The organism is Micromonospora sp. NPDC047707 (genome assembly GCF_040704235.1).
GTDB lineage: Bacteria > Actinomycetota > Actinomycetes > Mycobacteriales > Micromonosporaceae > Micromonospora.
This window is the reverse complement of sequence record NZ_JBEYSU010000009.1, coordinates 1-57270: the sequence shown is the minus strand read 5'-3', so window position 1 is coordinate 57270 and position 57270 is coordinate 1. Positions and strand designations below refer to the sequence as shown.

Sequence of the window (57270 nt, the reverse complement as noted above, 5' to 3'; positions counted from 1 at the left end):
ACCGGCGAGCCCTTCCGCGCCGACGCGCACCGGGCCGGGCGCCGGGCGCTTGTCGATGCCGCTGCGGCCGCTTGCGTCGCCCGCCCACTGCGCCTCGGTCACGATGCCGAGGTTCACCGCTGCCACCCTGCCCGTCATGGCGCCCAGCCTAATCGTCCGCACCGGCCGGGGCGTCAGCCCTTGACGGCGCCGGCGACCAGGCCGGAGACCATCCGACGCTGCACCAGCAGGAAGAAGACGATCACCGGCAGGGTGAAGATCGTGGAGGCGGCCATCACCGGGCCCCACGCGGTGTCGTCCCGGCCGAAGAAGAACGTCATCGCCACCGGCAGCGTGTAGCGGTCCTGGTCGTTGATGAACGTCAACGCGAAGATCAGCTCGTTCCAGGCGGTGATGAACGAGAAGATGCTGGTGGCCACCAGTCCGGGCGCGACCAACGGAAAGAGGATCCGCCGGAAGGTCTGTGCCCGGCTGGCCCCGTCGATGGCCGCGGCCTCCTCCAGTTCCTTGGGGACCGCGGCGACGAAGCCGCGCAGCATCCACACCGCGAACGGCAGCGAGAAGCCGAGGTACGTGAGGATGAGGCTGGGCAGCGTGTTGTAGAGCCCGAGCCGCTGGACCATCAGGAAGAGCGGGATGACCAGCGCCTCCAGCGGGATCATCTGCACCACGAGCAGCATGATCAGGAAGCTGGTCCGGAGGTTGAACCGGAACCGGGCGACCGCCGTCGCGGCGAGCAAGGCGACCAGGCCGCTGAGCAGCACCGTCGCGCCGGCCACCAGGACGCTGTTGAGGAAGAAGTCGGCGAAGGTCACGCCGGGGATCAGGTTGCCGGTCAGGATCTGCCGGTAGTGCTCCAGCGTGGGCTCGCCGGGGACCGGCCGGGGGGTGCTGGAGAAGATCTCCGAACTCGGCTTCAGGGACGTGACGATCATCCAGTAGACCGGGAACGCCGCGAAGAGCGCCACCAGCAGACCGGCGCCGTTGAGGGCGAGCCGCTTCACGCGTCCTCCTCCTGCTTGAGCACCATGCGGACGTACACGCCGGTCACCACCAGCAGGATCACGGTCAGGATCACCGCGACCGCCGCGCCGAGCCCGTACTTGGGCGGCGGCGAGAAGGCCTCGGCGTACGAGTAGACCGAGAGCATGAAGGTGGAGCGGTCCTGGGTGCCCCCGGCGAGGACGAAGTACTGCGTGAAGACCTTGAAGTCCCAGATCGTGGAGAGCACGACCAGGATCCCGAACACCGGCCGCAGCAGCGGGAAGGTGACCTGCCAGAACACCTTCCACGGGCCGGCCCCGTCGACCCGGGCCGCCTCGTGCAGTTCGCCCGGCACGCTCTTCAGCCCGGCGAGCACGCTGACCGCGATGAACGGGAAGGAGTGCCACACCACCACGAGGGTGAGGATGGCGAAGAAGAGCAGGGGCGAGTTGAACCACCCGTAGCCGGTCCAGTCGCTGTGCCCGAACAGCGCCTGCGACAGGCCGTCGGGCAGCGCGTTGAACAGCCAGGTGACGAGCCCGCTGGTGTCGTCGAAGATCCACTTCCAGACGATCGTGCCGGTCAGCGCCGGAGTGGCCCAGGCCAGCATCACGCAGCTCGCCACGAAGGCGACCATCTGCTTGCCGAGCCGGTTGAGCAGCAGCCCGACCAGGGTGCCGAGGACCATCGTCAGGGCCACGTTCGCGGCGGCGAAGAGCACGGTGTTCCGCAGCACCGTCCAGAAGAACGGGTCACCGAGGATGTCGGTGTAGTTCCCCAGGCCGACCCACGGCCACTCGCGGTCGCCGCGCAGCTGCCGCACGTTGTTCAGACGGAAGAAGGACATCGCCACCACCTGGCCGAGCGGCCAGAGCAGCAGCACCGCGATGATCACCAGGCAGGGCAGGAGCAGCAGGTACGGGAGGCGGTCCACCCGGCGACGCCGCCGCGCGGGGGTCTCCCGCGCGGCGGCCGTCTCCGGCGCCTCGGTCAGCGTGGTCACTTGGCGTTGAGGATGCTTTCCATCTCCGCGGCCGCGTCGGCGGTGGCCTTCTCGACCGTCTTCTGACCCTTCATGACCGAGCTGTTCATCGCCTGGGTCACCGTCTTGGTCCGGCTGACCTCGACCCACTTCGGGGTGAGCGGCGTGAGCTTGGTGTTCTTCATGGCGGTGGCGAACGACGCCATGACCTTGTCGTTCGTGTACTTCTCGCCGCCGACCAGGTCCTGGTAGACGGGGAAGAAGCCCAGGCTCTCGGCGAACGCCTGGTCGTTCTTCTTGCTCAGCAGCACCGTCAGGTAGTCCCAGGCGAGGTCCTGGCGCTCGCTGTCCTTCCAGACGGCGACGTCGGAGCCACCGGCGAAGGCGGGGGCGGGCTGGCCGTCCGGGCCGGGGATCGGGAACGTACCCCAGACCTTCTCGATCTCCGGGTTGTCCTTCTTGATGGCGCCCTGCTGCCAGCTACCGGCGAAGGCCATCGCCGCCTTGCCGGTGGCGAACTGGGTCCGGGCGTCGATCTCGTTCCAGCCGGCGGCGGCCGGCGGGGCCACCTTGTGCACGGTCACCAGGTCGGTCCAGAACTTGACGGCCTTCTGCGCCTCGGGGGTGTTCAGGCCGGACTTCCAGCTGTCGCCCTCCTTGGTGGCGATCTCCGCGCCGGCGCCCCAGAGGAACGAGTAGAAGGGCAGCTCGGAGTTGCCGGGCACGGCGATGCCGTAGGTGCCGGGCTTCTTCGCCTGCACGGCCTTGGCCGCGGCGATCAGGTCGTCCCAGGTCTTCGGCGGCTGCACGCCGGCCTCGGCGAACCAGTCGGTGCGGTAGTAGATGCCGCGCACGCCGGCGTACCACGGCACGCCGTACTGCTTGCCGTCCAGCTGCGCGTTCTTCACCAGGTCGGGGAGGATGTCCTTGCCCTCGGCCCAGCCGCCGAACTTGCCGGTCACGTCGGCGAGCGCCTCCTGGGCGGCCCAGCCCTGGGTCTCGGTGTTGCCCAGCTCGGTGACGTCCGGTCCCTCTCCACCGGCGAGGGCGGCCTGGAACTTCTTCGGCGCCTCCAGCCAGGGAACGTACTGGACCACCACGTCGGTGTTCGGGTGCTTCTGCCGGAACTCGGCCTCGACGCCGTCCAGGAACGTCGTCTGCGCCTCGCTGCCCTCGCCCATCATCCAGACGGTCAGCTTGCTGTTGTCAGCCGCATTGTCGTCGTCGGAGCCACCGCAACCGGTCAGCACCATCGCGGCCGAGGCCACGACGGCGGTGACCGGGGCCAGCCGCTTCCACCTGTTCACGCCACTATCTCCCTCGCGCCGCTTGGCACTAACCTTCTCCGCCGCACCTTAGTACGTAAAAATCCTTTACGACAGTGGCGGCCGGGGCGAAGCGTGGCGACCGTACCGCAGGTGGCCCGCCGGCGGGCGGGACGGGACCGGGTCGAAAGCGGCCGCACCAGGACGAACGGGCGCCCGGCCAGGAGGCCGGGCGCCCGTTGTTCAGGCTGTGCGAGTTTTACCGGTGGGTGATGCCGCGGCGCCGGCCGGCGCCCACGACCAGGGCCACCGCGACGGCGGCCAGCAGGACCTGCAGCAGCAGCTCACGCCAGTCGATGCCGGCGGTGTCGGCGAAGCCGGAGGCCCGGGCGATGATCGTGCCGAGCAGCGCGGCGCCGACACCGATGAGCATGTGCAGCCAGATGGGCATGTTCTGCCGGCCCGGCACGACCAGACGGCCCAGCGCGCCGACGATCAGACCGACGATCAGCGCGGTGATGATGCCCCAGACGGTCAGCTCCACGGTCGTTCTCCTAACGGGAAGTGTGAGTCCGTGTCGGGTGGTGCTTCTGTGGTGACCCCACAGTTCCCGACCCGCCGGAAAACCAAACCGACCTTGCGGGACAGCCTGGGCCGGGAAGTACCAGACCGGGCACCCCGTCGGCCCCGCACACACGACGGGCGCCCGACCTGCCGGTCGGGCGCCCGAGGCGAGATTCAGTTGTCAGTAGCGGCCGACGCTGCGTCGTCGCCCCACCCCGGCCACCAGAGCCACGGCGATGGCGGCCAGCACAACCTGGACCAGCAGCTCGCCCCAGTCGATGCCGGCGGTCTCGGTGGCGATGCCCATGGCCCGCGCCAGCACGGTGCCGAGCAGCGCCGCACCGACACCGATGAGCATGTGCAGCCACATCGGCATGTTCTGCCGGCCCGGCACGACCAGGCGGCCCAGCGCGCCGACGATCAGACCGACGACGAGCGCGGTGATGATGCCCCAAACGGTGAGCTCCACGGTCGCCCTCCTTCACGAATTGTGTCCACCGTGGTGGTGTTCCTGTCGTGCCCCCTCAATGCCCGACCCGTCGGAAGCCCAAACCGACTCACACCACGGCGATCTCCTCGTTCGTCGATGGCCTCCCCTGCGTCGATTCCCGCCTGAACGGCATCGGCGCAGGTGAGGGCGCTGTCGCTCGGGTACGTCGTCGCGCCGGCCGATCGCCGGCGGCGGTCACTTCTTGCCGGGTGCCTTGCCGTCGCCGGAGTCGGAGGAGAGCGCGGCGATGAAGGCCTCCTGGGGGACCTCCACGCGGCCCACCATCTTCATCCGCTTCTTGCCTTCCTTCTGCTTCTCCAGCAGCTTGCGCTTCCGGCTGATGTCACCGCCGTAGCACTTCGCCAGGACGTCCTTGCGGATCGCGCGGATGGTCTCCCGGGCGATCACCCGGCTGCCGATGGCCGCCTGGATCGGCACCTCGAACTGCTGGCGCGGGATGAGGTTCCGCAGCTTCGCCGCGATGCTGGTGCCGTAGTTGTACGCCTTGTCCTTGTGCACGATCGCGCTGAACGCGTCGACCGGCTCACCGTGCAGGAGGATGTCGACCTTCACCAGGTCCGACGACTGCTCGCCGGAGGGCTCGTAGTCCAGCGACGCGTACCCCTTGGTGCGGCTCTTGAGCTGGTCGAAGAAGTCGAAGATGATCTCCGCGAGGGGCAGCGTGTAGCGCAGCTCCACCCGATCGGCGGACAGGTAGTCCATGCCGAGCAGGCTGCCCCGGCGGCCCTGGCACAGCTCCATCACCGCGCCGACGTAGTCGTTCGGAGTCAGCACGGTGGCCCGCACGGTCGGCTCGTACACCTCAGCGATCTTGCCGGTGGGGTACTCGCTGGGGTTGGTCACCACGACCTCCTCCCCGTCCTCCTGGAGGGCCCGGTAGACCACGTTCGGCGCCGTGGAGATCAGGTCGAGGTTGAACTCCCGCTCCAGCCGCTCCCGGATGATCTCCAGGTGCAGCAGGCCGAGGAACCCGCAGCGGAAGCCGAAGCCGAGCGCCCCGGAGGTCTCCGGCTCGTACGTCAACGCGGCGTCGTTGAGCTTCAGCTTGTCCAGCGCGTCACGCAGGTTCGGGTAGTCGGACCCGTCGATCGGGTAGAGGCCGGAGTAGACCATCGGCTTCGGGTCCTTGTAGCCTCCGAGCGGCTCGCTCGCCGGCCGGGAGTTGATGGTGACCGTGTCACCGACCCGGGACTGCCGGACGTCCTTCACACCGGTGATCAGGTAGCCCACCTCACCGACGCCCAGCGCGTCGGCCTTCACCATCTCCGGGGAGATGACACCGATCTCCAGCAGCTCGTGGGTGGCGCCGGTGGACATCATCTTGATCCGGTCCCGGGCGCTGATCCGCCCGTCGATCACCCGGACGTACGTGACCACGCCCCGGTAGACGTCGTACACCGAGTCGAAAATCATCGCCCGCGCGGGCGCCTCGGCGTTCCCGACCGGCGGCTTGAACTGCCGGACGATCTCGTCGAGCAGGTACGGCACGCCCTCGCCGGTCTTGCCGGAGACCTTGATGCAGTCCGCCGGGTCGCCACCGATGAGGTGGGCGAGCTCCTCGGCGTACTTCTCCGGCTGCGCCGCCGGCAGGTCGATCTTGTTGAGGACCGGGATGATGTGCAGGTCGTTCTCGAGCGCCAGGTAGAGGTTCGCGAGGGTCTGCGCCTCGATGCCCTGGGCCGCGTCGACCAGCAGGATCGCGCCCTCACAGGCCGCGAGGGACCGCGACACCTCGTACGTGAAGTCCACGTGCCCCGGCGTGTCGATCATGTTGAGCACGGCGGTCTCGCCGGCCCGGTCGCCCTCGCGGATCGTCCACGGCATCCGGACGGCCTGGCTCTTGATCGTGATGCCGCGCTCGCGCTCGATGTCCATCCGGTCGAGGTACTGCGCACGCATCTGCCGGGGGTCGACCACGCCGGTGAGCTGCAGCATCCGGTCGGCCAGGGTCGACTTCCCGTGGTCGATGTGGGCGATGATGCAGAAGTTCCTGATCCGCCCGGGGTCGGTGGCACCAGGAGCATTCGCGCCGGGATCGAGCGTCGGTGGCACAGCGGTCCGTTCTGGTCGGCTGACGTTGAGCAGGCCGGCGTCGCCGGCCCCCTCTATGCTCCCACGTCGCCCCCGCGTGCCCGCTGCGCGGGCGAACCCCGCTCCGCCAGCGGGGCGCACCGGCCAGCGGCAGCCGGCCGACGGGGTGCGTGCCGGCGGCCGGCGGGCCGCGGTCGGCGCGAAGCGCCGGACGACGGCCGGCCGTCGTCACTCGCCGGGCGGCTCCACGAACAGGGCGGCGAGCTTCGGCAGCCGGCGGCGGGCCTCGTCCTCGTCGTCGAAGTCCCAGAAGTCGTTCAGATCCGGCACCGGGACCGGGTCACGCTCCGCCGGGAGGTCGGTTGCGGTCGCCTTCCGGTACGCCTCCCACGGCACCGTCAGCATCTGCTCGCAGGCGAACTCCTCGCCGGAGAGCGACGCGGCGCGCACCTGGGGCACCTCGGCCAGCGAGTCGGGATCGGCGACCGACCGGGCGAAGACCGCCCGACCCTGGGTCATCAGCCAACCCCGGAAGTGGTGGAAGCCGTCGTCGGAGACGCCGCCGTTGATCAGGTACGCCGCACCCCACAGATCCACCCGGTGCGACGCGGCCAGCACGCGGGCCTGGTGGCGCGCGTACCCGACGATCTCCTCCGGCTCCCGTTGCGCGAGCAGGGCGACCGCCCGGGCGGCGACCGCGTGCGGCTCTCCCCCGCCCCCGGCGCGGGCCTGGTCGATCAGCTGCCAGAAGTCGTCGGTCCTCATGGCCTGGCAGTCTCCCAGACGCCGGTGCCGGCCCCCGCCGGCAGCGGGAACGGCACGGCGAGCCGCGGGTAGCGGCGCCGCAGCTCGGCCGGTTCACCGGCGGCGGTCGCCGACACGCCGAGCAGCGCCCGGAAGTCATCGGACCCAATCACCCGGGCAGTATCCCCGTCGCGTACGACACTGAAGGGGTGACCAGCTCACCGCCGTACCCGATCACCACCCGCCGGCCCGGGTGGTCGGAGCTGCCGGTCGGCCTGCGGGCCGCGCTCGCCGACCGCCTCGGCGCCCCGGTGGTCGCGGCCACCGCCGCCGCCGACGGCTTCACCCGCGGGTACGCCGGGGTGCTCACCGCCGCCGACGGCGGGCGGGTCTTCGTCAAGGCCGCGCCCGGGAATTCGCACCTGGCCGACTGGTACGCGCGGGAGGCCGCGGTCCTCGACCGGCTCCCGCCGGGGATACCGGCGCCCGGCCCGCGCTGGACGCTGCACGAGGCGGGCTGGTTCGCGCTCGGCCTGGGCGTAATCGACGGGCACCCGCCCCGGCAGCCCTGGGAACCGGCGGAGCTGGCGGCGACGCTGGCCACGTACGCCGATGTCGCCGCCCTGCTGGCGGCGCCGCCCGCCGACCTCACGGCGCTCGACCCGCCCCACCTGGCCGACCTGGCCCGCGACGACATCCTCCGCTGGGCTGACGTGGCGGCGGGTCGGGAGCCGCTGCCGGCGCTCCCCGCCCGCCTCCAGCGGCGGCTGCCCGAGCTGGTCGCGCTGGAGTCCCGCCTCCCGGCGTACGCCGCCGAGGCGACCGGGCTGATCCACGGCGACCTGCGCCCCGACAACATCCTGCTCGACGCGGACGGGCGGGCGTGGTTGTGCGACTGGACCTGGCTCTGCCACGGTCCCGCCTGGTTCGACCTGGTGACCCTGCTCCTCGGCGGGTACGCCCCCGGGCCGGAGGCCGGGCCGGCGGCGCTCGCTCCCGCCGGTGCGGCTCCGGTACCCGACGCCGAGGGGCTGGACGCCGCCTTCGCCGAAGGGCTGGACGCCGCCTTCGCCGAAGGGCTGGACGCCGCCTTCGCCGCGCACCCGGCCGCCGCCGGCGCGCCGCTGGACGCGCTGGACGTCACGTTGGCCGCCCTGGCCGGCTACTTCCTCACCACCGCGTCGACGACGCCGCCGACCGCCACCGAGCGGCTGCCGCTCCACCAACGCCGCAGCGGCGACCGGGCGCTCGCCTGGCTCGCCCACCGCCAGGGCTGGACGTGAGCCACCAGAGCCGGGCACCTCGGCGTGACCAGGCCGCCCGGCCAGCGTTGTCGTGGCGCCCGGAGTGCCGACCGGCACGAGTGGCCGGGAGGCGTTTTGGTCCGTCCCCGGGCGACCTGGTAGCCTGGCTCTTCGCGCAGCGATGACGCATGCTCGCGGCGCGTGGAACCAGACCAACCCGAGCTATCAAGACGAGGCTGTCGCGTGGCGAACATCAAGTCCCAGATCAAGCGCAACCGGCAGAACGAGAAGCGCCGGCTGCGTAACAAGTCGGTCAAGTCGTCGCTGAAGACCGCCATTCGCAAGTTCCACGAGGCCGCCGAGGCCGGCGACGTCGACCAGGCCACCGTGCTCATGCAGGAGGCCACCCGCAAGCTGGACAAGGCCGCCAGCAAGGGCGTGATCCACGCCAACCAGGCCGCGAACCGCAAGTCCGCCATCGCCAAGCGCGTGGCGTCCTTCTCCGCCTGACCCGGCGTCTGAAGACCTGACCGGAAGCCCCGGGCGACCTGCCCGGGGCTTCGGCCTGTCCAAGATCTTCGAAGGTCTGCCTCAGGACGGCGTGGTGCGACTGTGTCACGAAGGCCGCGGGTCGAGCCGGTTCCGCTGGGTCAGGGCGCGGTTGGCGGTGTCGGTTCGCGGAGCGAGGGCGGCAGGGGCTTGCCCGGCGTGGACGAGACGACGACGCCGGGCACGCTGTGCCGGATCCAGTCGACGCGGGCGGTGCCGACCGCCGGTTCCATCTGCCGCCGGAAGCGGTCCCGCTCCTGCTCGGGCACGAGCGCCGCGGAGCGGACGACCCGTGCGGCCACCAGGTCGTTGAGCTTCACCATCACCGCGACCGTCGCGGGCAGGACCAGCACGGCCCACCAGGTGACCAGTTCGGCGAGGGCGAGCAGCGCGGCGAGGGCGACGGAGCCCTCGAAGAAGATGAAGCAGAGCACGCCGCCCGGGTTGACGAACCGCAACCCGAGAACGCGGGCGTAGAGCGGCCGGTACCGCTCCTCGTCGGCCGCCACGGTGGCCCACGTCCCGCGCATGGCTCCGGTCACCGGGCGCCGCCCTGCCGTGCGGCCGCGACCGAGAAGACCGCCTTCTCGAGGGCGTACGCCCGGTCGTCGGAGCCGCCCTTCACCGCCGCGTTGCACTCGGCGGCGGCCTGCATGGCGTCGACGAGCCCCTCCGGCGTCCAGCCGCGCGCCTGCCGCTGCGCCCGCTCGATCTTCCACGCCGGCATGCCGAGGGTGCTCGCCAACTGGTACGGGCTGCCCCGCCCGGCGGAGGCGACCCGCGCCACGGTGCGCACGCCGTCGGCGAGGGCGTCCGCGATCGGCACCGGGTCCACGCCGACGTGCAGCGCCCAGCGCAGCGCCTCCAGCGCGGCCGGGACGTCCCCGACCATGGTGGCGTCGGCGACCGTGAAGCCGCTCACCTCGACCCGGCCCCGGTAGTAGCGGGCCACCGTGTCGGAGCTGATCTTCCCGTCGGTGTCGGCCATCAGCTGGGAGCAGGCGGCGGCCAGCTCACGCAGGTCGTTGCCGACGGCGGCGATGAGCGCCTCGGCGGCGTCGTCGGTGCACCGGCCGCCGGCCCGGCGGATCTCGTCCCGCACGAAGGCCACCCGCTCGCGGTGGCCCTTCAGCTTGGTCGCCGGGACGACGGTCGCGCCGGCCGCCTTCAGGCCGTCCGCGAAGGCTTTGCCCTTGGCACCGCCCAGGTGGAGCACGACCAGGTGGACGTCCGGGTCGGGGTTCTTCGCGTACGCGAGCAGCGCGCCCGTCAGGTCCTTGCGCGCGTCCTGGCCGGATCGGAGGACGAGCAGTCGCGGCCCGCCGAAGAGGGACGGGCTGAGCATCTCCGCGATCTCACCGACGGTCAACGTGCCGGCCTGGTACTCGCGGACGTCCACGTCGGGATCCACGCTGCGGGCGCGGGCGATCGTCTCGGTGACCGCGCGCGTGGCGAGCAGCTCCTCGTCGCCGAGGACGAGCACAATGGGAGCGAGGCTGACGGCGGTCACGCCGCCCATATTCGCACGGCCGGCCGCCTGCGCCAGCCTGGTCGTCCGGACTCCGCTCGCGGACCCCGCACTCAGCGCAAATCCAGACATTTATCTCTACTGCCGTCAACTTTGACAATAGGCCTAGGCGGGTCGTTCCTGATCCTGGCCTCGCGTGACCACGGCGAGGCCGGACGGCCGGACCACCACCGCCACGTCACCGTCGACGTCGGTGCGCAGCACCCGGGCGCCGGCCCGCGCGAGGCGGCCCAGCACGGCCGGGTTCGGGTGCCCGTACGTGTTGCCCGCCCCCACCGGTACGAGCGCGACCGCCGGACGGACCGCGTCGAGGAAGGCCGGATCCTGGTACGCCGACCCGTGGTGAGCGACCTTCAACACGTGCGTCCGGAGCCCGCCCGGCGGGGGCCGGTCGAGCAGAGCGCGCTGCTCCTCGGTCTCCGCGTCCCCGGCGAGCAGGATCCGCACCCCGCCGACCGTGGCGAGCAGTACCAGGGAGTTGTTGTTCGGGTCCGAGCGGGTGCCCCGCAGCGGATAGGGCGGTCCCACCACGGTCAGCTCGACACCGCCGGCCCGGTAACGCCAACCGGCCGGGACGGTCACCAGGTCCGCGGGTGCAGCCGCCGCCTCGGCCCGTACCAGGTCCCGCCCGGCAGCCGGTTCGGGCCAGGACGGAATCAGGACCGTGGTGACGCGGCGTCCCCGGAACACGCCCGCGAGGCCGCCGGTGTGGTCGACGTGGAAGTGGCTGACCACCAGCAGCGGCACCTCCCGGACGCCGAGCCCGCGCAGGCACCGGTCTGCTGCGGCGGGATCCGGCCCGGCGTCCACCACGACCGCCCGCCCCGGACCGACCGGCAGCACCACCGTGTCGCCCTGCCCCACCGCGCACGCGGCGACCACCCAACCTGCCGGCGGCCACCCGGACGCCACCAGGCGCACCGGCAGGGCGCCGAGCACGGCGGCGACGGCAACCACGGCCACCAGCCGGCGGGCCACCGGGCGCCGGGCCGCCACCAGCAGCCCCAGGGTCAGCCCGGACAGCAGCAGGGCCCCGGCCGCACCGTCCGGCCACGGCAGCGTTCCCGCCGGCACGCGGGCCCCGTGGTGCGCGACGGTGACCAGCCACCACGCCGGCCAACTCGCCAGCCACGCGAGAAACCCGGCCCCGGCCGGCCAGAGCGGTGAGAGCGCCGCCGCCACCACGCCGAGCACCGTGGCGGGTGCGATGGCGGGCACCGCGAGCAGGTTCGCCGGAACGGCCACCAGGCTGACCGTGCCGGAGATCCCCGCTACGACCGGCGCGCAGGCGAGCTGCGCGGCGGCGGGTACCGCCACCGCCTCGGCGACGCCGGCCGGCACCCGGCGGCGGCGTAGCGCGTCCCGCCATCGCGGGGCGAGCAGCAGCAGCCCGCCGGTGGCCAGCACGGAGAGGGCGAAGCCGGCGTCACCGGCCAGCTCCGGGTCGACGAGCACCAGTACGGTCACCGCCGCGGCCAGCGCGGGCAGCGCCGCCCGCGGCCGGCCGACCGCCAACGCGGCGAGCCCGATCGCGCCCATCGTGGCCGCCCGGACCACGCTCGGCGACGGGCGGACCAGGATCACGAAACCGACCAGCGCGACCGCGCAGAGACCGGCGGCGAGCCAGGGACCCGCCCGCCCCCAACGGGCGAGCAGCAGCACCGCGCCCACGATGATCGCCACGTTGGACCCCGAGACCGCCGTGAGGTGCGTCATCCCGGTGGCGAGGAAGTCCTCCTCCACGGTGGACGGCAACCGGCTGGTGTCACCCACCACCAGCCCGGGCAGCAGGCCGCCCTGCTCGTCCGGCAGCGGGTCGCAGGCGTCCTGGAGTCCGGCGCGAAGCGCACCGGCGGCCCGCTGGGACGTCGGCGGCGCTCCATGCTCGGCCGGAGGTCGCGTGGAGCGCAGTACAGCGGCGGTCAGGTCGCCGCCGCGCGGAGGAGCCAGTCGGCCCTCGGCGGTCAGCCGCTGCCCGGGCAGCAGTCCCCGCCAGGCCGGATCGGTGGCGAGGACGAGAACCCGCACCCGCGCCTCGACGCTACCGCCGTCCGGCCCGACGAAGCGGGTCGACTCCACCGGGACCAGGAACATGGCGGGTCGTCCGGGGACGCCGCGTACCGCGCGGGGATCGTCCCGGACGACCAGGTCGGCGGTGACGGTGGCACCGGACTCCACCAGGGCGCGGACCGGTGCCGCGTCCCGCACGGCAACCCGCGCGGCGGTGGCGCTCGCCCCGCACACCACGCCGAGCAGCACGGCGACGGCGATCCAACCGTGCCGGCGCACGGGCGCGGCCGGCCGGCCAAGGCGGCCGAGCAGGTGCAGCGCGCCGGCACCGGCCGCCACGGCGGCGACCAGCGCGACGAGGACCGCCGTCCGGGCGCCGAGCTGCAACCCGGCCAGCGCCGACAGCCACGCGGTGACCGCCAGACCGGCGAGCCGCAGATCCGGTACGTCCTGGGTGCCCGGCGGTTCACGGTGGCCGGTCACACCGTCACCAGGTCCTTGAGCTGCTCGTACCGTGCGTCGCCGATGCCGTCGACCTGGCGCAGGTCGCTGACCGACCGGAAGCCGCCCTGCTGGTCCCGGTGGCTGAGGATGCGCTGCGCGAGCACCGGCCCGACCCCGGGCAGCGCGTCGAGCTGCGCCAGCGTCGCGGTGTTCAGGTTCACCTTGCCGCCCGCTCCCGGCACGGCGCCCGCGGCCGGCCCGGCCGGAGCCACGCCGGGTGGTGCGGCGACCCCGACGAGGATGAGCTCCCCGTCGGCGACCTTGCGGGCCAGGTTCAGCAGGGCCACGTCCACGCCCGGCAGCGCTCCCCCGGCCGCCTGCACGGCGTCGGCGACCCGGGCACCGGCCGGTACGCGCACCAGCCCCGGCCGGCGAACCTTTCCGGCGACCGCCACCACCAGCTCGCCCCCGGGCGTCGCCGACGGCTCGGACCCGGCGAGGGCGGACGGCCCGACCGAATCCGCCACTGGTGCGACCGGCTCAGCCTGCGGACGCGAGCGCCACGCCCAGAACGCGGCGCCGAGTACCACCAGGACAGCGACGACGGCCAGCACTCGTACGCCGCGCCGCCCCGGATCGAACGCCCCCGGCCCAGGTAACCGCGAAGGGCCGTCACCGTCGTCCTGCCCGGCCGGAATCGCCGCGTTCCGTGGGTGACCCGAATCCATCGGTGTGAGGGGTTCGGCGTCGGACGGCGGGCGCGGGTTGACGGTGATCGACAGGACGTCGTCCACCTGCCCGGGCGATGGTGGGGGCCGGCCGGTACGCACGCCGGCCAGGTCGCCTCCACCGGGCGGCACGCCGGTCGGGAGAGGACGACCCTCGACCGCGCCCCGCCGGGTACCGGCCGAAACCGGCGCCGCCACATCCACCGCCGGCAGCACCCGGTGCAGTCGCTCCCGCACCACCGCCTCCTCGTCGTACGACACGGGGGTGAGGCTAGGCCGCTACCGCGCGGGTCGGCGGTCTCCGACCTCAGGATCTGTGGACGAACGGGCCACTGTGGACGACGCCCCGATCATGCCCCACATCTGGTATGGCGGGCGCTCATCCGATCCGTTGCGCAGCTGATCACGGACGTCGACCGCTGGTGACAGAAGCCACGCCCCCGCCCACCCACAGCCCAGGCAACCATCCATCGTCATATTCGCCCATAAGGTGCTATTTTGGACACCGTGGTGAAGGTGGATGTGGTGGTGACGGGGCGCCGGCGCGTTCGAACGCGGGGCGGCCGATGGCGCGCTCGTCTGCTGCGCACCGCCGGTACAGTAGCCATGGCCGCCGCATGCGTCGTGGCGCCGGCGGGTCCGGCGCAGGCTCAGACCGAGTGCACGGCAACCCTGTGCGTGCTGGAACCGACCGGCCCGGAAGCGCTGCGGGTGGACCCCGGGTCCATTCAGGTCACCGGCTCGATCCTGGTCAACTCCACCAACACGACAGCGGCGCGGGTCTACAGCGGTGGGTCGGTGACCGCTACCGGAACAATCGGCGGCCCCCGCGCCCCTGCCGGGTTCGTCGGCTCCTTCAATCCGACCCCGACAAACCGGCCCGCCGGGACCGACCCGTACTCCGCCCTGATCCTGTGTCCGGCCTCTCCCGCCTGCCCGGCCACTCCGCCGACCCCGTACCCGAGCGTGATCCGCTCCGGCGGCACCGCGACCGCCAACCCCGGCGTCTACCGCTCCATCGAGGTCAGCAGTGGTGGCCGGTTGACCCTCAACCCGGGCACCTACGTGGTGACGGAACGACTCCTCGTCACCGGATCGGGTAGCCGGTTGACCGGCACCGGTGTGACGATCTACCTGGCCTGTTCGACCTACCCGACGCCGTGTTCGGCGAACGCGTCCGGCGCGTTCTACGCCAACGAAGCCGGCGCCACCGTCACCATCAGCGCCCCCACCACCGGCGCATACTCGTGCCTGTCGCTGATCTCCGACCGCAACAACGCCGGTCAGGTCAGAATCACCGGCGCGGGCGCGGCCACCACCGCCGGTGGCGTCTACCTGCGGTCGGCGAAGCTGCTGGTCGACACCGGCTCGGCCAACCTCACCAGGGCCGTGGTCGACACCGTCGAAACCAAGAACAGCGGCGCCCTGCTGAGAATCATTCCGACCGGTTCTCTGTCGGTCACCGTGCCCGGCACCCGGGACTACGGCAGCACGCCACCCGGTCAGACGATCAGCGGCCTGCTCGGGACCGTGACCGTCACCGACCAGCGATGCCAGACTCCGTCCTCCTGGACGGCGACCGTGACAGCGACCAACTTGTCCACCGGCGGCGCCACGGGAACCATCTCCCGGAGCAACGTGGCCTACTGGTCCGGGCAGGCTGTCACGACCACCGGCACCGGCACGTTCACCCCCGGACAACCCACCTCCGCGCAGGCACAGTCACTGGGCAGTCCACGCACGGCGTTCACCGTGACCGGTGGCGACCGCAACACCACCGCGACCTGGAACCCCACGCTGCGAATCACCGTCCCGCCCGGTGCCGTCGCCGGCCGGTACACCGGCACGATCACCCACTCGGTGGCGTGAAGAACCAGGTACCTCGTGGCGCGCCCTGCCCTACCGCCCGCGATGTCGTCGACGACCGCTGACCAGCACCTTCGCCGGCCGGGCCGGGCACACTGACGGGGCATCCCGTCGGCCGGCCCGCGTCGGAACCGCCCAACGGCCCGGCCCGCGTCGGAACCGCCCGACGGCCCGGCCCGCGGCGGTGCGGCCCGACGGGCCGCATCAGCGGAGGGGCCCCGGGCGGCGGTGCACGACGACGCAGGCCAGGCCCGGTCCGGCGTGCGCGGCGACCACCGCGCCGGCCTCGGAGACGTACGTGTCGTGCAGGCGGTCGCCCAGCCGGGCGGCCAGCGCCTCCCGGAGCGCCTCGGCGCGCTGCGGGGCGGCCAGGTGGTGCAGGGCGAGATCCACGTCCGCGTCGCCGGCCGCCTCGACGGCCAGGTCGACCAGGCGCGCGACGCCCCGGCTGGCGGTGCGCACCCTGTCCTTCAGGACGATCGCGCCGTCCGGCATGTGCATGATCGGCTTCACCGAGAGGGCGGTGCCGAGCAGTGCCGAGGCCGCGTTGATCCGGCCGCCCCGGCGCAGGAACTCCAGCGTGTCGACGTAGAAGAAGACCGTGGTCCGGGCGATGGCGTCGTGCGCGGCGTCGCGTACGCCGGACAGGTCGGCACCGCTCGCGGCGGCCGTGGCGGCGGCGACCGCCGGGAAGCCGGTACCCATTCCGCAGGAGCGGCTGTCCACCACGGCCACCCGATCGCCGATGTCGGCGGCGGCCAGCCGGGCGGCCTCGACCGTGCCGGACAGCTCCGCCGACAGGTGGACCGACACGATCCCCTCGGCGCCGTCGTCGAGAAGCCGGCGGTACGTCGCCGCGAACTGCTCCGGAGCCGGCCGGGAGGTGCTGACCGACACCCGCCGGCCGCTGAGCGCGCGGGTGGCGTCGGCCGGGAAGGTCTCGACCCCCTCCAGCCCCTCCACACCGTTCAGCACGACGGTCAGCGGCACCACCGTCGGCCGGTGGGCGGCCAGCAGCTCGGGGGGAAGGTAGGCGGTGGAGTCGGTGACGACCGCGACGGGCATGCCGGAACGCTAGCCGATCTCGGCGGGGATCGCCGAGGCCGTACCATCGCCAGCCCGGACGGCAACGACGACCGCCGGCGCGGCCGGCCGGGGTCAGACCGGGTCGGTGACCGGCGCGGAGATGAACCCGACGTTGTGTGCCCGCAGATGCCAGCCCCGGGCGCCGTCGTGGCGCAGCTCCGTCCAGTGGCAGTTCTGCAGGGAGCCGACCGCTCGCAGGACGTTGTGGTCCCAGCCGAGCAGCTGGCCCACGCCCTGCCGGGCGCCGCCCCCGTGCGTGGTGACCACGACGGTGCCGCCGGGCACCGCGTCGGCGGCGTCCTGGAACGCGGCGCCGAGCCGCTTGCCGAGGTCGTCGAGGGTTTCGATGCCGGCGCCCGGGTCCGGGTCACCGGCCCGCCAGCGGGCGTACTCGTCGGGGTAGCGCTCGGCGGCGTCGGTGAGGGCGAGGCCCTGCCAGAGCCCGAAGTGCCGTTCGCGCAGCCGCGCGTCGGTCCGGACCGGCAGCCCGGTCAGCGCCGCCAGCGCGGCGGCGGTGTCCGCGGCGCGGCTCAGGTCGCTCGCGACGATAACGTCCGGACGCAGCGCGGCGAGCAGCGGCGCGGTGCTGCGGGCCTGTTCCCGCCCGACGTCGTTCAGCGGGACGTCGGTCTGCCCTTGCACGCGGCCGGTGGCGTTCCAGTCGGTGTTGCCGTGCCGCCAGACGATCAGCCGGGTCATTCGGCGGCGGCGCCGGACTCGGCGGCGGCGAGGTCCCGGTCCACGAACGGGATCTGCGGGCAGTCCTTCCAGAGCCGGTCGAGGGCGTAGAACTCGCGCTCCTCGGTGTGCTGGACGTGCACGACGACGTCGACGTAGTCGAGCAGCACCCAGCGGCCGCCGCGCTCCCCCTCGCGCCGGACCGGCTTGGCCTTCTCCGGCAGTTCGAGCAGCCGCTCCTCGATCGCGTCGACGATGGCGAGCACCTGGCGCTCGTTGGGGGCGGCGGCGAGCAGGAACGCGTCGGTGATGGCGAGCTGGTCACCAACATCGATGATGACGATGTCCTGTGCCTTCTTGTCGGCGGCGGCCTGCGCGGCGGCCGTCGCCAGCTCGTGAGCGCGTTCGGAAACTGTCACCGTTCTCCTTCGATCATCCGTGCGACCCCTCCAAGCCTCTCACACACCGGCGCGTTCCGACCGGTCAGTTACCGTGCGTCGAGGGTACGAACAACCGCATAGCGGGACAGATCACGCCCGATAGAGCCGGCGCTTGGCGATGTACTGCACCACACCGTCGGGGACCAGGTACCACACCGGCTCGCCCCGGGCGACGCGCTCGCGGCAGTCGGTCGACGAGATGGCCATCGCCGGCACCTGCACCAGGCTCACCGTGTCGGCGGGCAGGTGGGCGTCGGACAGGACGAAGCCGGGCCGGGTGACACCGACGAAGTGGGCCAGCTCGAAGATCTCGTCCAGGTCCTTCCAGGAGAGGATCTTCGACAGGGCGTCCGCGCCGGTGATGAAGAAGAGCTGGGCCTTCGGGCCGTACTCGGCGTGCAGGTCGCGAAGCGTGTCGACGGTGTAGGTGGGGCCGCCCCGGTCGATGTCGACCCGGCTGACCTGGAAGCGGGGGTTGGAGGCGGTGGCGATCACCGTCATCAGGTACCGGTCCTCGGCGGGGCTGACCGGCTCGTCGGCCTTCTGCCACGGCTGGCCGGTGGGGACGAAGATGACCTCGTCCAGCCCGAAGCGGTCGGCCACCTCGCTGGCCGCGACCAGGTGCCCGTGGTGGATCGGATCGAAGGTGCCGCCCATGATCCCGATCCGCCGGATGTCTTCCTCCACCCCGCGATCCTAGGCCGGGCCCCCGCCCGGCCGTCCCCGGCCCGTCCGGCCGGCACGGGCGGACCCGCGCCGGCCGGAACCGGTCAGGCCGCGGCGGCGGCGACGGCCGTGCGGGCGACCAGGGCGCGTCGCAGGTCGTCGTCCGCGTCGACGACGCGGCGGCGCAGACCGGGCGTGAGGTCGTCGCGGGCGAGCAGCGCCGCGACCGCCTCCCGGGTGGTCTGCGCGACGGCGTAGCGCGGGAACGCCAGGGCCGCGATCCGGTCGGCCACCCAGGGCGTACGGCGCTGCGCGGCGGCCGGCATGTCGGCGAAGTAGCGCGTCACGTACGGGCTGGTCAGCTCGGCCTGCTCCGGCTGCCAGAAGCCCTCGGCCGTGGCCTCGACCAGCCGGTTGGACAGCTCCGTGCCGGCGACGACGATCTCCCAGGCGGCCTGCTTGGCGGCCGGGTCGGGCAGCGCGGCCCGGCAGCGGGCGGCCCGCTCGGCGCCGGCCGCGCTCCGGTCGGCCGCCGCCTCGGCGGTGATCTCCGCCGGGCCCGCCGCCCCGAGCACCACCAGCCGGCCCAGCACCGCCCAGCGCAGCTCGGCGTCGACGGCGAGCCCCGGCGGCACGTCCCGGCCGGCCAGCCAGCCGGTCAGCAGGTCGGCGTCGGTGGTCGCGGCGATCCAGCCCCGGGCCGCCGCGAGCTGCAACGACCCGCCCGCGGGAGCGGTGTCCAACAGGTGGCGGCAGGCCCCGGAGACGCGGACCAGGGCGGCCTCCCGGGCGAGCGGATCGAGATAGCGGTCGACCAGCGAACGGCTCAGCGTGAGCACGTCCTCGGCGATCACCACCTCGGTCTCCGCCGGCAGCGCGGCGGTGATCAGCCCCACCAGGGCGGCGACGGGTCGCTCCCCGTCGGCCGCGGCGTCCAGCGCCTCGCCCCAGAGCAGCGCCCGCGCGAGCGGGTCCGGCAGGCCGGGCAGCACCAGGGGCACGGCGTCCGCCGAGGCCGGGTCGAGGCGGATCTTGGCGAACGTCAGGTCACCGGCGTTGGGCAGCAGCAGCCGGGCGGCCGGGGTTCCGGCCAGGTCGGCGAGCACCGTACGGCCGCCGTCGGCGGCTGGATCCAGGTCGACCTCGGTGTGCGCGACGGAGCCGTCGGCCGCGTACCGGGCGACGCCGATCCGGTGCGGGCGCAGCACGGGGTGGGACTCGGGGGCGGTTTGCACCACCGCCACCTCGGCGTAGCGACCGTCGGCGTCGACGGCGACATCGGCGCGCAGCGTGTTGACCTGCGCCGTGCGCAGCCACCGGTCGGCCCAGCCGGTCAGGTCGCGCCCGCTCGCCGTGGACAGGCTGCCCAGCAGGTCGGCGAGGGTGGCGTTGCCGAACCGGTGCTTCGCGAAGTGGGCGTTGAGGCCGGCCAGGAAGGCGTCGTCGCCGAGCCACGCCACGAGCTGCCGCAGGACGCTGGCGCCCTTCGCGTACGAGATGCCGTCGAAGTTGAGCAGGCCCTCGGCGGCGTCGCGCACCTCCTGCGGCGCGACCGGGTGGGTGGACGGGCGCTGGTCGGCCGCGTACCCCCAGGCCTTGCGCTTCATGGCGAACGTCGTCCACGCGTTGTCGAAGCGGGTCGCCTCGGCGGTCACCCGGGTGCCCAGGTACTCGGCGAACGACTCGTTCAGCCACAGGTCGTCCCACCAGCGCATGGTCACCAGGTCGCCGAACCACATGTGCGCCATCTCGTGCGCGATGGTGGTGGCCCGCAGCTCGCGCTGGCTGTCGGTGACGGCCGATCGGAAGACGTAGTCGTCGCGGATGGTCACCAGGCCCGGGTTCTCCATGGCGCCGGCGTTGAACTCCGGCACGAACGCCTGGTCGTACTTGCCGAACGGGTACCGCTCGGCGAAGAGCTGGTGGAACCGGTCCAGGCACTGCTTGGTGACGGTGAAGATCTCGTCGATGTCGGCGTCCAGGTGGGCGGCGAGCGAGCGACGGCAGAAGACACCGAGCGGGACGCCGTCGTGCTCGTCCCGCCGGACGTGCCAGGGCCCGGCGATCAGCGAGACGAAGTACGTGGCCAGTGGCGCGGTCGGGGCGAACTCCCACCGGCCGGGGCGCGGGGTGGCGGCCGGCTCGCCGTTGGCGGCGACCGTCCAGTGCTCCGGGGCGGTGACCGTGAGGGTGACCGGGGCCTTCAGGTCGGGCTGGTCGAACGCGGCGAAGATGCGCTGCACGTCGTCGAGGAAGGACATCGCGTACAGGTACGTCTCGCCGTCGGCCGGGTCGACGAACCGGTGCATGCCCTCACCGGTGTTCGAGTACGCCATGTCGGCCTCGACCGTGAGCGTGTTGTGCGCGGCGAGACCGGACAGCGGCAGCCGGTTGTCGTCCAGTGCGGCCGGATCGAGGTCGGTGCCGTTGAGGCGGGCCGACCGCAGGGTCGCGGGCTTGCACTCGACGAACGTGCCGGCGCCGGGGGTCGCCCGGAACCGGATGGTGACGTGCGAGCGGAACAGCTCGCCGCCGCCGGTCAGGTCGAGGTCCACCTGGTAGGACTCGACGGTAATCACCGCGGCGCGCGCGGTCGCCTCTACACGGGTCAGGCTCGGCATCCGCTTATCCTGCCCGATGGGGATTCCGACCCGCGCCCCCCGACCTGCGGTACTGGAGGACTGGACCATGACGACGCACCCCAAGGGCGACTTCGACCTCTCCCGGGCGGTCTGGCAGCGGGCCGAGGGTGACACCTCCGACGCCGCCGTCGAGGTCGCGTTCGTCGACGACCTGATCGGCATGCGCAACTCGGCCGACCCGGACGGGCCGGTGCTGGTGTTCACCCAGGCCGAGTGGGACGCCTTCGTCGCCGGCGCCCAGGACGGCGAGTTCGACCTCGACTAGCGCCTGCGCCGGAGCCCTCGGTCGACGGTGTGGGGGTGGATTCAGCGGCGTTGGCCCGGGTAGAAGCGGTCGGCGGACGAGCTGCGTCAGGAGGAGCGATGGCGACGATGCCGGTGGACCGCAGCCCGGACAGCACGTTGTCGTTCCTGCGCTCCGGCTACCGGTTCATCAGCGACCGGTGCGACCGCTACGGCACGGACATCTTCACCACCCGGCTCCTGCTGGTGACCACCACCTGCCTGCGTGGCCGGCCGGCCGCCGAGCTGTTCTACGACACCGAGCGCTTCGTCCGGGCGAAGGCCATGCCGCTGCGGGCCCAGCGCACGCTCACCGGCGTCGGCGGGGTGCAGGGCCTCGACGGCGCGCCGCACGCCGACCGCAAGGCGATGTTCATGTCGATCATGACCCCGAGCGGGATCAGCCGGCTCGGCCAGCTCTTCGACGACGAGTGGCGGGCCCGGATCCCGGTCTGGGAGCGCTCCGGGCCGGTGGTGCTCTACCAGGAGGTGGCCCGGATCCTCACCCGGGCGGTCTGCGCCTGGGCGGGCGTGCCGCTGGCGGAGTCGCAGGTGAACCGGCGTACCGCCGAGCTGCACGCGATGATCGAGAGCCCGGCGGCGATCGGCCCGAACCACTGGCGGGGCCTGCTCGCCCGGGGCCGCGGCGAGCGCTGGGCCGGCGACCTGGTCGAGCGGGTACGCGCCGGCACGCTGCCCGCGCCGGAGGGCAGCGCGCTGCGGGCCGTCGCCGAGCACCGGGATGTGGAGGGCCGTCTCCTCCCCCGCCGGATCGCCGCGGTGGAGCTGCTGAACGTGCTGCGCCCCACCGTCGCGGTGGACCGCTTCGTCGTCTTCGCGGCCCTGGCACTGCACGACCACCCGGCCTGGCGTGAGCAGGTCGGCGAGAGCGACGAGACCACCGAGAGCTTCGTGCAGGAGGTACGGCGGTACTACCCGTTCTTCCCGGTCACCGCCGCCCGGGTACGGCGCTCCTTCGACTGGCAGGGCTACCACTTCCCCGAGGGCCGCCGGGTGCTGCTCGACCTGTACGGCACCAACCACGACCCGGCGCTCTGGCCCTCCCCGGAGGAGTTCCGCGCGGATCGGTTCATCGGTTGGCGCGGCGACCCGTTCAGCTTCATCCCGCAGGGCGGCGGTGAGCACCGCACCGGGCACCGGTGCCCGGGCGAGTGGATCACCATCGAGCTGATGAAGCGCGCGGTGACCAACCTGACCAGCGCCATGGCGTACGACGTACCGCCGCAGGACCTGGCCCTGGACCTCGGCCGGATGCCGACGCTGCCGGCGAGCGGCTTCGTCGTCACCGGCGTCCGCCGCACCGCCTGACCCGCCCCGCGCCCCGGTCGGGGCGCGGGGCGCGGGCCGTCAGGGATGCAGGACGGTACGGAGGCAGCCCTCCTCCTTCTTCTCGAAGATCTCGTAGCCGCGCGCGCCCTCGGTCAGCGGCATCGGGTGGGTGGCCAGGTAGCCGGGGTCGATCTCGCCGGCCGCGACCCGGTCCAGCAGCATGGGGATGTAACGCTGGGCGTGCATCTGGCCCATCCGCAGCACGAGGGCCTTGTTCATGGCCGCGCCCAGCGGGAACTTGTCGATGAACCCGGTGTAGACGCCGACGATGCTGACCGTGCCGCCCTTACGGCACGCCATGATCGCCTGCCGCACGGAGGTGGGCCGGTCGGACTGCATCCGGGCGGTCTGCTTCGCCTTGTCGTACGCGTACGCCGGACCGACGTCGTGCGACTCCATGCCGACGGCCTCGACGCACGCGTCCGGGCCCCGGCCCGCCGTCATCTCCCGAAGCGCCTCCAGGACGTCGGTCTCCGCGTAGTTGACCGTCTCCACTCCGAGCCGGTCGGCGGCGGTGGCCAGCCGTTCCGGCAGCCGGTCGACCATGATCACCCGTTCGGCGCCGAGCAGCTGCGCCGCGCGCGCCGCCATCTGGCCGACCCCGCCGGCACCCCAGACCGCGACCACCTCGCCGCCGGTCAGGCCGCAGAAGTCGGCGGCCATCCAGCCGGTCGGCATCGCGTCGGAGGCGAACACCACCGAGTCGTCGGGCACCCCGTCGGGCACCTTGAACGCCCCGACGTCGCCGAACGGCACCCGCACGTACTCGGCGTGGCTGCCGGAGTAGCCGCCGGCGGCGTGCGAGTAGCCGAGGATGCCGGCGGGCGAGTGCCCCCACATCTTCTCGGCGAAGACCGGCTGCGGGTTGGAGTTGTCGCAGAGCGAGTACTGCTCGGTGCGGCAGTACCAGCAGCCGCCGCACGCCACCACCGAGCCGACGACGACCCGGTCGCCGACGGTCAGCCGGCGCACGCCCGGCCCGGTCTCCACGACCTCGCCCATGAACTCGTGGCCGAGGATGTCGCCCTCCCGCATCGCCGGCACGAACCCGTTGATGAGGTGCAGGTCGGAGCCGCAGACGCTGCTCGCCCGGACCCGCACGATGACGTCGCCCTCCGCGCGGATGTGCGGTTCCGGTACGTCGCGTACGGCGAGCTTGCCGACGCCCTCCCAGCACAGCGCCTTCACGCCCGTCCTCCCGCCGTGAGCTTCTCCCGGACCTTGTCGGTGGCCTTCTCCTGTTCCGGGCTGCGCCCGGACGGGTCGCACCGGGTGTCGATCACCTGGCCGCACTCGACGAGCGACTTGACCCGGCGCAGGGTGTCGCGCAGCGCCAGGTCCGGCTCGTGGCTGGTGGCCAGGCCGATCGCCCGGCGCAGCGGACCGGACCGGTACCGCAGCTCAGCGCGGATCTCGGTGCCCCGCCCCTGCGGTGCGGGCACCAGCTCGACCGTGCCCTCCTGTTCCGGCCCGTCGGTCACCCGCCAGCGCAGCCGGCCCCGCCCCTCGACCGTGATCTCGGCCTGCCACTGCGTGCCCACCCCGCCGGGTTCGGTCGCCACCGCGCGCCACCGGTTGTCGTCGAACTGCTCCAGGGTCGCCCACTCGGCCAGCGCGCGGTCCATCCGCCCCCGGTCGGTCCAGAATCCGATCACCGCCTCCACCGGCCGGTCGACGGTCACCCCGCGCCGCACCACGTACCAGCCGTTCCGCCGCTCGGGCTGGTGCCGGTGCCGCCGCCGGGCGACCGCGCGACCGACGCCGACCGCCGTCACCGTGGTGGCGCCGAGCAGCGCCCACCTCGTTCCGTTGCTGGTCATCACGTCTCCTCCACCCGGGCGGCCCGGGACTGGGCCGCCCGCCTCACGCCAGCGCTACCCGGGAGAAGGCCCCCGAAACGAAGCCGGCCGCCCCCGCTCCACCCCCACGATCGTGCCCTTCCTGCCCGCTCAGGTCGGGGTGATCCGGGCATTCGACGGCCAGAAGTGCACGATCGCGGAGCGGCGCGACGTACGCGACAGCTCGCGGCCACCTCTTCCAGAGACGTGGCCGCGAGCTGCGGCGTACGGCGACACCAGGGTCAGGGGCGCACCTGTTCGCGGGACTGCTGGGCCTGGCCCTGGACGTCCTGGGCCGCGGACCTGCTGTCGTCCCTGACCGTCTGCACGGCGTCCTGGGCGGTGAACTTCACCGACTCGGCGGCCTGCTGCGCCGGCTCGCGCAGTTCCTCCTTGACCTCCTGGGCGACCTCGGTCAGCTTCTCCTTGACCACCCCGGCGTGCTCACCGGCACGCTCCTTGACCTGCGTGGCCACCCGCTGTTCGCGCTGCGTGGCCGGGATCAGCGAGGAGGCGAGCCAACCGACGCCGAACGCGATCAGGCCGGCGGCGAGCGGGTTGCCCTCGGACTTCTGCCGGATCACCTGCGGCGCCCGGTGCGCGGCGTCGCTCACCGTCGAGGCGGCCGAGTGCGCCTTGTCGCCGACGGTGGAGGCCGCCGAGGATGCGCGGTCGCCGACGGCGTGGGCGCCGTGCTTCGTGTTGTGGCCGAGGTCCGACGCGGTTCCCATCACCTTGTCCCTCACATTCTGCAGCGCGCCGCGGACCCGCTGCTTACGGTCGTCGACGATGCGCGACGGGCTGACCTTGTACGCCAGCGCGTCCACATCGGAGCTCAGGTTGCTGCGGGTGGCTTCGATCTCCCGGCGGATCTGCTCCGGGTCCGTGCTCATCGGGTGACCTCCTGCGGGTGGGGCTTGAGCGCGTCGGGGATCCGCTGCACGCTCTCGTTGGTCTGCTTGAGGCCGCGGATACGCTCCGCGTTCTTCTTCGCCATGAAGTAGAGGACGGCGGCGATCGCGCCCCAGAGGACGGCGACGATCAGGGCCGCCCAGCCGGCGTCCATCACGTTGGACAGCCCGGCCCAGAGGGCGATCGACAGGAACAGGGCCACCATGTAGCCACCGAAGCCGGCGCCGCCGAAGAACCCGGCCGCCTTGCCCGCCTTCTTCCCCTCCTCGCGGATCTCGGCCTTGGCCAGTTCCACCTCCTGCCGCATCAGCGTCGACAGGTCGCTGGTGACCTGGCGCATCAGCTCACCGATGGAGCTGTTGCGGACCTCGTCCGCGTCGTGCGGGTGATATCCCGGCGTGGTCATGCCGCCGCCTCCCTTCGGATGACTCGGCCGGTCACGGACGGGTGGTCCCGCTCGTCGGCACACCGGGCAGCGGGTCGGTCGCGGCCGGCGGGGGCAGCGGCTGCCCGGTGCCACCGGCGGGGTCGGCGTAGCTGGTCGTGGTCTGCGGGTCCACGTACGCGCCCGGGGTGGGGTCCAGGTAGCCGCCCGGCGGGATCTGGTCCGGGACCGCCCGCGCGGTCGGGATGACGGCGGTGCGCTCCGGGTCGTGGTCGGGGCCGTGGGCGCCCTGACCGTCGGAGTCGCTCGCGGCCGAGATGTTGCGGGTCAGCCGGCCGGCGAGCACGCCGAGCACGGCGGCGCCGACCAGGAAGGTGCCCGGGTTGCGGCGGGCGTAGTCGCGCACCTCGGCGATGATGTCGCCGGGCTCGCGCTGCTCCAGCCAGCCGGCCACGCCGTGCACGCGGTCGGCGGCTTGGCGGGCGAGTTCGCTCACCGGGCCGGCCTGGCCGCCCTGCTCGGCCATCGTTCGCATCTCGTCGGCCAGCGAGCGGAGCCCGCCGGCGGCGCGGCGCTGCTGCTCACCGGTCTGGCTGGCGAGTTGGCTGCGCGCCTCGCCGTACAGGTTCCGGGCCTGCCGCCGGGCCTCGCCGGCGACCTCCCGGCCCTGCTCCCTGGCGGTCTCGGCGACCGCCGCACCGGCCTGCTTGGCCTCCGAGCCCACCTGGCGGGCCTGCTCGCGCACCCCGCCCCCGTTCGTGGACTCCGACCCGTACGTGGACGACGTAGGTGACAGATCGTAGGTCATGATGTCCCTTCCGCTCGGATGACCGGCGCGGTCGATTCTGGGGGGTACGGCGACGGTCGTACCGCCGCCGACGAATCCCTACCCTGCGTTTCCGCTTCCATGCCTGATCGGCGATTTCTCTGCGGAGCGACCCGGGCGGACTTCAAAATGGAGGATCGTCGGGTCCGGACGTCGCCGTCACGGAGAGTGCGGGCGATCCGCGCCCCCCGGCGCCACGGACAGCGGTCCGTGGATCCACGAAAGGTGCAGCGATGGCGCGGAACGCACGCGGCGGGTCGAGGACCCGGGTCCAGCTCGCGGCCCTCGCTGTGGCCGGGCTCTTCGTCCTGCTCGGGGTGCTCGGGTTCGTTCCCGGGGTCACCACCGACTACGACGGCATGCGGTTCGCCGGGCACCACTCGGAGGCGAAGTTGCTCGGTCTCTTCCAGGTGTCGGTCCTGCACAACATCCTGCACCTGGGGTTCGGCCTGGTCGGTCTGATCCTGGCCCGGCGGATCGCCGGGGCGCGGCTCTTCCTGGCCGGTGGCGGCGCCCTCTACCTCGGCCTCTGGCTCTACGGCCTCGCTGTCAACCAGGAGAGCGCGGCGAACCTCATCCCGGTCAACGACGCCGCCAACTGGCTGCACCTCTTCCTCGGCTTCGGCATGCTCGCCCTCGGGCTCCTGCTCTCCGACCGGGTGGGCACCGGCGGCCGGCTCGACACGCCGTTCGACCGGCCCTGACGTCTGACGGCGGGCGTCCGGCACCGCCGGCATGACGGCCGCCGGTGGCCACGCCCCGGTCCCGACCCGCCCGCCGGTGTCAGGCCGCGACCGGCAGCCGCTTCGCGAAGCAGACGGTGTACGGGTCCGGCTCGCCGTACCCGGGGATGCGCCGGTAACCGCACGTCGCGTAGAAGCCGGCCAGGTGCCCGGCGGTCCGCAGCCGGACCAGCGCGTGACCGGACCGGAAGGCCATCTCCTCCAGCGCCGCCAGCAGTTGCCGGGCGATGCCCCTTCCCCGGTACGCCGGCCGGACGTACAGCCGGTGCAGCTCGCCGCTCCCGTCGTCGAGGGCCCGCAGCCCGCCGCACGCCACCGCCCGGCCACCGAGGACCGCCACCAGGAAACGGAGTTCCTCCGGCGGAGCGCCGGACGTACCGGCGAAGCCGCTGTCGCGCAGCTCACGGTGCTGGGCCGCCACCAGGGCGGCGAGTTCCGGATCGCTGGCGGTACGTGCCGTGATCAGCATCACCCGACGTTAAGCCGGGCGTCTGTCGCGCAGGTTGCGGGCAGTCGACCCGGTCACGGAGCGCACCGAGCTATTCGGCGTCCTGCTCCGGCTCGCCCGCCTCGACCTCGTCGGCCGGCCGCTGCCGCCGGGCCTTGCGGGCGGCCAGCCGCTCGGCGGCGCTGGGCCGGTGCGCCTTGTCCTCCAGCCGGATGTCGGCACCGCGGACGCCGGGGACGAAGTCGGCGCCGGCGTACAGGGTGGGCTGCCAGTCGAACTCGCGTTCCCCGATGCGCACCAGGTCGCCGGCCTGCGCCCCGGCCTTGCCGAGCTTCTCCTCGACGCCCAGGCGGGCCAGCCGGTCGGCCAGGTAGCCGATCGCCTCGTCGTTGTCGAAGTTCGTCTGCCGGACCCACCGCTCGGGTCGGACGCCCCGCACGACCCAGGCGCCGTCCGGGGCGGCCTCGATCGTGAAGCCCGCGTCGTCGACCGCCGTCGGCCGGATGACGATCCGGGTGGGCTCGGCCGGCGGCGCGGCGGCCCGCGCGACCTCGACCAGCTCCGCCATCGCGTACATGAGCTCCTTGAGCCCCTCGCGGGTCGCGGCGGAGACCTCGAACACCCGGAAGCCGCGTGCCTCCAGGTCGGGCCGGACGATCTCGGCCAGGTCCCGCCCGTCCGGCACGTCGACCTTGTTGAGCGCGACCAGGCGGGGCCGGTCGGCGAGTCCTCCGTACGCGGTCAGCTCCGCCTCGATCGTCTCGATGTCGGCGACCGGGTCGCGGTCCGTCTCCAGCGTCGCGGTGTCGACCACGTGAACCAGCACCGAGCAGCGCTCGATGTGCCGGAGGAACTCCAGGCCGAGCCCCTTGCCGGTGGCCGCGCCGGGAATCAGGCCGGGCACGTCCGCGACGGTGAAGGTGTGGTTGTCCACCCGGACCACGCCGAGGTTCGGCACGAGGGTGGTGAACGGGTAGTCGGCGATCTTCGGCTTGGCGGCCGAGATCACCGAGATCAGCGACGACTTGCCGGCGGACGGGTAGCCGACCAGGCCGACGTCGGCGACGCTCTTCAGCTCCAGCACCACCTCGATCACGTCGCCGGGCTCGCCCAGTTCGGCGAAGCCGGGCGCCTTGCGGCGGGCGTTGGCCAGCGCCGCGTTGCCCCGGCCGCCACGGCCGCCCCGGGCCACCTCGAAGGTGGTGCCGGCGCCGACCATGTCGGCCAGCACCGTGCCGTCGAGGGCCTGCACGACCGTGCCGTTCGGCACCTTCAGCACCAGGTCGGCGCCGTTCGCGCCGTCCCGGTTCGAGCCGGCGCCGCCCTTGCCGTTGGCTGCCTTGACGTGCGGGCGGAAATGGAAGTCGAGCAGCGTGTGGACCTGCGGGTCGACCACCAGGGAGACGCTGCCGCCGTGCCCGCCGTTGCCGCCGTCGGGCCCGCCGAAGGGCTTGAACTTCTCCCGGTGGATCGAGGTGCAGCCGTGCCCGCCGTCGCCGGCCTGCAAATGCAGGACGACCCGGTCAACGAACGTCGTCACGCCACCAATCCTTCCAGCGAGGTACGCCCCCGCACGAGAAAAAGCGAAGCGGGCCGGGACCCGAGGTCCGCGGCCCGCAACGCCTTCGAACTACTGCTGCGGCACGATGCTGACGGTCTTGCGGCCGCGCTTGGTGCCGAACTGGACCGCGCCGGCGGCCAGCGCGAAGAGCGTGTCGTCTCCGCCGCGGCCGACCAGGTCACCCGGGTGGAACTTGGTGCCGCGCTGGCGGATGAGGATCTCACCCGCGCTCACGACCTGACCACCGAAGCGCTTCACGCCGAGCCGCTGGGCCGCGGAGTCACGGCCGTTACGCGAGCTGGACGCACCCTTTTTGTGAGCCATTGGAGGACGACCTACTTCCCGCTGGAGATGCCGGTCACCTTGACCTGGGTCAGCGGCTGGCGGTGACCCTGGCGCTTGTGGTAGCCGGTCTTGTTCTTGAACTTGTGGATCCGGATCTTCGGGCCCTTGGTGTGCGCGGCGATCTCGCCGGACACCTCGACCTTGGCAAGCTTCGCCGCGTCGGTCACCAGGTCGTCACCGTCGACGAGGAGCACCGCGGCGAGCTTCACCGCGTCGCCGGGGGCACCGACGAGCTTCTCGACCTCGATCACGTCGCCTTCGGCGACCTTGTACTGCTTGCCGCCGGTCTTGACGATCGCGTACATCGGAGGCGGACTCCCTGTCGTTGAGGCTGCTGGCGGTCGTTCCCACGGCGGCTCGCCGGGTAGCAGAGGCACGGCGGCGTGGGCACGCGGGAACTCGGCACACCAAAGTGCGCCGCAGGCAAGCGTACGCCATGGTCGGGCCGACTCCCAAACCGGGCCCGCCCGAAGAGCCCACCCTACCCGGCCGCACACGACGACAGGGCCCCCGCCGGAGCGGGAGCCCTGTCGTGAGCCGATCGGTCAGGGGCGGGTACGCCGGCGGGTGCCACCGCGCCGGGACCGTCGCCGGCCGGAGCCGCCCTCGGACTCCTCGTCGTCGCCCAGCGCGTCCGGGTCGTCGGGCGCCGCCAGCCGGGCCGAGTCGCCGGTCTGGCTGTCGGCGATGTCCGGCGCGGCCGGCGTCTCCGTCTCGTACCGGGACAGGTCGTAGCCCATCGTGTCGTAGTAGTCGGCGTCCGACGCGGTCGTCGTGGCGCCGGTGGCGTCGGTGCTGCCGATGATGTCGGCCGGGCTCTCGTCCTCGGTGACCTCGACCACCGTCCGCTCCGCCGGGACGCTCTTACGGCCGCGGCGGCGGGACGGGGCGCCCGCCTCGGCGACGGGCGCGGCCGAGGCGACGGCCTTGACCTTCTCCCCCGCGCCGCCCGGGCGGGCCTTCTCCGGCACCGGCTCGGTGTGGATGATCAGGCCCCGGCCCTTGCAGCACTCGCAGGTCTCGCTGAACGCCTCCAGCAGGCCCGCGCCGATCCGCTTGCGGGTCATCTGCACCAGGCCGAGCGAGGTGATCTCGGTGACCTGGTGCTTGGTGCGGTCCCGCCCGAGGCACTCGGTCAGCCGGCGCAGCACCAGCTCCCGGTTCGACTCCAGCACCATGTCGATGAAGTCGATCACCACGATGCCGCCGATGTCACGCAGCCGCAGCTGGCGGACGATCTCCTCGGCGGCCTCCAGGTTGTTCCGGGTGACCGTCTCCTCCAGGTTGCCGCCGGCACCGGTGTACTTGCCGGTGTTGACGTCCACCACGGTCATCGCCTCGGTCCGGTCGATGACCAGGTGGCCGCCGGAGGGGAGGAAGACCTTCCGGTCCAGGCCCTTGAGGATCTGCTCGTCGATCCGGTACTCGGCGAACACGTCGCTCGCGCCCAGGTGGCGGCGCAGGCGGGCGACCAGGTCCGGCGAGACGTGCGACAGGTACGACTCGACCATGCCGTACGCGCCTTCGCCCTCGATCACCAGCTCCCGGAAGTCCTCGTTGAAGAGGTCCCGGACGACGCGGATGACCAGGTCGGGCTCCTCGTAGAGCAGCACCGGGGCGCCGCCCTCGGCGGCCTTGGCCTGGATGTCCTCCCACTGCGCCTGGAGCCGCTTGACGTCGCGGGCCAGCTCGTCCTCGCTGGCGCCCTCGGCCGCGGTGCGGACGATCACGCCGGCACCGTCCGGGACCAGCTTCTTCAGCACGTCCCGCAGGCGCTTGCGCTCGTTGTCCGGCAGCTTGCGGCTGATCCCGGACGCGTTGCCACCCGGGACGTAGACGAGGTGCCGGCCGGAGAGCGCCACGTGGCTGGTCAACCGGGCGCCCTTGTGCCCGATCGGGTCCTTGGTGACCTGCACCAGCACCGAGTCACCGGACCTGAGGGCCTGCTCGATCGACCGGGCCCGGCCCTCCAGGCCGGTGGTGTCCCAGTTGACCTCGCCCGCGTACAGCACGGCGTTGCGGCCCCGGCCGATGTCGACGAACGCCGCCTCCATGCTGGGCAGCACGTTCTGCACCTTGCCCAGGTACACGTTGCCGGCCATCGTGGCGGCCGAGTTGCGGGTCACGTAGTGCTCGACCAGCACGCCGTCCTCCAGGACGGCGATCTGCGTACGGTCGCCGCGCTGGCGGACGGCCATCACCCGGTCGACCGCCTCCCGCCGGGCCAGGAACTCGGCCTCGCTGAGGATCGGCGGGCGGGTACGCCGCTGCTCACGGCCGTCCCGGCGCCGCTGGCGCTTGGCCTCCAGGCGGGTGGAGCCGGAGACGCCCTGCACCTCGTCGACCGTACGGCGCGGCTCCCGGATCTTCACGACCGTCGGCACGCCGTCGTCCGTGGCCGCCTCGACGTCGCCCGTTCCCCGCCGGCGCCGGCGCCGGCGGCGGCGGGTCAGCCCGTCGCCGTCCTCGGCCTCGGGCTCCTCGTCCTCCTCGGCCTCGGGCTCCTCCGCCTCGGCCTGAGCGGCCTCCTCGGCCTCCTCGTCCTCGGCCTCGTCGGCACCGCCCTTGCCCCGGCCGCGGCCACGCCGGCCGCGCCGGCGCCGCCGACGGCCGGCGGCCGTCTCGTCCTCGTCCTCGTCCTCGGCGACCTCGACGGCCTCCTCGGTCGGCTCCTCCTCGACCTCGACGACCTCGACGGCCTCGACCGGCTCGACCGGCTCGACCGGTTCGACGTCGCGGCGACCGCGCCGGCGGCGGCGCGGCGGCTCGGCCGCCTCCTCGGCGGCGGGCTCCTCGACGGTCCGCGCGGCGGGGATCTCCTCCGGCTGCGGGGCCATGAACAGCACCGTCGGCGCGGAGAGGGCCGCCCGCCGGCGCCGCGTCGGGCGCTCCGGCTCGGCCTCCTCGGCGGGGGCGGACACCCCGGAGGGCGCCTCTGCGGCGCCGCCGGCAGCGGGCTGCGCCGCGCCGAACTCGGTGCCGGCCTCCGGCTCGACCTCGGTACCGGTCGCGCCGGCCTCGGCCGCCACCGGCTCCGCCGGCGCGGCCTCGATGCCGATCCCGGCGGCGTCGGCCGGGGTCTCCGCGGCCGGCTCGGCGGCCGCGGGGGCCGCCTTCTTGCGTCGGGTACGGGTCACCTTCACCGGCGGTACGACGTCCGCCCCGGCCTCCTCCGCCGCGGCCACGGTGAGGGGCTCCTCGGCGGCCCTGGTCGTGGTGGCCTTGCGGCGGCGGCGCGTCGCCTTCGCGGGCGGCTCCCCGTCACCGGACACGGGGGCGAGCACCTCCGCCTGGGGGGCCTCGCCGCTGCCCGGCACGGCGTCGCTGCTGGCCTCGACCGGGGCCTCGGTCTGCTCGGGCTGGGTCACCGGGGCGACCCGCCGCCGGCTGGCGCGCTTGCGGGGGGTCGACGGCGGGCCCAGTTCGGCGACGCCGCTGTCGGCGAGCTCGCCCGGGGCGGGGCCGGTCGACGCACCGGGGGCGTCGCCCGCCGGCTCGTCCGGGCTGGCCGCGGCGGGCTCGCCGGCGGCCGGGTTCCCGCTCCCCGCCGACGGGTCGGCGGGGTTCGTGGGGGCACCGCCCTGGGCGGTGTGGTGTGCGGCGGTCTCGCCAACCGGCTGGGAGCCGGTGCGTTCGCCGCCCTCGGGCTCGTTCTCGAGCATGGGCGTTCTCCAGTTCTGGCTGCCCCGGGCGCGGGTGAGCGCTGCCACGCAGGGTCGCCGCAAAAGGTGTTTCCGCCGTTCGCGCGAGCCGCGCGACCGCCGAAGTCTGCCTAGCCGGGCACCGACCGTCGGTCAGTGCCCGTCGATGGTTGCCCCGTCGCGGTCCGCTTCCAACGGATCCGCGATCGCACCCTGCGCGGTCAGCGTGCCCTGTGCCAGCCGGGTCACCCTCGGTGAGACCGGCGGCTCCAGGTCGGCCACCACGCGGAGGCCGGAAAGGACGTCATCGGGCCGTACGGAGGGGGTGACCTGCCGCACGACCAGTTCGAGTATCGCACACGGTACCGCCGGGACCCCGGAAGGCGTCTCGACCGGCGTGATCACATCGATGGAGTTGACCGCCGCCCGGGCGTCGAAGGTGCGCCGGCCCTGCTTGGTCATCCGCTCGACCAGCACCTCGTCGGCGGCGCTGAAGGCGGCCACCGCCTTCTGCAGCACGGCGGCGTCGACCTCGGGCAGCTCGATCCGCCAGTGCGACGCCTGGATCCGGTCGGCGAGGCTCCCGCCCGTCGCGACCACGGCGTCGAGCACGTCCAGCCCGGGCGAGAGAGCGGCGTCGAGCGCGCCGCGCAGCGCGGCCGGGTCGACCGCGTCGCGCAGCCCGATCTCCAGGTACTCCGCCTCGCTCGCCACGCCGGTGGGCGCCGCGCTGGCGTACGAGATCTTGGGGTGGGGTGTGAAGCCCTGGGAGTACGCCATCGGCACACCCGCCCGGCGCAGCGCCCGCTCGAACGCGCGCGCGAAGTCCCGGTGCGAGGTGAACCGCAGCGGCCCCCGCTTGGCGTACCGGATGCGGATGCGCTGGACGACCGGCGCCTGCCCGCCCTCCGGCTGTGGTTTCCTACTGATCGTCGTGCTCCTCGGATGTCCGGGCCGGCGGCGGTCGCCGGCCCCGGGGCTACTGCGGGGTGCCGCTGGGGACCCGCAGGCCGTTGATCGGGGTCAGCGGGAGCAGCTTCTTCCCGGTGGGACCGATCTGGATCTCCGTGTCCATCGACGGGCAGACGCCGCAGTCGAAGCACGGGGTCCACCGGCAGTCGTCCTGCTCGTACTCGCTGAGCGAGTCCTGCCAGTCCTGCCAGAGCCAGTCCTTGTCGAGGCCGGAGTCCAGGTGGTCCCAGGGCAGGACCTCCAGCTCCTCGCGCTCCCGGGTGGTGTACCAGTCGAGGTCGACGCCGAAGGCCGGCAGGGCCTCGGCGGCGGCGTCCACCCACCGCTGGTACGAGAAGTGCTCGCTCCAGCCGTCGAAGCGGCCGCCGTTCTCCCAGACCTTCCGGATCACCGCGCCGACCCGGCGGTCACCGCGGGACAGCAGGCCCTCGATCAGCGACGGCTCACCGTCGTGGTAGCGGAAGCCGATCGCCCGGCCCAGCGACCGGTCGGCGTTGATGGCCTGCTTGAGCAGCTTGAGCCGGCCGTCGATGACCTCCGGCCGCTCCATCGCCGCCCACTGGAACGGGGTGTGCGGCTTCGGCACGAACCCGCCGATCGACACCGTGCAGCGGATGTCCTTCGAGCCGGTCGCCGCCCGGCCGGCCCGGATGACCTCGTGCGCCATGTCGGCGATCTCGAGGACGTCCTCGTCGGTCTCGGTGGGCAGGCCGCACATGAAGTAGAGCTTCACCTGCCGCCAGCCGTTGGTGTAGGCGGTGACCACGGTGCGGATGAGGTCTTCCTTCGACACCATCTTGTTGATCACCTTGCGGATCCGCTCCGACCCGCCCTCGGGGGCGAAGGTCAGACCGGTCCGCCGGCCGTTGCGGGACAGTTCCTGCGCCAGCTCGATGTTGAACGCGTCCACCCGCGTCGACGGCAGGGAGAGGGACACGTTGGTGCCCTCGTACTGCTGGGCGAGGCCGGAGCACATGTCGCCGATCTCCGAGTGGTCGGCCGACGACAGTGACAGCAGGCCCACCTCGTGGAAGCCGGAGAACTCCAGCCCCTGCTGCACCATCTGCCCCACCGTGGTGATCGACCGCTCGCGCACCGGGCGGGTGATCATGCCCGCCTGGCAGAACCGGCACCCGCGGGTGCAGCCTCGGAAGATCTCCACCGCGTACCGCTCGTGGACCGTCTCGGCCAGCGGGACGAGGGGCTTCTTCGGGTACGGCCAGGCGTCCAGGTCCATCGTCGTGCGCTTGTGCACCCGGAACGGCACGTCCGGGCGGTTGGGCACGACCCGCTGGATCCGGCCGTCGGGCAGGTAGTCCACGTCGTAGAAGCGCGGGACGTAGACGCTCTCGGTGCGGGCCAGCCGCAGCAGCAGCTCGTCGCGTCCGCCCGGGGAACCCTCGGCCTTCCACTCCCGGACGATCGTGGTGATCTCCAGGACCGCCTCCTCGCCGTCGCCGAGCACGGCGGCGTCGACGAAGTCGGCGATCGGTTCCGGGTTGAACGCGGCGTGCCCGCCGGCCACGATCACCGGGTCGGCGTCGGTGCGGTCGGCGGCGAGCAGCGGGATGCCGGCGAGGTCGATCGCGGTGAGCAGGTTGGTGTAGCCCAGCTCGGTGGAGAAGGAGACGCCGAACACGTCGAAGTCGCGGACCGGGCGGTGCGCGTCGACCGTGAACTGCGGCACGCCGTGGGCGCGCATCAGCTTCTCCAGGTCCGGCCAGACCGCGTACGTCCGCTCGGCCAGCACGTCGGGCAGCTCGTTGAGCACCTCGTAGAGGATCTGCACACCCTGGTTGGGCAGGCCGACCTCGTACGCGTCCGGGTACATCAACGCCCAGCGCACCGCCGCCGCGTCCCAGTCCTTGACCACCGCCCCCAGCTCGCCACCGACGTACTGGATGGGCTTGGTCACCTGGGGCAGCAGCGGCTCCAGGCGGGACCAGACCGACGGGTTGGCCGCGGCGGGGCGCGGCGTGGTGGACGGAACGCTCATGATGCCCAAGGGTAGCCGCCCACCGGCCGGCCGACCGCGCCGCACCGCGGGCGCCGCCGGCCGGGTCACCCCCGGGACGCGGTGAGGTCGGGCAGGCGGCCGGGGGCCCGGAAGAGGCCGTCCGGGTCGTACCGCCGCCACGCCGCCGCCACCCGCTCCCCGGTCGGGCCGGGGTAGGCGCGCCCGAAGGTGCGGGCGTCGGCCCGGCTCTCGAAGTTGACGTACGCCCCGTCCACCCGGTCGGCGAGCCCCCGCCATGCCGCGTCGAGCGCCCCCGGACCGTGCGGCGGGAACACCGAGGCGACGACCAGGGTCTCCTGGTGCCGGTGCGGGTACGCGGTCTCCTCCGGCGGCACGTCGTTGACCGCGCCGCCCACCGACCGCAGCTGCACCAGCGCCCGGTGCCGGCCGCGCGCGGCCCGCATGATCGCCGCGGCGTCGCCGCCGTCCATCCCGGCGAGCAGGCCGTTGGTGGTGAGGTTCGGCTGCTGCCCGACGTTGGGGTGCAGGTGCGCCGTCGGCACCAGGGCCGGGTACGGCACCAGGTCGACCCGGTCGTCCAGGAGGTCGCCGATCTCGCGCAACGGCGCGACCAGAGGTCGGACCCGGCGGAGGCTCTCCGCGGCGACCACCGCCGTGATCGACAGGACGGTCGACGACCCGTACGGCAGCAGCATCGCCGCCGTGGACAGCTCACGCGGTGACTCCCGCAGGACCTCGGCCCACCGGCGCAGGGTGCTGCCGTCCGGCCGGGCCGCCACGGCGATCTGCGCGACGCCGACGTTGCGCACCTCCGTCGCCTCGATCTCGAAGGCGACCACGATGCCGACGCCCGCGCCGGCGCCCCGGACGGCCCAGAACAGCTCCGGTTCCCGGTCCGCGTCCGCGCGGACGACCGTCCCGTCGGCCAGCACCACCTTCACCGCGCGGACGTGGTCGACGGTGAGCCCGTACGACCGGACCAGCCAGCCCACGCCACCGCCGGTGGCGAGACCGCCGACGCCGACGTTGCCGTGGTCGCCCGAGCTGATGGCCAGGCCGTACGGTGCCAGTGCCGCCGCGACCTGCGCCCACCGGGCGCCGGCCTCCACCCGGACCAGGCGGGTGGCCCGGTCGAGCACCTCGACCCGGTTCAGCGCGGACAGGTCGATCACCAGCCCGCCGTCGTTCGTGGAGGAGCCGGAGAGGCCGTGTCCGCCGCTGCGGACGGCGACCGGCCGGCCCTGCTCCCGGGCGTAGCCCAGCGCGGCGGCCACCTCGGCGGTGGTCCGCGGCAGCAGCACGGCCTCCGGCGTGCCCCGGGTGGTGTAGGTCGACCGGAGTCCGGCGTACCGCCGGTCGCCGGGTGTGACGACCGTGCCGGTCAGATCCGCCGGGACCGGCGTCAGACGCTGTCGCATCACTGCCCCCTCAGCTGTCGCACCCGGTCCCGGACGGCCGGGGCGACCTCGTTCGCGAAGAGCTCGGCCTGCGCCGGCGCGGAGGCCAGCGGCCAGAAGACGAAGGTGTCGAAGCCGAGGTCGTGCGCCCATCCGGTGAGCGTGTCGACCCAGAGCGCCACGTCGCCGACCAGTCCGGTGCCGCCGCGGTGGGGCCCGATCGCGCCGATGACGTTGTAGATCCGCCGCACCTGCGCCGGCTCCCGGCCGGCGTCCCTCGCCGCCTCGTCGATGATCTTCTGCCGGGACGGCACCTCGGCCGGCGGCACGTAGATGTTCAGCGGGGAGATCCAGCCGTCGGCCCGCCGGCCGGCGACGGCCAGCATGCGGGGCCGCTGGCCGCCCAGCCAGAGCGGGACCGGCGCCACCGGGCCGGCCGCGTACCCCTCGATCGCGTGCTGGTCGCTGAGGTGGCGGACCGGCTCGCCGGCCAGCGCCCGGCGCATGACGGTCAGCGCCTCCTCGGTGTACGCGATGGTCTGCCCCCCGGTACGCCGCAAGCCGCCCATGGCGGCGATGGCGTCGGCGCTCGCCCCGCCACCGACGCCGAGCACGATCCGGCCGCCGGTGAGCACGCTCAGCGAGGCGGCGGACTTGGCGAGCATGGTCGGCGGGCGCAGTTGCAGGTCGGCGACGTCGGTGAGGAAGGAGATCCGGTCCGTCCGGGCGGCCAGATGAGTGATCATGGTCCAGGTGTCGAGGTGTCCGGGCTGGTAGGGGTGGTCCTGGACGGCGAGCAGGTCGAATCCGCCCTCGGTCGCCGTCCGGGCGAGTTGTCGGGTCTCGCCCAGGCGGTCGACGGACGGGTCGAGGCTGACGCCGAAGGTCAGCGGGTGTCCGTAATCGGTCATGGCTCAACGGTGGATCGGCCCGGGCCGGTCGCCAAACCCGAGGTTAGCGACTAATCTTTGGTAAGTGATGATGCAGTCGTTCGAGAACATTCCCGAGACCGCCTGCCGCAGCTTCCAGGACGCGCTGGAGCTGGTCGGCCGGCGGTGGACCGGCGCGATCCTGCTCGCCGCCGTCCGCGGTGCCCGCCGCTTCGGCGAGTACCGGGCGGCGGTGGGCGGGATCTCCGACCGCCTGCTCGCCCAACGCCTCAAGGAGTTGGAGGCCGACGGGCTGATCGCGCGGTCGGTCATCCCCAGCACGCCGGTCCAGATCCGCTACGAGCCCACCCCTGAGGGTCACGAGCTGATGACCCTCCTCCAGCCCCTGGTCAACTGGAGCCACCGCCGCCTGGAAGGAAGGGCCCCTTCCTAACGCCTGCGGTAGTAGCAGGGCCCCTTCTTAACACCCTGCTCAGCCCGGCTGCGCAACTCGACGCGCCCGCGCCGGCGCCCGGGTGACCGGTGGACCGGGTTCCCGGGCGGTGGCGGCCCGGGGCTAACCTCGGATCGGCGAGAGGAGATTTCCGCGATGCCGGAGCCGCAGCCGGGAACAGACCGGCCGGTCGACGGGACGACCCCGCACCGGGACCGGGAACCGGCGGTCACCGACGAGCCGACCCCCGTCACGCCGTCCGCGCCGCCCGAGGCGACCGGATCCCGGGCGGAGCCGTCCGGCCCGGCCAGCCCGCCCGCGCCGGCCCAGGGCACGCCCCCGACGGCCGACGCACCGGCCGCGGACGACCAGCCCACCACGCCCGCGCCGGCCTCCGTCGGGGGCGTCCCGCCCGCCACCGCTGCGGCGGGCGGCGGTCAGCCCTCCGGGCCGCGGGGCACCCGCCAGTTCCCGGCCGGTGAGCCGCCGCCCGATGCCGCGTCCGCCGGCCCGGCCGGCACCCGCAAGCTGCCGGCCGAGGAGGCCCACGGCCCGGCCGGCACCCGCAAGCTGCCGGCCGAGGAGGCCCACGGCCCGTCGGGCACCCGCAAGCTGCCGGCGGAGGAGGCTCCCGAGCCGCCCGCGCCCCGGTGGAGCGGGTCGGCGGCGGTGCCACCCCCGCCGCCGCGCAAGCGTGCCTGGGGCGAGTCGGCCGAGCCGACCCCGGTGCCGCCGCGCCCGGTCGAGGCCCCCGAGGACCGGGCCCCGGTCGACCCCTGGGCGGGCGCGGACACCGGCGGCTGGGACCTGCCGTCGGGCGAGATGCCGGAGCTTCCGCCGCTGCCGCCCACAACCCCCTACCCCTCCCCGGCGCCGACGCGCCCGTACTCCGGGCCACCGGCCCCCGCGTCACCGGCGCCCGGCCACCCCCTGTCGCCGCCGGCCGCCTACCCGGCGTCGCCGGCCCCGGCCGCGTACCCCGCGTCGCCGGCCCCGGTCGCCTACCCCGCGTCGCCGGCCCCGGTCGCCTACCCCGCGTCGCCGGCCCCGGCCGCGTACCCGCCGGCCGCGTACCCGGTCCCGGTCCCGCCGCCGCCCGCACCGCCGCTGCCGGCGCCGTCGAAGCGCCGGCGGCGGAACGCTCCCCCGCCGGTCCCGCCGCCGCCCGGCTGGCAGGCCCCCAAGGGGTACGTCCCGGTGCCGGTCCGCAAGCGCCGGAAGTGGCCCTGGGTGCTGCTGTTCACCCTCGCCTGCTGCTGCGGCTGCCCGGCCTACTGGGCGATGCCGATGATGAACCAGGTCCCGGCCAGCGCCGCGTTGCCGGCCGAGGTCGCGGACCTGCGGCTGCGGCAGGACGACCGCAGCACGGCGGCCGCGAAGAAACTGGAGGCGGAGGTCCGCAGCGCGCACTGGCTGGCCAGCGACACGTTCGCCGGCGTCTACGCCACCGGGAGCGGCAAACGGGTGACCGTCTTCGGCGGCACCGGCTTCTGGTTCAGTCCGGAGTCGGAGGCGGACGCCGAGATCGCCCGCCTCACCGAGCAGTACTCGCTCGGCGAGCCGCGGGTGATCGACACCGGCATCCGGGGTCGGCACGAACGCTGCGCGGTCGGCCGCGCCGACGGCACGGACGTGGTGGTGTGCACCTCGGTCGACCACGGCAGCATCGCGACCGCCGTGTTCACCCGCCTCTCGGTCGACGACAGCGCCGCCCTCCTCGCCACCCTGCGGGAGCAGATCGTCACCCAGCAACAGAGCTGAGCGCTTCTTCCGTACGCGTTGTCGCCGGGGTGACCGGGCACGTGACGGGGGCGGCCCCGGTCAGACCGCGCCGGGCTCGCCGGCGATGGGCGGGTGCGCGCGCGGCGGGGCGTAGCGGGGGACGTACTCCTGGCCGGTCAGCTTCTGGATCTCGCTCATCACCTCGTCGGTCATCGCCCGCAGCGAGGTTCGGTCGTCCGAGCGACCGGTGAAGTCCAGCGGCTTGCCGAACTTGACGGTGATCCTGCCGGTGAACGGCCGCGGCACCCGGGCGCCGATCGGCTGGACCTTCTCGGTGCCGATCATGCCGACCGGGATGATCGGCACCCCGGCGGACACCGCCAGCCGGACCGCGCCGGTGCGCCCCCGGTAGAGCCGCCCGTCCGGTGACCGGGTGCCCTCCGGGTAGACGACGACCAGCTCACCGGCTCTGAGCGCGGGGATGGCCGCGTCGAACGCGGACAGGGCCGCCCGCCCGCCGGCCCGCTCGACCGGGATCGCACCCAGGCCGGTGAGCACGAACTTCGAGAACCGGCCCTTCACACCCGTGCCCTTGAAATACTCCGACTTCGCCCAGAACGCGAGGTGCCGGGGGACGACGGCGCCGAGGAACAGCTCGTCGGCGACCGAGAGATGGTTGCCGGCGAAGATCGCGCCACTGGTCTCCGGGACGTGCTCCAACCCCTCCACGGTCGGCCGGAAGGCCAGCCGCAGCGCGGGCGCCACGGTGAGCTTGCCGATGGTGTAGAGCAGCGGCACTGGTCCTCCGGCAGGTCGGGGGGTGCGGTAGGGGCGCTGTCACGGTAGCGGACGCGCCCCCACCGCGACGACACAGGTGGCGGGGCCTCTCATACCCGGCGGACGGTCACCGTCACCTGCTCGCCGTCGCCGACCTCGCCGGTGAAGCCGTCGATGCCCTCGGCGAAGTCGACCGACTCGGCCAGCACCTCCCGCCGCACGAAGTCGAGGTACGCGGACACCGCCGTCCGCACCTCCTCGGAGGCGGCGAGCGCGACCACGATGCGGTCCGACACGTCGAGGTCGGCGTCGCGGCGGGCCTGCTGCACCACCCGGACCACGTCCCGGGCCAGGCCCTCGGCGGCGAGCTCGGGCGTGACCTCCGTGTCCAGCACGACCACCCCCTCGCCGCCGGGCAGCGGGGCGGAGTGCTCGGCGTCGGCGGCGACGAGGCGCAGCTCGTACTCGCCCTCGGCGAGGGTCACCCCGGCGGCGACCGGAGCGCCGTCGACCAGGTCCCACTCCCCGGCCTTGACCGCCTTGATCACCTGCTGGACCGCCTTGCCGACCCGCGGGCCCAGCGCCCGGGGCACCACGGTCAGCACCTGCTGGCAGTAGGCCTGCACCTCGCCGGTGAACACGACCTCCTTGACGTTGACCTCGTCGGCCACCAGGTCCGCGAAGGGGCGCAGCTGGTCGGCGGCCGGCGAGGCCACGGTCAGCGTCGACAGCGGCAGCCGCACCCGCAGGCCCTTGGCCTTGCGTAGCGACAGCGCCGCCGAGGCGACCGCCCGCACGTTGTCCATCGCGGACACCAGCTCGTGGTCGGCGGGGAACCCGTCCGCCGACGGCCAGTCGGTCAGGTGCACCGAGCGCTCGCCGGTCAGGCCACGCCAGATCTCCTCGGCGGTCAGCGGCGCCAGCGGAGCGACCACCCGGCAGAGCGTCTCCAGGACCGTCCACAGGGTGTCGAACGCGTCGGCGTCGCCGGACCAGAACCGGTCCCGGGAGCGGCGCACGTACCAGTTGGTCAGCGCGTCCAGGTAGGACCGGACGGTGGCGCAGGCGCCGGAGATGTCGTACGCCTCCATCTGCGCCTGCACCGTCGACACCAGCTCGTTGGTCTTCGCCAGCACGTACCGGTCGAGCAAATGCGTCGAGTCCGTCCGGCGGCGAGCGGTGTGGCCGTCCGCGTTGGCGTAGAGCGAGAAGAAGTACCAGACGTTCCAGAGCGGCAGCAGCACCTGCCGCACGGCGTCCCGGATGAGCGTCTCGGTCACCGCCATGTCGCCGCCGCGCAGCACCGGCGAGGACATCAGCATCCAGCGCATCGCGTCCGACCCGTACGAGTCGAACACGTGGTAGACGTCCGGGTAGTTGCGCAGGCTCTTGGACATCTTGCGCCCGTCCGAGCCGAGCAGGATGCCGTGGCTCAGGCAGTTGCGGAACGCCGGCCGGTCGAACAGGGCGGTGGCCAGCACGTGCATGGTGTAGAACCAGCCGCGGGTCTGCCCGATGTACTCGACGATGAAGTCGCCCGGGTAGTGGTGTTCGAACCACTCGGCGTTCTCGAACGGGTAGTGCACCTGGGCGAACGGCATCGAGCCGGACTCGAACCAGCAGTCCAGCACCTCCGGCACCCGGCGCATCGTCGACCTGCCCGTCGGGTCGTCCGGGTTGGGGCGGACCAGCTCGTCCACCGCCGGCCGGTGCAGGTCGGTCAGGCGTACGCCGAAGTCCCGCTCGATCTCGGCGAGCGAGCCGTACACGTCGACCCGGGGGTAGGTCGGGTCGTCGGACTTCCACACCGGGATCGGCGAACCCCAGAACCGGTTCCGGCTGATCGACCAGTCGCGGGCGTTGGCCAGCCACTTGCCGAACGAGCCGTCCTTGATGTGGCCGGGCGTCCAGTTGATCTGCTGGTTCAGCTCGACCATCCGGTCCTTGAACGTGGTCACCGCCACGAACCAGGACGACACCGCCTTGTAGACCAGCGGGGTGTCGCAGCGCCAGCAGTGCGGGTACGCGTGGGTGTAGGTGTCCTGCTTGAGCACCACCCCCCGCTCCTTCAGCTCCCGGATCACCGGCTTGTTGACGTCGAAGACCTGCTCGCCCTGGTACGGCGGGACCAGCGCGGTGAACCGTGTGTGGTCGTCCACGGTGACGATGGTGGGGATGCCGGCGGCGTTGCAGACGTTCTGGTCGTCCTCGCCGAACGCCGGGGCCAGGTGCACGATCCCGGTGCCGTCCTCGGTGGTGACGAACTCCGCGCCGAGCACCTGGTAGGCGTTCTCCCCCGCCTGCTCGACGAGGAAGTCGAACAGCGGCGTGTACCGGCGGCCGACCAGGTCCCGGCCGTACACCGTGCCGACCTGCTCATACCCCTCCAGCTCCTTCGCGTACGCACCGAGCCGGGCCGCGCCGACGACGTACCGCTCGCCGTCCCGCTGCAGCACCGCGTACTCGATGTCCGGGCCGACGGCGAGCGCCAGGTTGGACGGCAGGGTCCACGGCGTGGTGGTCCAGACGCCGAGCTTCACCGGCCCGCGCACCGGCTCCGGCGCGCTCTCGTCCGGGGTCAGCGCGAACCACACCGACAGCGTCGGGTCGTGCCGGTCCCGGTAGACGTCGTCCATCCGGGTCTCGGTGTTCGACAGCGGCGTCTCGCAGCGCCAGCAGTACGCGAGCACCCGGAAGCCCTCGTACACCAGACCCTTGTCGTGCAGGGTCTTGAAGGCCCACATGACGCTCTCCATGTAGTCCAGGTCGAGCGTCTTGTAGTCGTTGGCGAAGTCGACCCAGCGGGCCTGGCGCGTGACGTACCGCTCCCAGTCCTGGGTGAACTCGAGCACCGACGTGCGGCAGGCCTCGTTGAACCGGGCCACGCCCAGGTCGAGGATCTCCGCCTTGGAGGTGATGCCGAGCTGCTTCTCGGCGACCACCTCGGCCGGCAGGCCGTGGCAGTCCCAGCCGAAGCGCCGCTCCACCCGCCGGCCGCGCATCGTCTGGTAGCGCGGGACCACGTCCTTGACGTAGCCGGTGAAGAGGTGGCCGTAGTGCGGCAGGCCGTTCGCGAACGGCGGGCCGTCGTAGAAGACGTACTCGTTCTCGCCGTTCCGGCCGGCCTCGCGCGCCTCGACGGAGGCCTCGAAGGTCTTGTCGGCCGTCCAGTGCTCCAGGACCCGGCTCTCGACGGCGGGCAGGTCCGGGCTCGCGGGGACGCCGGCCGCGGTCGGGTCGTGCAACGGATAGGCCATCGGGGGTCGCTCTCCTCAGCAGCTCACTCGACGTGTGGTCTGCGAGGACGAGCCTGTTTCCGGTACGCCGTCCGGCGTGTCCGGGCATGACCCGCGGTACCACCCCGCTTGGCGGCCAGGATCGACCGCCCGCTCGTTGGCCGGCTGTGACGGGCCGGACCCGTCCGGTTCTACTCGGGCGCGGACGCCCTTTCTTCCGGAGGCTCACCGGTGATGGCCGGGTCATCGCCTTTCGGCCGTCAAGACTACCCGACCTCCTCGCGAGATCGCCCGCGAGTAAGGGCCCGCCAGGGCAGGTGCCGACGTCCCCGGTCGACACAGGCCCTACGCTCGACGCGTGATCCGGATCGAGCTCGACGAGCCCACCCTCGCCCGCACCCGGATCGCCACCAGTCCGCTCTGGGAGGTGCTGACGAGCCTCTACCTGCTGCACCGGAATCCGGGCGAACCGCCGTGGCCGTACACGAGCTGGGCCCGGCACGCCCGGCGGGTGCTCGCCGAGGTCCCGGCCGCAGCGCCGGCCCGGCTGCTGGTCACCCCGGGCGGCATGGCACCGGACTTTCTGACCCCGATCCCGCCGTCGCCGGCGCCGACCCTGGCCGAGAACTGGCTGTCCTCCGCGCCACGCCGCCCGAGCTGATCGCCGAGCAGATCCGCCTGCACCACGGCGACGACGAGACGCCGGGTTGGCTCCGCCCGTTCGTTACCGACCGACAGGCCGCCCTGGACCGGCTGGCCGACGGCATCCAGGCGTACTGGGACGCGGCGATCGCGCCGTGGTGGCCGGCGATGCGGGCGGCCCTGGACGAGGAGGTGCTGAACCGGGCGCGGGCCCTCGCCGCGGACGGCCCGGACGCACTCCTGGCCGACCTGCACGAGCGGGTGCGCTGGGAACGGCCGGTGCTCACCCTGGTCAAGCCCCTCGAGCACAGCTTCCGGGCGACGAACCAGCGGCTGCTGCTGATCCCGCTCGTCTTCTCCCGGGGCGCGCTGTCCTGCTCCACCGACCACCCGCAGATCGTCGCCGTCTCCTACCAGGCGCGCGGGGCGGCCCTGCTCGCCGAGGGCGGTCCCGCCCCGGCGGTGGCCGGCGTCGCCGACACCGACCGGCTGGCCGTGCTGGTCGGCCGGGGCCGGGCCGCCGTGCTGCGGGCGCTGACCCGGCCGGCCACCACCGCCGGGCTCGCCGCCACCCTCGGGCTCGCCCCGAGCACCGTCTCCGAGCACCTCGCCGCGCTGCTCGCCGCCGGCGTGGTGCACCGCCGCCGGGTGGGCCGGCGCGTCCTGTACGGCCTGGAACCGGCCGGGCGGGCGCTCGTCACGCTGATCGGCGCCGACCCGGCGACCGCCTCCGCGTGACGATTCGGCGAACGCCGAATTCGTTTCCCCGCCACGCCCGCCGTCCCTAGATTCACCGCCATGAGCGAGCGGAGCGAGGTGCCGGCGTGAGCGGGCGGAACGGGGGGCCGGGGTGAGCGGGTACGCGATCGAGGCGGCCGGGCTGCGGCGCACCTACCGCAGCCGTACCGGATGGCTACGACCCCAGCGCCGGGAGGTGGAGGCGGTCCGCGGCGTCGACCTGACGGTCGGCAACGGGGAGCTGTTCGGCCTGCTCGGCCCGAACGGCGCCGGGAAGACGACGACCATCAAGCTGCTGAACACGCTGCTCATCCCGACCGCCGGCACCGCCCGGATCTGCGGCTACGACGTGGTCCGGCAGACCCGGGAGGTACGCCGGCGGATCGGGTACGTCTTCGGTGGCGACCGCGGCCTGTACGACCGGCTCTCCGCGCGGGACAACCTGCGCTACTTCGCGGAGCTGTACGGCGTGCCGGGCCGGGAGCAGAAGCGGCGCATCGCCGAGCTGCTGGACCTGGTCCGGCTGACCGGCCGGGAGAACGAGCGGGTCGAGGGCTACTCCCGGGGCATGCGGCAGCGGCTGCACATCGCCCGGGGGTTGCTGCACCGCCCGCGGGTGCTCTTCCTCGACGAGCCCTCGGTCGGCGTGGACCCGGTGGCCGCCCGGGAGCTGCGGCAGACCGTCGCCGACCTGGCCGCCACCGGCACCACGGTCCTGCTGACCACGCACTACATGGCCGAGGCGGACGAGCTGTGCGGTCGGATCGCGGTGATCGCCGGCGGCCGTATCCAGGCGCTCGGCACCCCGGCGGAGCTGCGGCACCACGCCGACGGCCGGCAGGTGCTGGAGGTCGAGGCGTACGGGGTGACCGACGACCGGCTGGCCACGATCCACGCGCTGCCCGGGGTACGGGAGGCGAGCCTGGAGGTGGTCGGGGCCGCCCAGGTGCTCGCCGTGCAGTCCGACGCGGGGGTGGACGTGCAGGCCGACGTGCTACGGGCGCTGTCCGGCGTCCGGCTGGGCCGGGTCACCGCGCGGCAGCCGACGCTGGAGGACGCGTACGTCTCGATCGTCAACCGGGCGGACGGGCACCGCGCGGCCGAGGCGGTGCCGGCGTGAGGACCCTGCGGATGATCGCGGTCGGCGCGCTGCTGCACGCCAAGCAGCTCAGCCGGTCGCCGTTCGAGGTCGCCACCGCGCTGATAATCCCGGTCGTCCAGGCGACCCTGGCGGTCTACCTGTTCCGGGCCGGCGGCGAGCCGGGCCGGCTGCTGGAGGCGGCCGTCGGCGCGGGTCTGATGGGCGTCTGGTCGTCGGTGCTGTTCGGCTCCGGCGGCGCGATCCAGAACCAGCGCTGGCAGGGCACCCTGGAAATGATCATGTTGGCGCCGCGGCCGCCCGCGCTGGTGATCCTGCCGATCACCCTGGCCACGGCGCTCACCGGCACGTACGCGATGGTCGCCACCCTGCTGTGGGGGCGGCTGCTCTACGGCATCCCGCTGGATTTCGCCGACCCGGTCGCGTTCGCCGTCGCGGTGCCCGGCTGCATCGTCGGGCTGGGCATGTTCGGCCTGCTGCTCGCGTCGACGTTCGTGCTGCTGCGCAACGCCAACGCGCTGACCAACACGCTGGAGTACCCGATCTGGCTGGTCTCCGGGATGCTCGTGCCGATCACGGTGCTGCCCGGGTGGACCGGCCCGGTCGCCGCGGTGCTGCCCACCACGTGGGGCGCCCGGGCGGTCCGCGAGGCCGCCACCGGCAGCGGTCCGGTCTGGCCGTCGCTCGGCGTCTGCCTGGCGATCAGCCTCGGTTGCCTGGCGGTCGGCGCGCTGATGATGACGTACGTCGAGCGGCGGGCACGGGCCGCCGCCACGCTGGCGCTCGCCTGAGGAGGGGACGATGAGCGACCTGTTCCGCCTGGTGGGCACCGGTGGCGTGATCGCCTACCGGGCGCTGTTCAACTGGACCACCCCGTCGATGTTCGTCGGCACCCTACTCGTCGGGCCGCTGTTCCAGCTGCTCTTCTTCGCGTACCTGGGCCGGCAGCTCGGGGTCGCCGACGACCGCTTCTACATCGTCGGGAACGCGGTGCTCGCCGCCTCGCTGGCGGGTGTGTTCGGCGGCACGATGGCGGTGTCGAACGAGCGGCGCTTCGGCACCCTGGGGCACGTGCTGCTGTCGCCGCGCAGCCGCACCGCGGTCTTCCTCGGCCGGGTCCTGCCGTACGCCGGAAACGGCCTGCTCATCGCGGTGACCACGCTGACCGCGGCGGCGCTCCTGCTCGGCCTTCGGATACCCGCGTCGGCGCTGCCGGCCCTGCTGCTCACCCTCGCCGTGGCGGCCCTGTCCTGCGGCTTCTTCGGGCTGACCCTGGGCGCGGTGGGCCTGCGGTTCCGTGACGTGTGGCTGGTCTCCAACGTGTCGGTGGCCCTGCTGCTCCTGCTCACCGGCGTGAACGTGCCGGCCGCCGACCTGCCGGTCGGCATGCGGGTGGCGGGCCAGCTCCTCCCGATCACCCACGCGGCCGAGGCGGCCCGCCGCCTGTCCGCCGGCGACGGCCTGTCCGCCGCGGCGGGCCCGCTCGCGGCCGAGGCAGCGGTGGGCCTCGGGTACGCGCTCCTGGCCGCCGCCCTCCTCAAACTCTTCGAAGCCGAATCCCGCCGCCACGCCTCCCTGGACACCCTGTAACCCCCACCCCCGGTCGGCGTGATCATGGAGTTGGCGGGTGATTCGATCTCCATTCCACCCGTCAACCTCATGATCGTCGGCGGTGGGTGGGTGGGTGGGTGGGTGGGTGGGTGGGTGGGTGGGCGGTGGGCCCGGGTGGGGGTGGGCGGGGTCACAGGGCCGAGCCGTCACGCCGGCGACCGCCGTCCCGTCGAGCGGGTGAAACGCACCGAGCAGGGAGGTTGTCATGCAGCGGATGAACACGGCCGAGGTGGCGCCGGAGGCGTACCAGGCGGTGCTGGGGCTGGAGAAGTACGTCCGGGCGAACGTCGAGCACACCGTGCTGGAGCTGGTGAAGCTGCGGGCGTCGATGCTGAACGGCTGCGCGTTCTGCGTCGACATGCACAGCCGGGACGCCCTCTCGTCGGGCGAGTCGAGCCGGCGGCTGTTCGCCGTCGCCGCCTGGCGCGAGGCGCCGTTCTTCGACGAGCGGGAGCGCACCGCGCTGGCGCTCACCGACGCCGTCACCAAGCTCGGCGAGCACGGGGTCACCGACGACGTGTGGGACGCGGCGGCCAAGGTGTGGTCCGAGAAGGAACTCGCGGACCTGGTGATGGCGATCGCGACGATCAACGTGTGGAACCGGATCGCGGTCACCACCCGGGCGCAGCCGCCCGCGGAGGTCTGAGCGGCGGACCCGACGGCGGCCGGTGCGGGATGCGCACCGGCCGCCGTCGTCGGTGCGGTCAGGGAGCCGGCGGGTACGCCGTCCGCCAGCTCGGGACGGAGCGATCAGGCCGGCTCGGAAAAGCCGACCAGGCCGGCCCGGGACGGGCGATCAGCCCAGCTCGGGGAACCAGAGCGCGATCTCGCGCTTCGCGCTGTCCACGGAGTCGGACGCGTGCACCAGGTTCTCCCGGTTGGACAGCGACAGGTCACCCCGGATGGTGCCGGCGGCGGCCTTGCGGCCGTCGGTGCTGCCGAGCATCCCGCGGACGACCTCGATGACCTGGTCGCCGGAGAGCACCAGCGCGACCAGCGGACCGCCGGTCATGAACGCCTTCAGCGGCGGGTAGAACGGCTTGTCGACGTGCTCGGCGTAGTGCTGGTCGGCGAAGTCGCCGTCCATCGTCCGGGTCTCCATCGCGTCGATCCGCAGCCCCTTGCGCTCGAACCGGGAGATGATCTCGCCGACCAGCCCGCGGCTGACCGCGTCGGGCTTGATCAGTACGAGCGTGCGTTCGTCCGGGCTGCTGCTGGACACGCTGGGTTCCTCCTGTGCGCGGAAGACGGTCGGGCTGGGTACGGTCAGCGTAGCGACCCGGTCCCGGCGCCGGGACGGCGGCCGGTCTTTCCCCGGTGGCCGGTCCGGCCTAGCCTGGCCCTGACCCCCGGGAGGTCCACAGTGGCGAATGGCGGGAACCGGCCCATCGCGCCGGTCCGCAAGCTGGTCGGCGCGGTGCTGGGCACGGTGGCCACCTTCGTGGTCCTGTTCGGTCTGGGCATGACCAGTTGGGCGATCGTGGCGCTCGGTGTCGCGCTGCTGGTGCTGGCGATCGCGCTGGCCACGGTCCGTGCCGGGGGGCGCACCTGGGTCATCGGCGAGGGGCATGTGCACAGCGTCTCCGAGCCGCCCACCCAGTACGCCTTCGGCCGGTGCGAGCTGCAACTCGTCATCGACGCGCCGGGCCTGCCGCCGAGATCCAAGAAGATCATCGACCCGCGGGTGCCGGTCGCGAAGTGGCCCGCGCCGGGCCAGACCCTGCCGATCCGCGTCGCCCTCGACGACCAGCGGCACGTCCGGGTCCTCTGGGACGAGGTGCCGACGCACGCCGAGACGGCCGCCGTCATCGCCGACCTGCCCCCCGAGTACGCGGACACCGAGCCGGTGGAGGAGGTGCTGATCCGTCAGGAGGCGCCGCCGTGGGCCGACCGGACGCCGGAGGACGACTTCCGCGACCCGTACGGCGACCCGTACGCGAGCCCCTCGGTTGACCCCGTCGCGCCACCCGCCGAGCGGGAGACCGTGGTCGTGCACCAGGTTCCGGGCGGACCGAAGGTGGTGGAGGGCACGCTCGTCGAGCCGCCCTCCAGCGACCTGCCCCGGCGGGCGTCCACCCCGACCCCCCGTCCCCCCGCCGACGAGGCGCTCGACCCGCTCGGCGGGACGCGGTTCGACCCGCCGGCCGACCGGTACGAACCGGTGGTCGACGCGCCCCGCACCGGCGAGCCGTACTCGCCGCCGGCCGACGCGCCGGAGCCACCTCCCGCCCGCGGTTTCCGGGTGCCCTCCCCGGCGGATCCGCTGGACCCGCTGGATCTGCCGCTGGACGACCCGCCCGCACCGCGCGCCGACGAGGCGGTGCCGCCGGACGGCCTCGACGAGGCGATCTTCGGCGAGGCGGCCGGCGACCCGCCGATCGCCGGGGTGGGGCTCACGCTGCTGGTCACCGACCTGTCACGGTCCCTCGCCTTCTACCGGGACCTCGGCTTCACCGAGGTCGACCGGGGTTCGGGCAACGCGGTGCTCGCCTCCGGGTCGACCCGGCTGGTGCTGCGTGAGGTCACCGAAGCCGCTCCGATCAGCCGTCGGCTGGTGCACGTCAACCTCGAGGTGGACGACATCGAGGCGGCGTACGCGCGGCTGCGCGAGTCGGGGGTCCGCTTCACGTACGCGCCCCGGGTGGTCAACCGGGGCACGAAGCTGGAGGTCTGGGCGGCCGCCTTCCGCGACCCGGACGGCCACGGCATCGCCCTGACCCAGTGGCGGGAACGCGCCGACGCCTGACCGCCGGACGGGCTGCGCCGAACGCCCCACCGGGCCGGGGTGCCGACCCGACGCCGGGCCGCCCACCCGCAGCCGCCGCACGGCCGCGCTCATCCGCCGCCCGGCCGCCGTCGCCGGGGACTGGGCCGGCCGCGCCCGTCAGCTCAGGATCACCCGCCGCACGTGCAGGGCGTACGCCCAGACCAACGCGAAGATGATCCCCAGGACCAGCAGCGACCAGTGCAGCAGCCCGGCGAGCAGGAGCAGCCCCTGCAGCACGGTGCCCGCGTGCCACGCCCACGGGCGGCGCATCAGCCCGGCCAGCAGCACCGCCGCCACCGCCAGGGCCAGCACGGCGGCGACCGCGGCACCGCTCAGCCCGCCGCCGACCACCCGGATCGGCTGGATGGCGAGCACCAGCACCAGGGCCTCCAGGATCAACGTCCCGGCGCCCAGCCCACGGACCGCCCGCTCCGGGTTGCGCAGACCGGACCGCCGCGGCACCCGACCCGGCTGCTCGGCGGACCCACGTACCGGCGCCCCACCCGACTGCTCGGCGGACCCACCGGGCTGTGCCGGCGGCCCGCCCGGCTGCTCGGCGGGCCCGCCCGGCTGCTCGGCGGGCCCGCCCGGCTGCTGCGGCCCGGTCATCGCTTCAGCAGCCGGCGGGCGTCGGCCACGGTCACCACCGACCCGGTGATCAGCACACCGACGCCGGCCAGCTCGCCCGGCACGTCCTCCTCGGCCAGCGCCACCGCCGCCTCGATCGCGTCCGGCATCTCCTCGGCCACCTCGACCCGGTCCGGGCCGAACACCTCGGCGGCCAGCGCCGCCAACTCCCCCGCCGGCATCGCGCGGGGCGAGCTGTTGCGCGTCACCACCACCTGGTCGACGACCGGTTCCAGCAGCTCCAGCAGGCTGGCCGCGTCCTTGTCGGCGAGGACGCCGAGCACCGCCACCAGCTTGCTGAACGCGAACTCCTCCTGGAGGGCCGTGACCGTGGCGGCCATGCCCTGCGGGTTGTGCGCGCCGTCGAGCAGGACGGTCGGCGCGGTGCGGACCCGCTCCAGCCGACCCGGTGAGCTGGCCGTGGCGAAGCCCTCCCGTACCGTCTCGACGTCGAGCTGGCGGCGGGCCCCGGCGCCGAGGAACGCCTCGACCGCCGCGAGCGCCACCGCCGCGTTCTGCGCCTGGTGGGCGCCGTGCAGGGGAACGAACACCTCCTCGTACACGCCGCCCAGCCCCTGCAGGGTGAGTACCTGCCCGCCGACGGCGACCGCCCGGCGCAGCACCCCGAACTCCGAGCCCTCCCGCGCGATGGTCGCGCCGACCTCGGCGCAGCGTTCGAGGATCGGCCGGGCCGCCGCCTCCTCCTGCGCGGCGGAGATGACCGTCGCGCCCTTGTGGATGATGCCGGCCTTGTGCAGCGCGATGTCCTCGACCGTGTCACCGAGCCACTCGGTGTGGTCCAACCCGATCGGCGTCAGCACCGCCACACCGGCGTGGATCACGTTCGTCGAGTCCTCGGCGCCGCCGAGCCCCACCTCGACCACCGCGACGTCGACCGGGGCGTCGGCGAACGTGGCGAACGCCAGCGCCGTGGTCATGTCGAAGTAGGTCAGGGGCTCCGTCGACCGCTCGTCCACGAGCTGCGCCAGCGGCGCCACCTCCCGGTACGTGGCGGTGAACCGCTCCTCGCTGACGGGCTCGCCGTCCAGGCTGATCCGCTCCCGGACGGTCTCCAGGTGCGGGCTGGTGTAGCGGCCGGTGTGCAGCCCGAAGGCCCGCAGCAGAGAGTCGATCATGCGGGCCGTGGACGTCTTTCCGTTGGTGCCCGTCAGGTGGATCGACGGGTACGCGCGCTGCGGGCTGCCGAGCAGGTCCAGCAGGGACTCGATCCGGTCCAGCTCGAACACCATGCGGGTGAACCCACGGCCGGCGAGTTCGGCCTCGACGGCGGCGAAGTCGTTGCGATCGGTCACGAGGGCAGCGCCTCCAGAGCGGCGTCGATGCGGGCCAGGTCGGCCTCGGCGGTCGCCAGCCGGTCCCGGATCTTCTGGACCACCGGCTCCGGGGCCTTACCCACGAACGCCGGGTTGTCCAGCTTCGCCCGGGCCTGCGCGGCCTCCTTCTCGGCCGCGGTGCGGTCCTTGGTGAGCCGGGCCCGTTCGGCGGCCACGTCGATCGAGCCGCGCGTGTCCAGCGCGACGCTCACCTCACCGGGCATGGTGAGGGTGGCGCTCGCCTGGAAGCCGTCGCCGGCGTCGTCGAGGCGGACCAGCGACCGGATCAGCAGCTCGTGCCCGGCGATGCCAGCGTCGGCCAGCCCGTCGAGCCGCGCGACGACCCGCTGCGTCGGCCGCAGCCCCTGGTCGGAGCGGAACCGGCGGATCTCGGTGACCACCCGCTGGAGGGTGGCGATCTCCGCCTCGGCGGCGTCGTCGACCAGCGCCCGGTCGGCCACCGGCCAGGACGCGGTCACCACCGTCTCGCCGCCGGTCAGCGCCGTCCACAGCTCCTCGGTGACGAACGGGATCACCGGGTGCAGCAGCCGCAGCAGCTGGTCGAGCACGTGCCCGAGGACGCGCCGGGTGGCGTCGGCGGCGGGACCGCCGGCGGCCAGCACCGGCTTGCTCAGCTCGACGTACCAGTCGCAGACGTCGTCCCAGGCGAAGTGGTAGAGCAGGTCGCAGACCTTCGCGAACTCGTACGCCTCGAACTGCTCGTCCACCTCGGCGGTGACGTGCGCGAGGCGGGACAGGACCCACCGGTCGACGGTCGACAGCTCGGTCGCGGCCGGCAGCGGGCCCTCGGTGTGCGCGCCGTTCAGCAGCGCGAACCGGGTCGCGTTCCACAGCTTGTTGCAGAAGTTCCGGGAGCCCTGGCACCACTCCTCGCTGACCGGCACGTCGCCACCGGGGTTCGCGCCCCGGGCCAGGGTGAAGCGGGTGGCGTCGGCGCCGAAGCGGTCGATCCAGTCCAGCGGGTCCACGACGTTGCCGAACGACTTCGACATCTTCTTGCCGTGCTCGTCGCGGACCATGCCGTGCAGCGCGACGACGTCGAAGGGCTGCCGGCCGTCCATCGCGTACAGGCCGAACATCATCATCCGGGCGACCCAGAAGAAGAGGATGTCGTACCCGGTGACGAGGACGCTGGTCGGGTAGAACTTCGCCAGCTCAGGGGTCTGCTCCGGCCAGCCGAGGGTGGAGAACGGCCACAGGCCGCTGGAGAACCAGGTGTCCAGGACGTCCTCGTCCTGGCGCCAGCCCTCGCCGGTCGGCGGCGCCTCGTCCGGCCCGACGCACACGATCTCGCCGTCCGGCCCGTACCAGACCGGGATGCGGTGACCCCACCAGAGTTGGCGGGAGATGCACCAGTCGTGCATGTTGTCGACCCAGGCGAAGTACCGCTTGGCCAGCTCGGCCGGCTCGATCTTCACCCGGCCGTCGCGGACCGCGTCGGCGGCCGCCTTCGCCAGCGGTGAGGTGTTGACGAACCACTGCAACGACAGCCGGGGCTCCACCGTCGTACGGCAGCGCGAGCAGTGACCGACCGCGTGCACGTACGGCCGCTTCTCCGCCACGATCCGGCTCTGCTCGCGCAGCGCGGCCACGATCGCCGGCCGGGCCTCGAACCGGTCCAGGCCCTGGAACGGGCCGTGGGCGGTGATGACTCCCCGCTCGTCCATGATCGTGAGCGAGGGCAGGTTGTGCCGCTGGCCGATCTCGAAGTCGTTGGGGTCGTGCGCCGGCGTCACCTTGACCATGCCGGTGCCGAACGACGGGTCGACGTGCTCGTCGCCGACGATCGGGATCCGGCGCCCGGTCAGCGGCAGCTCGACCTCGGTGCCGATGAGGTGCTTGTACCGGTCGTCGTCCGGGTGCACCGCCACCGCGGTGTCGCCGAGCATCGTCTCCGCCCGGGTGGTCGCCACCACGACCTCGTCGCTGTACCGGATCGAGACCAGCTCACCATCGTCGTCGGTGTGCTCCACCTCGATGTCCGACAGGGCGGTCAGGCAGCGCGGGCACCAGTTGATGATCCGCTCGGCGCGGTAGATCAGGCCGTCGTCGTACAGCTTCTTGAACATGGTCTGGACGGCGCGTGACAGGCCCTCGTCCATGGTGAAGCGCTCGCGGTCCCAGTCGACGGAGTCGCCCAGCCGGCGCATCTGGCCGAGGATCGCGCCGCCGGACTCGGCCTTCCACTGCCACACCCGCTCGACGAACGCCTCCCGGCCCAGGTCGTGCCGGGACAGTCCCTGCGCGGCGAGCTGCCGCTCCACCACGTTCTGGGTGGCGATGCCGGCATGGTCCATGCCGGGCAGCCACAGCGCCTCGTAGCCCTGCATGCGCTTCCGCCGGACCAGCGCGTCCTGCACGGTGTGGTCCAGGGCGTGCCCCATGTGCAGGGAGCCGGTGACGTTCGGCGGCGGGATGACGATCGTGAACGGCGGCCTGTCGCTGTCCGCCGACGCGCGGAAGTGGCCGGCGGCTACCCAGTGCTCGTACCGTCGCTGCTCTACCTCGCCGGGCTGGTACTGGCCGGCAAGGGTGGGGGCGTCGGGGCGTCGGGCATCCAGTCTCTCGGTCACCCTGAAAGTCTACGGAGAGCTTCGACGGACCCGACGTGCGCCACCGGTGCTTCGCGTACGGTGTCGGCTATGTCCGACGCACATCTCACCGAGCGGCCGGTCGACGACGCGCCCGAGCCGGTCGAACTGACCGACGAGCCGATCCGCCTCGGCGCCGGGGCCCCGGAGGGGACCTCCGAGCGGCGGCCGGGCCGGTCGCGGCGGCGACGGGTGGCGTGGCTGCTCGCGGCGGCCGTCGGGCTCGCCGGCGTCGGAGCCTTCGGCACCGCCGGCTGGCGGATCGCGCAGCAGAAGGACGCCGACATCGCCAGCCCCGACCGGGTGGCCGGGCTGACCCGCGACGACAGTGAGCGGGCCCGCAGCACCGCGGACTACCTGCGCAGCGGTTTCGCCGCCGACGTCGAGCTGGAGCGCAGCTTCGGCACCGTCTACCGGGACCCGGCGAACGAGCGCCGCTCGGTCCTCATCTTCGGCGGGACCACCCTGCTGTGGCAGCCCGAGCGCGACCTGGACAGCCTCTTCGACCTGATGACCGACGAGACCGGCCGGGTCACCGGCCTGCGCGAGGTCCCTGCGGGCCGGCTGGGTGGCGTCCTCAAGTGCGGGACGACCAGCGGGGAGGGCGGCGACTTCGCGGTGTGCGGTTGGGCCGACCACGGCAGCGTCGTGATGGCGATGTTCCCCGACCGGTCGGTCGGGGAGGCGGGCAACCTGCTGCGCAGCATGCGCGAGGAGATGCAGACCCGGGACTGACCGCGGGCACCGTCGCGGGCGGGCACCGCGCGGCCGCGCCGGCTCCGCGCCGGTGCGGCCTTCCCCAGGAGTACGCACACCGCGTCCCGCCGTGCGCCACGCGGCCCGCCACCCGCCGTCCCCATCGGCGGCGCCGTGATCATGCCGCCGGAAGCAACTTCGGGGAAGATGTCGCCTCACTGCAGGGTGAGGCAGCGTCTTCCCCGAAGTTGCGGCCGCGCGCGGCGGTGGCATGGCGGGGAGTTCGGGGTGGGTTTCCGGGGCGGAAACGCGTTCAGGGCCACCCAGTTGGGCGGCCCTGAACGGGAAAGATGTCCGGCGGTGTCCTACTCTCCCACACCCTCCCGAGTGCAGTACCATCGGCGCTGGAGGGCTTAGCTTCCGGGTTCGGAATGTTACCGGGCGTT

General features: G+C 73.3%; 54 protein-coding genes and 1 rRNA gene (1 of these 55 only partly in view). 16 read left to right on the top strand and 39 right to left on the bottom strand.

Translation table 11 applies throughout. The features are described 5' to 3' along the window. The 9 genes from AB0873_RS12710 to AB0873_RS12670 all read right to left on the bottom strand — a co-directional run. Positions 1–138: the 5' end (the start) of an MOSC domain-containing protein gene (locus tag AB0873_RS12710; RefSeq protein WP_155330723.1), read on the bottom strand. It extends 504 nt beyond the left edge of the window; only the first 138 of its 642 coding nucleotides appear in the window; the start codon lies at positions 136–138; the stop codon falls past the left edge of the window. 35 nt (positions 139–173) lie between these two features. After that, complete coding sequence (locus AB0873_RS12705; protein WP_155330722.1) at positions 174–1004, bottom strand: carbohydrate ABC transporter permease; 831 nt, start codon at positions 1002–1004, stop codon at positions 174–176. Further along, positions 1001–1987 carry a sugar ABC transporter permease gene (locus tag AB0873_RS12700; protein WP_366599806.1) on the bottom strand — a complete coding sequence of 329 codons (987 nt, stop codon included), beginning with the start codon at positions 1985–1987 and terminating at the stop codon, positions 1001–1003. Before AB0873_RS12700 ends, AB0873_RS12705 begins: the two co-directional genes overlap by 4 nt. Continuing rightward, positions 1984–3273, bottom strand: coding sequence for a sugar ABC transporter substrate-binding protein (locus AB0873_RS12695; protein ID WP_366599805.1), 1290 nt, complete (start codon positions 3271–3273; stop codon positions 1984–1986). Before AB0873_RS12695 ends, AB0873_RS12700 begins: the two co-directional genes overlap by 4 nt. Before the next feature lie 217 nt (positions 3274–3490). Next, complete coding sequence (locus AB0873_RS12690) at positions 3491–3775, bottom strand: GlsB/YeaQ/YmgE family stress response membrane protein (protein WP_366599804.1); 285 nt, start codon at positions 3773–3775, stop codon at positions 3491–3493. Positions 3776–3976: 201 nt separating this feature from the next. Then, positions 3977–4264, bottom strand: a complete 288-nt coding sequence (locus AB0873_RS12685; RefSeq protein WP_155330718.1) for a GlsB/YeaQ/YmgE family stress response membrane protein — start codon at positions 4262–4264, stop codon at positions 3977–3979. Positions 4265–4480: 216 nt separating this feature from the next. Beyond that, positions 4481–6358 carry a translation elongation factor 4 gene (gene lepA, locus AB0873_RS12680; RefSeq protein ID WP_366599803.1) on the bottom strand — a complete coding sequence of 626 codons (1878 nt, stop codon included), beginning with the start codon at positions 6356–6358 and terminating at the stop codon, positions 4481–4483. Positions 6359–6565: 207 nt separating this feature from the next. Then, positions 6566–7102, bottom strand: coding sequence for a DUF4240 domain-containing protein (locus tag AB0873_RS12675; RefSeq protein WP_366599802.1), 537 nt, complete (start codon positions 7100–7102; stop codon positions 6566–6568). Continuing rightward, positions 7099–7254 carry a hypothetical protein gene (locus AB0873_RS12670; RefSeq protein ID WP_366599800.1) on the bottom strand — a complete coding sequence of 52 codons (156 nt, stop codon included), beginning with the start codon at positions 7252–7254 and terminating at the stop codon, positions 7099–7101. The genes AB0873_RS12675 and AB0873_RS12670 overlap by 4 nt, the downstream gene beginning before the upstream one ends. Positions 7255–7314: 60 nt before the next feature. On the opposite strand from AB0873_RS12670, the gene AB0873_RS12665 reads away from it, so the two are divergent. Both AB0873_RS12665 and rpsT read left to right on the top strand, forming a co-directional pair. Further along, the gene (locus AB0873_RS12665; protein WP_366599998.1) at positions 7315–8364 is read left to right on the top strand and encodes an aminoglycoside phosphotransferase family protein; all 1050 of its coding nucleotides are present in this window, start codon (positions 7315–7317) and stop codon (positions 8362–8364) included. 204 nt (positions 8365–8568) lie between these two features. Next, on the top strand, positions 8569–8835 hold the full coding sequence (gene rpsT, locus AB0873_RS12660; protein WP_366599798.1) for a 30S ribosomal protein S20: 267 nt from the start codon (positions 8569–8571) through the stop codon (positions 8833–8835). A 140-nt stretch (positions 8836–8975) separates the two neighbouring features. On the opposite strand, the gene AB0873_RS12655 is transcribed toward rpsT, so the two are convergent. The 4 genes from AB0873_RS12655 to AB0873_RS12640 all read right to left on the bottom strand — a co-directional run bounded on the left by AB0873_RS12655 (position 8976) and on the right by AB0873_RS12640 (position 13845). Further along, entirely contained in the window at positions 8976–9404 is a 429-nt protein-coding gene (locus tag AB0873_RS12655; protein WP_366599997.1) for a hypothetical protein, read from the bottom strand. Between the two features lie 8 nt (positions 9405–9412). Continuing rightward, a complete protein-coding gene (gene holA, locus AB0873_RS12650) occupies positions 9413–10393 on the bottom strand; it encodes a DNA polymerase III subunit delta (protein ID WP_366599797.1) in 981 nt (326 codons plus the stop codon). A gap of 114 nt (positions 10394–10507) precedes the next feature. Further along, entirely contained in the window at positions 10508–12895 is a 2388-nt protein-coding gene (locus AB0873_RS12645) for a ComEC/Rec2 family competence protein (RefSeq protein ID WP_366599796.1), read from the bottom strand. Then, complete coding sequence (locus AB0873_RS12640) at positions 12892–13845, bottom strand: ComEA family DNA-binding protein (protein WP_366599795.1); 954 nt, start codon at positions 13843–13845, stop codon at positions 12892–12894. Before AB0873_RS12640 ends, AB0873_RS12645 begins: the two co-directional genes overlap by 4 nt. A gap of 417 nt (positions 13846–14262) precedes the next feature. Between AB0873_RS12640 and AB0873_RS12635 the strand changes: the two genes are divergently transcribed. Continuing rightward, positions 14263–15453 (top strand): hypothetical protein, encoded by a 1191-nt coding sequence (locus AB0873_RS12635; protein WP_366599794.1) that lies wholly within the window; start codon positions 14263–14265, stop codon positions 15451–15453. A gap of 201 nt (positions 15454–15654) precedes the next feature. Here AB0873_RS12635 and AB0873_RS12630 read toward each other — a convergent pair whose 3' ends face one another. From AB0873_RS12630 to pepN, 5 genes are all read right to left on the bottom strand, one after another. Continuing rightward, complete coding sequence (locus AB0873_RS12630; protein ID WP_366599793.1) at positions 15655–16515, bottom strand: DegV family protein; 861 nt, start codon at positions 16513–16515, stop codon at positions 15655–15657. A 93-nt stretch (positions 16516–16608) separates the two neighbouring features. After that, entirely contained in the window at positions 16609–17235 is a 627-nt protein-coding gene (locus AB0873_RS12625; protein WP_366599792.1) for a histidine phosphatase family protein, read from the bottom strand. Further along, positions 17232–17633 carry a ribosome silencing factor gene (gene rsfS, locus AB0873_RS12620; RefSeq protein ID WP_366599791.1) on the bottom strand — a complete coding sequence of 134 codons (402 nt, stop codon included), beginning with the start codon at positions 17631–17633 and terminating at the stop codon, positions 17232–17234. Before rsfS ends, AB0873_RS12625 begins: the two co-directional genes overlap by 4 nt. 111 nt (positions 17634–17744) lie before the next feature. Further along, entirely contained in the window at positions 17745–18341 is a 597-nt protein-coding gene (gene nadD / locus AB0873_RS12615) for a nicotinate-nucleotide adenylyltransferase (RefSeq protein ID WP_155330705.1), read from the bottom strand. A gap of 83 nt (positions 18342–18424) precedes the next feature. Further along, on the bottom strand, positions 18425–20941 hold the full coding sequence (pepN, locus tag AB0873_RS12610) for an aminopeptidase N (RefSeq protein WP_366599790.1): 2517 nt from the start codon (positions 20939–20941) through the stop codon (positions 18425–18427). A gap of 67 nt (positions 20942–21008) precedes the next feature. Here pepN and AB0873_RS12605 point away from each other — a divergent pair, with 67 nt between their 5' ends. Together AB0873_RS12605 and AB0873_RS12600 are read left to right on the top strand one after the other, a co-directional pair. Next, positions 21009–21227, top strand: a complete 219-nt coding sequence (locus AB0873_RS12605) for a DUF397 domain-containing protein (protein ID WP_155330703.1) — start codon at positions 21009–21011, stop codon at positions 21225–21227. A gap of 98 nt (positions 21228–21325) precedes the next feature. Then, positions 21326–22573 carry a cytochrome P450 gene (locus AB0873_RS12600; RefSeq protein ID WP_366599789.1) on the top strand — a complete coding sequence of 416 codons (1248 nt, stop codon included), beginning with the start codon at positions 21326–21328 and terminating at the stop codon, positions 22571–22573. 39 nt (positions 22574–22612) lie between these two features. Here the strand turns inward: AB0873_RS12600 and AB0873_RS12595 are convergent, their stop codons facing one another. The 5 genes from AB0873_RS12595 to AB0873_RS12575 all read right to left on the bottom strand — a co-directional run bounded on the left by AB0873_RS12595 (position 22613) and on the right by AB0873_RS12575 (position 26537). After that, positions 22613–23782 (bottom strand): zinc-dependent alcohol dehydrogenase, encoded by a 1170-nt coding sequence (locus AB0873_RS12595; RefSeq protein ID WP_155330701.1) that lies wholly within the window; start codon positions 23780–23782, stop codon positions 22613–22615. After that, entirely contained in the window at positions 23779–24414 is a 636-nt protein-coding gene (locus tag AB0873_RS12590; protein WP_366599787.1) for a cyclase, read from the bottom strand. The genes AB0873_RS12595 and AB0873_RS12590 overlap by 4 nt, the downstream gene beginning before the upstream one ends. 260 nt (positions 24415–24674) lie before the next feature. After that, positions 24675–25325 carry a DUF3618 domain-containing protein gene (locus tag AB0873_RS12585; RefSeq protein WP_366599786.1) on the bottom strand — a complete coding sequence of 217 codons (651 nt, stop codon included), beginning with the start codon at positions 25323–25325 and terminating at the stop codon, positions 24675–24677. Next, entirely contained in the window at positions 25322–25750 is a 429-nt protein-coding gene (locus AB0873_RS12580) for a phage holin family protein (protein ID WP_366599785.1), read from the bottom strand. The genes AB0873_RS12585 and AB0873_RS12580 overlap by 4 nt, the downstream gene beginning before the upstream one ends. Positions 25751–25781: 31 nt before the next feature. Continuing rightward, entirely contained in the window at positions 25782–26537 is a 756-nt protein-coding gene (locus tag AB0873_RS12575; protein WP_366599784.1) for a hypothetical protein, read from the bottom strand. Between the two features lie 251 nt (positions 26538–26788). Between AB0873_RS12575 and AB0873_RS12570 the strand changes: the two genes are divergently transcribed. Beyond that, positions 26789–27259, top strand: a complete 471-nt coding sequence (locus tag AB0873_RS12570; RefSeq protein ID WP_366599783.1) for a DUF4383 domain-containing protein — start codon at positions 26789–26791, stop codon at positions 27257–27259. A gap of 79 nt (positions 27260–27338) precedes the next feature. Here the strand turns inward: AB0873_RS12570 and AB0873_RS12565 are convergent, their stop codons facing one another. The 9 genes from AB0873_RS12565 to AB0873_RS12525 all read right to left on the bottom strand — a co-directional run bounded on the left by AB0873_RS12565 (position 27339) and on the right by AB0873_RS12525 (position 38551). Next, complete coding sequence (locus AB0873_RS12565) at positions 27339–27767, bottom strand: GNAT family N-acetyltransferase (protein ID WP_366599781.1); 429 nt, start codon at positions 27765–27767, stop codon at positions 27339–27341. Between the two features lie 70 nt (positions 27768–27837). Then, positions 27838–29286: a GTPase ObgE gene (obgE, locus tag AB0873_RS12560; protein ID WP_366599780.1), complete on the bottom strand. Its 1449-nt coding sequence runs from the start codon at positions 29284–29286 to the stop codon at positions 27838–27840. Between the two features lie 90 nt (positions 29287–29376). Beyond that, complete coding sequence (rpmA, locus tag AB0873_RS12555) at positions 29377–29631, bottom strand: 50S ribosomal protein L27 (protein WP_088975624.1); 255 nt, start codon at positions 29629–29631, stop codon at positions 29377–29379. A gap of 11 nt (positions 29632–29642) precedes the next feature. After that, positions 29643–29957, bottom strand: coding sequence for a 50S ribosomal protein L21 (gene rplU, locus AB0873_RS12550; protein ID WP_109898987.1), 315 nt, complete (start codon positions 29955–29957; stop codon positions 29643–29645). A 240-nt stretch (positions 29958–30197) separates the two neighbouring features. Next, a complete protein-coding gene (locus AB0873_RS12545) occupies positions 30198–33314 on the bottom strand; it encodes an Rne/Rng family ribonuclease (RefSeq protein WP_366599779.1) in 3117 nt (1038 codons plus the stop codon). A gap of 132 nt (positions 33315–33446) precedes the next feature. Continuing rightward, positions 33447–34166, bottom strand: coding sequence for a TIGR03936 family radical SAM-associated protein (locus AB0873_RS12540; RefSeq protein ID WP_366599996.1), 720 nt, complete (start codon positions 34164–34166; stop codon positions 33447–33449). A gap of 106 nt (positions 34167–34272) precedes the next feature. Further along, entirely contained in the window at positions 34273–36261 is a 1989-nt protein-coding gene (locus tag AB0873_RS12535) for a TIGR03960 family B12-binding radical SAM protein (RefSeq protein ID WP_155330692.1), read from the bottom strand. Positions 36262–36326: 65 nt separating this feature from the next. After that, positions 36327–37661 (bottom strand): FAD-binding oxidoreductase, encoded by a 1335-nt coding sequence (locus AB0873_RS12530; protein WP_366599778.1) that lies wholly within the window; start codon positions 37659–37661, stop codon positions 36327–36329. Continuing rightward, entirely contained in the window at positions 37661–38551 is an 891-nt protein-coding gene (locus AB0873_RS12525) for an LLM class flavin-dependent oxidoreductase (RefSeq protein WP_366599777.1), read from the bottom strand. The genes AB0873_RS12530 and AB0873_RS12525 overlap by 1 nt, the downstream gene beginning before the upstream one ends. Before the next feature lie 67 nt (positions 38552–38618). Here AB0873_RS12525 and AB0873_RS12520 point away from each other — a divergent pair, with 67 nt between their 5' ends. Together AB0873_RS12520 and AB0873_RS12515 are read left to right on the top strand one after the other, a co-directional pair. Continuing rightward, positions 38619–38963, top strand: coding sequence for a helix-turn-helix domain-containing protein (locus tag AB0873_RS12520; protein WP_366599776.1), 345 nt, complete (start codon positions 38619–38621; stop codon positions 38961–38963). A 570-nt stretch (positions 38964–39533) separates the two neighbouring features. Then, positions 39534–40724, top strand: a complete 1191-nt coding sequence (locus AB0873_RS12515; RefSeq protein WP_366599994.1) for a hypothetical protein — start codon at positions 39534–39536, stop codon at positions 40722–40724. Between the two features lie 60 nt (positions 40725–40784). Here the strand turns inward: AB0873_RS12515 and AB0873_RS12510 are convergent, their stop codons facing one another. Beyond that, positions 40785–41483, bottom strand: coding sequence for a lysophospholipid acyltransferase family protein (locus AB0873_RS12510; protein WP_366599775.1), 699 nt, complete (start codon positions 41481–41483; stop codon positions 40785–40787). An 89-nt stretch (positions 41484–41572) separates the two neighbouring features. Further along, positions 41573–44719, bottom strand: coding sequence for an isoleucine--tRNA ligase (gene ileS, locus AB0873_RS12505; RefSeq protein WP_366599774.1), 3147 nt, complete (start codon positions 44717–44719; stop codon positions 41573–41575). A 337-nt stretch (positions 44720–45056) separates the two neighbouring features. Here ileS and AB0873_RS12500 point away from each other — a divergent pair, with 337 nt between their 5' ends. The 6 genes from AB0873_RS12500 (at position 45057) to AB0873_RS12475 (ending at position 49434) form a co-directional block, all read left to right on the top strand. Continuing rightward, a complete protein-coding gene (locus AB0873_RS12500) occupies positions 45057–45359 on the top strand; it encodes a hypothetical protein (protein WP_366599773.1) in 303 nt (100 codons plus the stop codon). 149 nt (positions 45360–45508) lie between these two features. Next, positions 45509–46078, top strand: a complete 570-nt coding sequence (locus AB0873_RS12495) for a helix-turn-helix domain-containing protein (RefSeq protein ID WP_366599771.1) — start codon at positions 45509–45511, stop codon at positions 46076–46078. 112 nt (positions 46079–46190) lie between these two features. Next, positions 46191–47198 carry an ABC transporter ATP-binding protein gene (locus AB0873_RS12490; protein WP_366599770.1) on the top strand — a complete coding sequence of 336 codons (1008 nt, stop codon included), beginning with the start codon at positions 46191–46193 and terminating at the stop codon, positions 47196–47198. Then, positions 47195–47968, top strand: a complete 774-nt coding sequence (locus AB0873_RS12485) for an ABC transporter permease (RefSeq protein WP_366599769.1) — start codon at positions 47195–47197, stop codon at positions 47966–47968. The genes AB0873_RS12490 and AB0873_RS12485 overlap by 4 nt, the downstream gene beginning before the upstream one ends. 10 nt (positions 47969–47978) lie before the next feature. Next, a complete protein-coding gene (locus AB0873_RS12480) occupies positions 47979–48767 on the top strand; it encodes an ABC transporter permease (protein ID WP_366599768.1) in 789 nt (262 codons plus the stop codon). A gap of 226 nt (positions 48768–48993) precedes the next feature. Then, positions 48994–49434: a carboxymuconolactone decarboxylase family protein gene (locus AB0873_RS12475; RefSeq protein ID WP_366599767.1), complete on the top strand. Its 441-nt coding sequence runs from the start codon at positions 48994–48996 to the stop codon at positions 49432–49434. 150 nt (positions 49435–49584) lie between these two features. On the opposite strand, the gene ndk is transcribed toward AB0873_RS12475, so the two are convergent. After that, positions 49585–50010: a nucleoside-diphosphate kinase gene (gene ndk, locus AB0873_RS12470; RefSeq protein ID WP_366599766.1), complete on the bottom strand. Its 426-nt coding sequence runs from the start codon at positions 50008–50010 to the stop codon at positions 49585–49587. 141 nt (positions 50011–50151) lie between these two features. On the opposite strand from ndk, the gene AB0873_RS12465 reads away from it, so the two are divergent. Then, complete coding sequence (locus AB0873_RS12465; protein ID WP_366599765.1) at positions 50152–51534, top strand: VOC family protein; 1383 nt, start codon at positions 50152–50154, stop codon at positions 51532–51534. Positions 51535–51672: 138 nt separating this feature from the next. Here the strand turns inward: AB0873_RS12465 and AB0873_RS12460 are convergent, their stop codons facing one another. From AB0873_RS12460 to AB0873_RS12450, 3 genes are read right to left on the bottom strand one after another with little or no spacing between them, the layout of a single operon-like run. Beyond that, positions 51673–52164, bottom strand: coding sequence for a DUF4233 domain-containing protein (locus AB0873_RS12460; protein ID WP_366599764.1), 492 nt, complete (start codon positions 52162–52164; stop codon positions 51673–51675). Continuing rightward, complete coding sequence (locus tag AB0873_RS12455; RefSeq protein ID WP_366599763.1) at positions 52161–53495, bottom strand: folylpolyglutamate synthase/dihydrofolate synthase family protein; 1335 nt, start codon at positions 53493–53495, stop codon at positions 52161–52163. The genes AB0873_RS12460 and AB0873_RS12455 overlap by 4 nt, the downstream gene beginning before the upstream one ends. Beyond that, positions 53492–56110 (bottom strand): valine--tRNA ligase, encoded by a 2619-nt coding sequence (locus tag AB0873_RS12450; RefSeq protein WP_366599761.1) that lies wholly within the window; start codon positions 56108–56110, stop codon positions 53492–53494. The genes AB0873_RS12455 and AB0873_RS12450 overlap by 4 nt, the downstream gene beginning before the upstream one ends. A 69-nt stretch (positions 56111–56179) precedes the next feature. On the opposite strand from AB0873_RS12450, the gene AB0873_RS12445 reads away from it, so the two are divergent. Next, entirely contained in the window at positions 56180–56863 is a 684-nt protein-coding gene (locus AB0873_RS12445) for a hypothetical protein (RefSeq protein WP_366599760.1), read from the top strand. A 313-nt stretch (positions 56864–57176) separates the two neighbouring features. Here the strand turns inward: AB0873_RS12445 and rrf are convergent. Then, positions 57177–57270, bottom strand: a 5S ribosomal RNA gene (gene rrf / locus AB0873_RS12440); the annotation flags it as partial.

Coding starts and splice junctions, on each gene's coding strand:
- AB0873_RS12545 (WP_366599779.1), bottom strand. CDS start 33,314: ATGCTCGAGAACGAGCCCGAGGGCGGCGAACGCACCGGCTCCCAGCCG.
- AB0873_RS12580 (WP_366599785.1), bottom strand. CDS start 25,750: ATGACCACGCCGGGATATCACCCGCACGACGCGGACGAGGTCCGCAAC.
- AB0873_RS12460 (WP_366599764.1), bottom strand. CDS start 52,164: ATGACCGGGCCGCAGCAGCCGGGCGGGCCCGCCGAGCAGCCGGGCGGG.
- AB0873_RS12520 (WP_366599776.1), top strand. CDS start 38,619: ATGATGCAGTCGTTCGAGAACATTCCCGAGACCGCCTGCCGCAGCTTC.
- AB0873_RS12535 (WP_155330692.1), bottom strand. CDS start 36,261: ATGAGCGTTCCGTCCACCACGCCGCGCCCCGCCGCGGCCAACCCGTCG.
- AB0873_RS12525 (WP_366599777.1), bottom strand. CDS start 38,551: ATGACCGATTACGGACACCCGCTGACCTTCGGCGTCAGCCTCGACCCG.
- AB0873_RS12625 (WP_366599792.1), bottom strand. CDS start 17,235: ATGACCCGGCTGATCGTCTGGCGGCACGGCAACACCGACTGGAACGCC.
- AB0873_RS12675 (WP_366599802.1), bottom strand. CDS start 7,102: ATGAGGACCGACGACTTCTGGCAGCTGATCGACCAGGCCCGCGCCGGG.
- AB0873_RS12565 (WP_366599781.1), bottom strand. CDS start 27,767: ATGCTGATCACGGCACGTACCGCCAGCGATCCGGAACTCGCCGCCCTG.
- AB0873_RS12495 (WP_366599771.1), top strand. CDS start 45,509: ATGCGGGCGGCCCTGGACGAGGAGGTGCTGAACCGGGCGCGGGCCCTC.
- AB0873_RS12475 (WP_366599767.1), top strand. CDS start 48,994: ATGCAGCGGATGAACACGGCCGAGGTGGCGCCGGAGGCGTACCAGGCG.
- AB0873_RS12575 (WP_366599784.1), bottom strand. CDS start 26,537: ATGACCTACGATCTGTCACCTACGTCGTCCACGTACGGGTCGGAGTCC.
- holA (WP_366599797.1), bottom strand. CDS start 10,393: ATGGGCGGCGTGACCGCCGTCAGCCTCGCTCCCATTGTGCTCGTCCTC.
- AB0873_RS12585 (WP_366599786.1), bottom strand. CDS start 25,325: ATGAGCACGGACCCGGAGCAGATCCGCCGGGAGATCGAAGCCACCCGC.
- rpmA (WP_088975624.1), bottom strand. CDS start 29,631: ATGGCTCACAAAAAGGGTGCGTCCAGCTCGCGTAACGGCCGTGACTCC.
- AB0873_RS12530 (WP_366599778.1), bottom strand. CDS start 37,661: ATGCGACAGCGTCTGACGCCGGTCCCGGCGGATCTGACCGGCACGGTC.
- AB0873_RS12655 (WP_366599997.1), bottom strand. CDS start 9,404: ATGCGCGGGACGTGGGCCACCGTGGCGGCCGACGAGGAGCGGTACCGG.
- AB0873_RS12480 (WP_366599768.1), top strand. CDS start 47,979: ATGAGCGACCTGTTCCGCCTGGTGGGCACCGGTGGCGTGATCGCCTAC.
- pepN (WP_366599790.1), bottom strand. CDS start 20,941: ATGCCGAGCCTGACCCGTGTAGAGGCGACCGCGCGCGCCGCGGTGATT.
- ileS (WP_366599774.1), bottom strand. CDS start 44,719: ATGGCCTATCCGTTGCACGACCCGACCGCGGCCGGCGTCCCCGCGAGC.
- AB0873_RS12570 (WP_366599783.1), top strand. CDS start 26,789: ATGGCGCGGAACGCACGCGGCGGGTCGAGGACCCGGGTCCAGCTCGCG.
- AB0873_RS12445 (WP_366599760.1), top strand. CDS start 56,180: ATGTCCGACGCACATCTCACCGAGCGGCCGGTCGACGACGCGCCCGAG.
- AB0873_RS12605 (WP_155330703.1), top strand. CDS start 21,009: ATGACGACGCACCCCAAGGGCGACTTCGACCTCTCCCGGGCGGTCTGG.
- AB0873_RS12630 (WP_366599793.1), bottom strand. CDS start 16,515: ATGCCCGTCGCGGTCGTCACCGACTCCACCGCCTACCTTCCCCCCGAG.
- AB0873_RS12600 (WP_366599789.1), top strand. CDS start 21,326: ATGGCGACGATGCCGGTGGACCGCAGCCCGGACAGCACGTTGTCGTTC.
- AB0873_RS12590 (WP_366599787.1), bottom strand. CDS start 24,414: ATGACCAGCAACGGAACGAGGTGGGCGCTGCTCGGCGCCACCACGGTG.
- rplU (WP_109898987.1), bottom strand. CDS start 29,957: ATGTACGCGATCGTCAAGACCGGCGGCAAGCAGTACAAGGTCGCCGAA.